Origin of the sequence: Catellatospora sichuanensis, from assembly GCF_007483665.1 — a bacterium.
GTDB lineage: Bacteria > Actinomycetota > Actinomycetes > Mycobacteriales > Micromonosporaceae > Catellatospora > Catellatospora sichuanensis.
Genome location: NZ_VIQO01000050.1, coordinates 1 through 57,671, shown reverse-complemented (window position 1 = coordinate 57,671; position 57,671 = coordinate 1). Strand labels below are relative to the sequence as shown.

Below are 57,671 nucleotides of genomic sequence, written 5' to 3'. Positions count from 1 at the left end.
GTGCCCGCCGCCGACCCGATCCGCGTCGAGGGCATCGACCGCCAGCTCATCGGCACGATGACCCGCCCCGACGGCACCAAGCAGCTCACCCTGGCCGGCTGGCCCCTCTACGGCTACGCCGGAGACCGCATGCCCGGCGACGCCAACGGCCACGGCCAGGACGGCCACTGGTTCGCCGTCACCCCCATCGGCACCCGCGCCGGCCCCACCCCCGCCTAACCCCCCACCGGGACGATCTTGCGTGGCCTGTGGGGGCGACACGCTCATACCCGGCAAAGGGGCAACAGTTCGCGCAAGATCGTCGCGATCTTGCGACAGGGCAGGGGGTCAGGGGCTGGGGAGGGTGAGGATGGCTTCGGTGCCGCCGCCTTCGGCGGGGCGCACGGTGAGGGAGCCGTCGTGCAGGTCGGCGACCCAGCGGGCGATGGCCAGACCCAGGCCCGTGCCGTTGGGGGAGCCGGGGCGGAAGCGCTCGCCGGCGCCGGCGGGCAGGTCCGCGCCGGGACCGGGACCGGTGTCGCGGACGGTGACCGCGCCCGGTTCGACGGTCAGCGTGATCGTGGCGGGGGCCTCGCCGTCGCGGCCGTGCTGCACCGCGTTGTGGATCAGGTTGCGCAGGGCGATCCGCACCAGCGTCGGATCGCCGAGGGTCACCGTGGGCCGGGTGTACGCCGTCGCGGTGTGCGGCGGCTGCACGGTGTCGGCCAGCACCTCTTCGGCGAGCTGGTCCAGGCGGAAGCGCTGGCGTTCCAGATGGCGCAGCCCGGCGACGAGCCGGGCCCGGGTGAGCAGCGCGGCGACCGCGTCGGTCAGCCGGTCGGTGGCCGCGATGACCCGGCGCAGCGCGTCCGGCTGCCGCGCGGGTGAGTCCAGCGCCGACTCCGACACCGCCCTGATCACCGTCAGCGGGGTACGCAGTTCGTGGGCTGCGTCGGCGACGAACCGTTCCTGCTGGGTGAGCGCGTCGGCGATGGGCTGGGTGCCGCGGCGGGCCAGCAGGTAGCCGCCGAGGCAGGTCATCACGGTGAAGGCGGTGCCGCCGACGACCAGCGCAACCGCCAGCCGCCGGTGCGCGGCCTGCCCCGGGCCGGGGTCGGCCACCGCGACCACGGTGCCCGCGATCGCCCCCGTCTCGGCGTGCCGGAACGGCACCGCCAGCAGGTGCACGACCTCCTGCCGCTCGTCGCGGACCGCCTCGCTCAGCTCACCGCCCACGGCGCGCACCTGGCGGGCGGGCCCGAGCAGGGTGGGCGGCGCGATGACGGCCAGCCGCGCGGGGTGCGCGAAGACCAGCGTGACGTCGGCCCGGTCGGCCTCGTACACGTAGACCGCGGTGGAGCCTTGGGCGATCGCGTTGTCGTAGAGCTTGTCCAGCAGCAGCGCGCCCGAGTCGTAGTAGAGCAAGGCGACCGCCGTGCCCGCCGTGCGGTGCAGGTCGGCGGCGACCGCCTCGGCACGCTGCCGCTCATCGACGACCAGCGCCACCGCCCCCATCCCCGCCAACCCGATGATGTTCAGCGCCAACAGCAGAGCGGTCAACCGCATCCGCAACCCCGCCAGCCGCTCGGCAGTCTGCAACTGCCGCGTCTGCCGCCTCACCCCCTCACCCCGCCCCGCCCGTCCAAGATCGCGACGATCTTGCGCGAACTGTTGCCCCTTTGTCGGGTATGAGCGTGTCGCCCCCACAGGCCACGCAAGATCGTCGCGATCATCAGCGGCCGGCCAGGTCGACGCGGTAGCCGGTGCCGCGGACGGTGGTGATGACAGGGGGGTCGCCTAGTTTGCGGCGGAGTTGGCCTACGACGACGTCCACGACGTTGGAGGTGGGGTCGGCTTGTTCGTCCCAGCAGTGTTCGAAGAGGTCGGCGCGGGTGACGACAGCGGGGCGGCGAACCAGGAGCATCTCCAGGACGGAGAACTCCTTGGGGGTGAGGGTGAGCAGGATGCCGTCGCGGCGGACCTCGCGGCGGGCGGTGTCGACCTCGACGTCGCCCGCCCGCATCACCGGCGGGAGCATGGTGCCGCGGCGGCGGCAGAGGGCGCGTACGCGGAGCACGAGCTCGGCGGCGACGAAGGGTTTGACGACGTAGTCGTCGGCGCCGGCCTCGAAGCCGGCCACGCGGTCGGTGACGTCGTCGAGGGCGGTGAGCATGAGGGCGGGCACGCCGAGGCCGGCCTCGCGGCGGCGGTGCAGCTGACCGGCGGAGTCGCCCTCGGGCAGGATGCGGTCGAGCACCAGGCAGTCGTAGTCGTTGACGCTCATGTTCACGTCGGCCTGGCTCCAGTCGGCTGCCTGGTCCACGGCAAACCCGACCGCACGCAGGGCGGTCACGACCACCCCGCGCACCTCCGGGTCATCCTCCACCACCAGCACCCGCACGGCGGCGAGGCTAGCAACCAACCCGCACGCCCGGCTAGCGCGGCCGGTCGGGGCGGTCGCCACGAGCGGCCCCGTACCCCGCAATGTCGGGCGGCAGCGGTCCCGGCGAGGCCGCCGCAACGGGCGCGGCGTCACAGCGTGTCCCCGGCCACCCGCGCGCCCGGCCTGAGATCACGGGCCGGTAAAGTAGTCAGGTCTGTTCTTTGTCAAGTATCTGATCATGTACGGGAGCCTGGCTGTGGCTAGCACGAACGACCTCAAGAACGGCATGGTGCTCAACCTCGACAAGGAGCTCTGGGCCGTCGTCGAGTTCCAGCACGTGAAGCCCGGCAAGGGTCCGGCCTTCGTGCGGACGACCCTCAAGCACGTGCTCACGGGCAAGGTCGTCGACAAGACCTTCAACGCCGGCACCAAGGTCGAGACCGCGAACGTCGACAAGCGCACGATGCAGTACCTGTACGCCGACGGCGACGACTTCGTCTTCATGGACCTGGACACCTACGACCAGATCCACGTCAGCGGCGTGACCGTCGGCGACAACGTGAACTACCTGCTGCCCGAGGCGGAGGTCGTGGTCGCCACGCACGACGGCGTGCCGCTGTACGTCGAACTGCCGACCAGCGTGATGGTGAAGATCACCTACACCGAGCCGGGCCTGCAGGGCGACCGCTCGACCGGCGGCACCAAGCCGGCCACCATCGAGACCGGCGCGACCGTGCAGGTGCCGCTGTTCATCACCAACGGCGAGAAGATCAAGGTCGACACCCGCGACGGCCGTTACCTGGGCCGGTCCTGATGGGCCTGCGGCCCGTCCGGGGGATTGCTCGTGGCTGAGGGACCGAAGTCGCAGTCGCCCGCCCGCCGCAAGGCGCGCAAGCGGGCACTCGACGTGCTTTACGAGGCGGATCTGCGCGACCTGCCGGTGCGCACGGTGCTGGCGGCATACCTGGAGCGCATGGAGGCACCGCGCCCGGAGCACCTGCCGTACGCGATCTCGCTGGCCGAGGGCGTGAACGAGCACCTGGACAACATCGACGAGACGATCGCCACCTTCGCCGAGGGCTGGACGATCGACCGGATGCCGGTGGTCGACCGCAACCTCGCCCGCATCGCGGTCTACGAGCTGCTCTACGTGCCCGAGATCGACGACCCGGTGGCCATCACCGAGGCCGTCGAACTGGCCCGCGAGCTGTCCACCGACGATTCGCCGCGCTTTCTCAACGGCCTGCTCGGCCGCATCGCGGACTACGCGCCGCGCCACTGAGCGCGAACATACGAAAGCGGCCTTTCACCCCTGCTGGGGCGAAAGGCCGCTTTCGTCAGTGCGGGAGAGTGTCAGCTCGCGAAGAACGCGCGCGGGTCGGCCACGAGCACGCCGTGGTCGGCCAGCCGCTCGATCAGCTCGGTGGGGGTGCAGTCGTAGAAGACCGCGAGCGCCTGCAGGTCGACGGCGCGGATGGAGAGCACCCGGCCGTTGTAGTCGCCGCGCTGCTGCTGGATGGCGCGCGCGTAGCGGGCGACCGAGGCGAGGTCCTCCTTGGCGCCGTCGTAGAGGCGCTCCAGGTCCAGGACGATCTTGCTCGTCGCCTCCTGGCGCGGGGCCGGGCCGTCGGGCAGGAGCTCGCCGACGGGCACGCGGTAGAAGTCGGCCAGCTCGGCCAGTCGGGACACCGTGACAGCACGGTCGCCGCGCTCGTACGAGCCGACGACGACAGCCTTCCAACGCCCGTTCGACTTCTCCTCCACGCCCTGCAGGGACAGGCCCTGCTGCTGGCGGATGGAGCGCAGTCGCGCACCGAGGGACTTGGCGTAATCAGACGGCATTCCGACACTCCCAGCTATATGCCGGGGCGGGTTCCCCGACGATCGCTACGCAGCGTGACGGTACGGCGCTGACGACACGCGGTCAAGTGCTCGTTGACCACAAGTTGAGACAACCTCATCCGACTAGCTTGATCAACTGAACTGATCCGCCAGTGTCAACGGTATGACCTGCGGATTGACTCACCCCCGCGCGTATAGGCCGCCGTCACACTGCTAAGTTTACTGATCAGATGGGCGTCGGCTACGCCGCCGATCATGACCTTGACATCCTTTAACGACCCGTCCGGTGAGGCGGGGAAGGAGGTCTGCCTTGGCGCGCCCAACGACAGACGAGTCGAACGCTCCAGTGCAGCAGCCGGCCGGGCCGGCTCCCACCAAGATCGTCATCTCCGCCGCGGACGTCTCCCGCGTGCTGGACCGCATTGCGCACCAGATCCTCGAGAAGACCTCCGGGGCACGTGACGTGGTGCTGATGGGCATCGCCACCCGCGGGGTGCCGATCGCCCGCCGCCTCGCCGAGCGCATCCACGCCTTCGAAGGTGTACAGGTGCCCGTCGGCATCCTCGACATCACGCTCTACCGCGACGACCTGCGCAGCAGCTCCGTACGCGCGGTCGGACGCACCGAGGAGCCCGCGGGCGGCGTGGACGGCCGCAAGGTCATCCTCGTCGACGACGTGCTGTTCTCCGGCCGCACCATCCGGGCCGCCCTCGACGCCCTGTCCGACCTCGGCCGCCCCGCGGCCGTGCAGCTGGCCGTGCTCGTCGACCGGGGCCACCGGCAGCTGCCGATCCGGGCCGACTATGTCGGCAAGAACATCCCCACCGCCCTGTCCGAGCAGGTCAAAGTGAAGTTGGTGGAGATCGACGGGACCGACGAGGTCGTCCTCACCACCGGTTCGAAGGGCGGTACCCGATGAAGCACCTGCTGTCGACGGCCGACCTGGACGCGGCCACCGCGACCGAGATCCTCGACATCGCCACCGAGATGGCCAGCGTCTCCGGTCGCGAGATCAAGAAGCTGCCCACGCTGCGGGGCCGCACCGTGGTGAACCTCTTCTACGAGGACTCCACCCGCACCCGGATCTCGTTCGAGGCCGCCGCGAAGCGGCTGAGCGCCGACGTGATCAACTTCTCGGCCAAGGGCTCCAGCGTGGAGAAGGGCGAGAGCCTCAAGGACACCGCCTGGACGCTGCAGGCCATGGGCGCCGACGCGGTCGTCATCCGCCACCCCGCCTCCGGCGCGCCGCACCGCCTGGCCAACTGGGTCACCGGCAGCGTGCTCAACGCCGGCGACGGCACCCACGAGCACCCGACGCAGGCGCTGCTGGACGCGTACACGATGCGCTCGCGGATGGGCCGGCTCGACGGCCTGCACGTGGCCATCGTCGGCGACGTGCTGCACAGCCGGGTGGCCCGCTCCAACGTGCTGCTGCTCAACACCCTGGGCGCGAAGGTGACCCTGGTCGGGCCGCCGACGCTGGTGCCCACCGACCTCAACGCCTCGGTCCAGGTCGCCTACGACCTCGATGCGGTGCTGCCGCAGGCCGACGTGGTGATGATGCTGCGGGTGCAGAAGGAGCGCATGACCGACTCCTACTTCCCCTCGGCGCGGGAGTACTCCCGCCGCTACGGCCTCGACGGCGCCCGGCTGCGCCGGATGCCCGCCCACGGGATCGTGATGCACCCCGGCCCGATGAACCGCGGCATGGAGATCACGCCCGAGGTGGCCGACTCGCCCCGCTCCACCATCGTCGAACAGGTCACCAACGGCGTCTCCGTGCGGATGGCCTGCCTGTACCTCCTCCTCGGAGGAGCCCGATGACCGCCGTCCGGAGGACGCCCGTGACCGACATCCTGATCCGCAACGCCCGTGTGCTGGGCGGCGAGCCGACCGACCTGCTGCTGCGCGGCGGCGTCATCGCCGAGATCGGCGCGGGCCTGGCTGCCGACGGTGCCGAGGTCGTCGACGGCACCGGCCTGGTGGCCCTGCCCGGCCTGGTCGACCTGCACACCCACCTGCGCGAGCCGGGCCGCGAGGACGCCGAGACGGTGTACACCGGCTCGCGCGCCGCGGCGCTCGGCGGCTACACCGCCGTCTGCGCGATGGCCAACACCTCCCCGGTCGCCGACACCGCGGGCGTGGTCGAGCAGGTGTACCGGCTGGGTCAGGAGGCCGGACTGGTCGACGTGCAGCCGATCGGCGCGGTCACCGTCGGGCTGGCCGGCGAGCGCCTGGCCGAGCTGGGCGCGATGGCCGACTCGGCCGCCCGGGTGCGGATCTTCTCCGACGACGGCTTCTGCGTGGCCGACCCGCGGCTGATGCGCCGGGCGCTGGAGTACGTCAAGGCGTTCGACGGCGTCATCGCCCAGCACGCCGAGGAGCCCCGGCTCACCCAGGGCGCGCAGATGCACGAAGGCGACGTCTCGGCCCGGCTCGGCCTGACCGGCTGGCCCGCGGTCGCCGAGGAGTCGATCATCGCGCGGGACGTGCTGCTGGCCGGGCACGTCGGCGCACGCCTGCACGTCTGCCACGTGTCCACCGCGGGCAGCGTCGAGATCATCCGGATGGCCAAGGCGCGGGGCGTACGCGTCACCGCCGAGGTCACCCCGCACCACCTGCTGCTCACGCACGAGAAGGCGGAGTCCTACGACCCCGTCTACAAGGTGAACCCGCCGCTGCGCACCGACGCCGACGTCGAGGCGCTGCGCGAGGGCCTGCGCGACGGCACGATCGACATCGTGGCCACCGACCACGCCCCGCACGCCGCGGAGGACAAGGAGTGCGAGTGGGCGTACGCCCGCCCCGGCATGCTCGGCCTGGAGACCGCGCTGCCGATCGTCCTCGACGTGCTGGGTGAGGACTGGCCGCTCATCGCCGAGCGCATGTCGTACGCCCCCGCCCGCATCGCGGGCCTGGACGGGCACGGCAACGCGCTGGTCGCGGGTGCTCCCGCGAACCTGACGCTGGTCGACCCCACGGTGCGGTGGGACGTCGACCCGACCGGGCTGGCCAGTCTCAGCCACAACACGCCGTACGCCGGGATGACCGTGCCCGGCCGGATCGTCGCCACCTTCCTGCGGGGCGTGCCGACGGTGCTCGACGGAAAGGTACAGAAGTGACCGACGCAATCTTGGTCTTGGAGGACGGCCGCGTCTTCCGCGGTGAGTCCTACGGGTCCGTCGGCGAGACCTTCGGCGAGGCGGTCTTCACCACCGGCATGACCGGCTACCAGGAGACCCTCACCGACCCGTCGTACCACCGCCAGGTCGTGGTGCAGACCGCGCCGCACATCGGCAACACCGGCGTCAACGACGAGGACGACGAGTCCGACCGCATCTGGGTCGCCGGCTACGTGGTCCGCGACCCGGCCCGGGTGCCGTCGAACTGGCGCTCGACCGAGGACCTGGCCACCCGGCTGGCCCGCTCCGGCGTGGTCGGCATCAGCGGCGTCGACACCCGCGCGCTGACCCGCCACCTGCGTGAGCGCGGCGCGATGCGGGTCGGCGTGTCCAGCGTCGAGCGCGACCCGCAGGCGCTGCTGGCCCGGGTGCTGGAGCAGCCGCAGATGACCGGGGCGGACCTGTCCCTGGAGGTCTCCACGCCCGAGGCGTACACCGTCGACGCCGTCGGCGAGCACCGCTTCACCGTCGCGGCTCTCGACCTGGGCATCAAGCGCAACGTGCCCCGGCGGCTGGCCGCGCGCGGCGTGACCACGCACGTGCTGCCCGCCAACTCCACCCTCGGCGACCTGCTGTCGGTCGGCGCCGACGCGGTGTTCTTCTCGCCCGGCCCCGGCGACCCGGCCACCGCCGACCACGCGGTGATGCTGGCGCAGGAGGTGATGAAGCGGAGCATGCCGCTGTTCGGCATCTGCTTCGGCAGCCAGATCCTGGGCCGCGCGCTCGGCTTCGGCACGTACAAGCTGGGTTACGGCCACCGTGGCATCAACCAGCCGGTGATGGACCGCACCACCGGCAAGGTCGAGGTCACCTCGCACAACCACGGCTTCGCGGTCGACGCGCCGCTCGACGGCGTGGCCGACACCGCCTTCGGCCGGGTCGAGGTGTCCCACGTGTGCCTGAACGACAACGTGGTGGAGGGCCTGCGCGCGCTCGACGTGCCCGCCTTCACCGTGCAGTACCACCCGGAGGCGGCAGCGGGGCCGCACGACGCCGACTACCTGTTCGACCGGTTCGTGGAACTCGTCGAACGACCCGGCCAGGTCCGTAAGCAACTCATCAACGGAGGCAAGTGAGATGCCGAAGCGGACTGATCTCAAGCACGTCATGGTCATCGGCTCCGGGCCGATCGTCATCGGCCAGGCCTGCGAGTTCGACTACTCCGGCACCCAGGCCTGCCAGGTGCTGCGCAGCGAGGGGCTGCGGGTCAGCCTGGTCAACTCGAACCCGGCGACCATCATGACCGACCCCGAGTTCGCCGACGCCACCTACATCGAGCCGATCACGCCCGAGTTCGTGGAGAAGGTCATCGCGGCCGAGCGCCCCGACGCGCTGCTGCCGACCCTGGGCGGGCAGACCGCGCTGAACACCGCGGTGGCCCTGTACGAGTCGGGGGTGCTGGAGAAATACGGCGTGGAGCTGATCGGCGCCGACATCGAGGCGATCCGCCGCGGCGAGGACCGGCAGCTGTTCAAGGGCGTCGTGGCCAAGGCCGGGGCCCGGCTCGGGCTGACCGGCGACCTGGTGCCGCGCAGCCGGGTCTGCCACTCCATGGACGAGGTCCGCGACACCGTCGCCGAGCTGGGCCTGCCGGTCGTCATCCGGCCGTCGTTCACCATGGGCGGCCTCGGTTCGGGCATGGCGCACACCCCGGAGCAGCTCGACCTGATCGCGGGCAGCGGCCTGGCCGCCTCCCCGGTGACCGAGGTGCTCATCGAGGAGAGCGTGCTCGGCTGGAAGGAGTACGAGCTCGAGCTGATGCGCGACAAGCACGACAACGTGGTCGTCATCTGCTCGATCGAGAACATCGACCCGATGGGCGTGCACACCGGCGACTCGGTGACCGTGGCCCCCGCGATGACCCTGACCGACCGCGAGTACCAGGAGATGCGCGATCTGGGCATCGCGGTGCTGCGCGAGGTCGGCGTCGACACCGGCGGCTGCAACATCCAGTTCGCGATCAACCCGGAGAACGGGCGCATCGTGGTCATCGAGATGAACCCCCGGGTGTCGCGCTCCTCGGCGCTGGCGTCCAAGGCCACCGGCTTCCCGATCGCGAAGATCGCGGCGAAGCTGGCCATCGGCTACACCCTCGACGAGATCCCCAACGACATCACGCTGAAGACGCCGGCCGCGTTCGAGCCGACGCTGGACTACGTCGTGGTGAAGATTCCGCGCTTCGCGTTCGAGAAGTTCCCCGGGGCCGACCCGGAGCTGACCACCACCATGAAGTCGGTCGGCGAGGCGATGAGCCTGGGCCGCAACTTCCCCGAGGCGCTGAACAAGGCGATGCGCTCGATGGAGACGAAGGCGGCCGGCTTCTGGACCGCGCCGGACCGCTTCGGTTCCGCCGAGGAGGCGCTGCACGCGCTGCGCACCCCGCACGACGGACGGCTCTACGCCGTCGAGGAGGCGCTGCGCCACGGCGCGACCGTCGCCCAGGTCACCGCGGCCTCGGGCGGCATCGACCCGTGGTTCGTGGACCAGATCCTGGGCCTGGTCGAGCTGCGCGCCGAGATCCTCGACGCGCCGGTGGTCGACCTGCGGCTGCTGCGCAAGGCCAAGCGGGCCGGCCTGTCCGACCGGCAGCTCGCCGCGCTGCGGCCGGAGTTCGCGGGCGAGGACGGGGTGCGCATCCTGCGCCACCGCCTCGGGGTGCGGCCGGTCTACAAGACGGTCGACACCTGCGCCGCCGAGTTCGCCGCCGCGACGCCGTACCACTACTCGTCCTACGACGAGGAGACCGAGGTCGCCCCGAGCGCCCGGCCGAAGGTGCTGATCCTGGGCTCCGGGCCGAACCGCATCGGGCAGGGCATCGAGTTCGACTACTCGTGCGTGCACGCGGTCATGGCGCTCAAGGGCCGGTACGAGACCGTCATGGTCAACTGCAACCCGGAGACCGTCTCCACCGACTACGACACCGCCGACCGGCTCTACTTCGAGCCGCTGACCTTCGAGGACGTCCTCGAGGTGGTGCACGTCGAGCACAGCACCGGTGTGGCCGCGGGCGGTCCCGGCGTCGTCGGCGTCATCGTGCAGCTGGGCGGGCAGACCCCGCTGGGCCTGGCGCAGCGGCTCAAGAACGCCGGGGTGCCGATCGTGGGCACCAGCCCCGAGTCGATCCACCTCGCCGAGGAGCGCGGCGCGTTCGGCCGGGTGCTGGCCGAGGCCGGGCTGCGGGCTCCCGCGCACGGCACCGCCATCTCGTACGAGGACGCCAAGCACATCGCCGACGAGGTCGGCTACCCGGTGCTGGTCCGGCCGTCGTACGTGCTCGGCGGACGCGGCATGGAGATCGTCTACGACGACGCCACGCTGCGCGACTACATCACCCGCGCCACCGACATCTCGCCGGAGCACCCGGTGCTGGTGGACCGGTTCCTCGACGACGCCATCGAGATCGACGTGGACGCGCTCTGCGACGCCGACGGCAACGTCTACATCGGCGGCGTGATGGAGCACATCGAGGAGGCCGGCATCCACTCCGGCGACTCGGCGTGCGCGCTGCCGCCGATCACCCTCGGCGGGCGGCACCTCGACATCGTGCGCGAGTACACCGAGGCCATCGCCCGCGGCGTGGGCGTGCAGGGCCTGCTCAACGTGCAGTACGCGCTGAAGGACGACATGCTCTACGTGCTGGAGGCCAACCCGCGCGCCTCGCGCACCGTGCCGTTCGTCTCCAAGGCGACCGCGGTGCCGCTGGCCAAGGCGGCCGCCAGGATCATGCTCGGCGCGACGATCGCCGAGCTGCGCGCCGAGGGCATGCTGCTGGCCACCGGTGACGGCGGGCTGCTGCCCGAGAACTCCCCGGTCGCGGTCAAGGAGGCGGTGCTGCCGTTCAAGCGGTTCCGCACGCCGGCCGGCAAGGGCGTCGACACCCTGCTGTCGCCGGAGATGAAGTCCACCGGCGAGGTCATGGGCATCGACATGGCGTTCGGGCACTCCTTCGCCAAGTCCCAGGCCGCGGCGTACGGCATGCTCCCGACCAGCGGCAAGATCTTCGTCTCGGTCGCCAACCGCGACAAGCGGGGCATGATCTTCCCGATCAAGCGGCTGGCCGACCTCGGCTTCGAGATCGTGGCCACCGTCGGCACCGGCGAGGTGCTGCGCCGCCACGGCATCGTCTGCGAGGTCGTCGGCAAGCACAGCGAGGACGCCGACCGCGACGCGGTCTCCCTGATCGCCTCCGGCGAGGTGAAGATGGTCATCAACACCCCGCAGGGCTCCGGCGCCAAGGCCCGCTCCGACGGCTACGAGATCCGCTCCGCCGCCGTCTCCGCCGACATCCCCTGCTGCACCACCGTGCCCGGCGCCGCCGCGGCCGTGATGGGCATCGAGGCGCTCATCCGGGGTGACATGACCGTGCGCCCGCTGCAGCACCTGCACGCCGTCATCCGCCCGGAGCTGTCGGCGTGACCCTGTTCGAGAAGGTGGTCCGCCCCCGGTTGTTCCGGATCGGGGGCGGTGACGCCGAGCACGCGCACGAGTGGACGCTGCGGCGGCTGGCGGGGATCTCCCGGCAGCCCGCCGTGCTGAGCCTGCTCAAGCGCCGCTATGCGCTGGACCGGCCGGTGGACCTGTTCGGGGTGCGGTTTCCGAATGCGGTCGGGCTGGCGGCGGGCATGGACAAGAACGGGGTCGCGCTGAAGGCGTGGCCCGCGCTCGGGTTCGGCTTCGTCGAGGTCGGCACGGTGACCGCGCTGGCGCAGCCGGGCAACGACCGGCCGCGGCTGTTCCGGCTGCCGGACAGCCGGGCGATCATCAACCGGATGGGCTTCAACAACGAGGGCGCGCACGCCCTGGCGCAGCGGCTGGCCGCGCTCGGCCCGCTGGGCGTGCCGCTGGGCATCTCGCTGGGCAAGTCCAAGGTGACCCCGCTGGAGGAGGCGGTTGCCGACTACCGGGCGTCGTACGACGCGCTGAAGTCCTACGGCGACTACTTCGCCGTGAACGTCTCCTCGCCCAACACACCGGGTCTGCGCAGCCTGCAGGACCGGGACCAGTTGGACGCGATCCTGGCGGCGCTGACCGGGGAGCGCCCGGTCCTGGTGAAGATCGCGCCGGATCTGACCGAGCACGCCGTCGCGGAACTGCTCGAGGTCTGCCTGGCCCGCGGCGTCGCCGGTCTGATCGCGACCAACACCACGCTCAGCCGTGACGGCGTCGCCCCGGCCGACCAGGCCACGGCGGCGCAGGCGGGCGGGCTGTCCGGCGCGCCGCTGACCGAGCGCGCGCAGAAGGTGGTGTCGTTCGTGCACACCGAGACGAACGGCCGCCTGCCGATCATCGGCGTGGGCGGCCTGATGACCGCCGACGACGTGGCCCGCATGTTCGACGCGGGCGCGAGCCTGGTGCAGCTCTACACCGGATTCATCTACCACGGCCCCGCGCTCGTGCGCGCCGCCGCAGCCCGCGCCCCGGAGGCCGCACGGTGACCGACGAGGTCGAGAAGGGCACCTTCCACAACGGAAACCGTGGTGAAGGTGCCCTTCCTTTCACACAGGACGAGTTGCTGGGGCTGGACCGGGCGCACGTGTGGCACCCGTACGGCCCGATGCCGGGTCGCGCCGAGCCGCTCGTGGTGGCGAGCGCGGCAGGCACCCGGCTGCGGCTGGCCGACGGGCGCGAGCTGGTCGACGGCATGTCGAGCTGGTGGGCGGCGATCCACGGCTACCGGCACCCGGTGCTGGACGCCGCGGTGACCGACCAGCTCGGGCGGATGAGCCATGTCATGTTCGGCGGGCTCACCCACGAACCCGCGGTGCGCCTGGCCAAGACCCTGGTCGACATCACCCCGGACGGGCTGGAGCACGTGTTCCTGGCCGACTCCGGCTCGGTCAGCGTCGAGGTCGCGGTCAAGATGTGCCTGCAGTACCAGGTGTCGCGCGGCCGTCCGGCCAAGCGGCGGCTGGCCACGTGGCGCGGCGGCTACCACGGCGACACGTGGCAGCCGATGAGCGTGTGCGACCCCGACGGCGGCATGCACTCCCTCTGGGGCGACGCGCTGCCCCGCCAGGTGTTCGTGGACATGCCCCCGGTGGAGTACGACGAGTCCTATGTGACGGTGCTCAAGCAGGCGCTCGCCGCGCACGCCGATGAGCTGGCCGCGGTCATCGTCGAGCCGGTGGTGCAGGGCGCGGGCGGCATGCGCTTCCACGACCCGCGTTACCTGCGCGCGCTGCGGGAGCTGTGCGACGAGTTCGACGTGCTGCTGGTGTTCGACGAGATCGCCACCGGTTTCGGGCGTACCGGCGAGCTGTTCGCCGCCGACCATGCCGGGGTGACACCCGACGTGATGTGCGTCGGCAAGGCGCTGACCGGCGGATATCTGACACTCGCCGCCGCGCTGTGCACCGCCGAGGTGGCCCGGGGCATCTCCGAGGGCGCGGTGCCGGTGCTCGCGCACGGACCCACGTTCATGGGCAACCCGCTGGCCTGCGCGGTCGCCAGCGCCAGCATCGGGCTGCTGCTGTCGGGTGACTGGCGGGCCGACGTACGCCGTATCGAGGCAGGGCTGCGTGCCGGCCTGGCGCCGGTGCGCGAGCTGCCCGGCGTCGCCGACGTGCGCGTGCTGGGCGCGATCGGCGTGGTGCAGCTCGACCACGACGTGGACATGGCCACCGCCACGGCCGCCGCGGTGCGACACGGTGTGTGGCTGCGCCCGTTCCGCGACCTGATCTACACGATGCCGCCGTTCGTCAGCTCCGATGAGGATGTGTCGGCGATCACGAAGGCGATGTACGCGGCCGCTGCCGCCTGTTCGTCGTGACGGGTGACCCGTGCGGTCGTTGCGTCGACCGTGCGGGCGCGACGGTCACGTCCGAGAGTGAGGAGAATTCATGGAGCCGTTCGGTGCGCGCCTGGCGCGGGCGATGGACGAGCGCGGTCCGCTGTGTGTCGGGATCGACCCGCACAGCTCGCTGCTGAAGGCGTGGGGCCTGTCCGACGACGCGGAAGGGGTTGCGTCGTTCTGCCGGACAGCGGTCGACGCGCTGGCCGGAAGGGTCGCCGTCGTCAAGCCGCAGTCGGCCTTTTTCGAGCGATTCGGGTCTCGCGGAGTGGAGATTCTTGAGTCAACTATCCGACAGTTTAGGCAGGCCGGAACCCTTGTGCTTCTCGACGCGAAGCGAGGCGACATCGGCTCGACGGCTGCCGCGTACGCCGACGCGTATCTGAATCCATCGAGGCCCATGTATGTCGATGCGATCACCGCGAGCCCGTTCCTCGGCTTCGGATCGCTCGCGCCGATGTTCGACATGGCGGCTGACCACGGCGGGGGCGTCTTCGTTCTGGCTCTCACGTCCAACCCGGAGGGTCCGGCCGTGCAGCATGCTCGGGGTATCGACGGCCGTACCGTCGCGCAGACGATCATCGACGAGATTTCCCAGCTCAACAAGGGTGTGGAGCCGCTCGGCAGCCTCGGACTCGTGGTCGGGGCGACCATCGGCGAAACCGGTCACGACCTGTCCCAGGTGAACGGCCCGTTCCTCGTTCCGGGGCTCGGCGCGCAGGGCGGAACGGCCGACGATCTTCGCCGGATCTTCGCCGGGAGCCTCGGCGCGGTGCTGCCCTCGTCGTCGCGCGAGGTACTCGGTGCGGGCCCCGACGTGCAATCGCTTCGGGACGCGGCATCTCGGACTCTCGATGCCTGCCGGGACGCATTGGGACGTCCGGGCCGGTCGTGACCTTTCCGTGATCATGCGCGGTGACGTTGCCGAAAACGCCGTCGACCGCTAGGTTTCCCGGCGCTGGCCTGATCTGCTCGCGTGGCCCACCAGTCACGCGGGTTTTCACCAGCAACGGGTGCCGAAGGTTAGCCGCCGAGTCTGGTGGGGAACCCGACGCACCACACGCCGGCGATCCCGTCGGCGTGACCAAGAGGACCTGAGGAGAACTGGTGCCGCTCCCGTCACTGACCCCAGAGCAGCGCGCTGCCGCGCTGGAGAAGGCCGCGGAGGTCCGCAAGGCTCGGGCTGAGCTCAAGGAGCAGCTCAAGCAGGGCAAGACCACCCTGGCCGCCGTGCTTGACCGCGCCGAGGGCGACGATGTCGTCGGCAAGCTCAAGGTTTCGGCCGTGCTGCAGGCGCTCCCCGGCATCGGCAAGATCCGGGCCACGCAGATCATGGAGAAGCTGAAGATCGCCGACTCCCGCCGCCTGCGCGGGCTGGGCGACCAGCAGCGCAAGGCGCTGCTGGCCGAGTTCGCGGCCTGAGCCGACGAACCTCGTCAGCGGAACAACCTCGCCGCGGGCGGACGCCCCGTCCGCGGCGAACGGGCAGCGGTGTGCCGAGGCTCCACCGCCTGCCCACCGCAACGGCCTGCCATCCGGCGTGAGTGAGACTCACACCATCGGGTGAGCGGAACGTTGCGCAGATCGTCGCCCGGCGGCGCTGTCGTTTCGACAGCGCCGCTGGTTCGTTTCTGAGGGCAGGAAGGCCCCATCCGGGCCGGAACCCCCTGTTAAGTTATGGTGACGTACTGCTCAAACAGGGGCCCGGCTGCCACCGCCGCTCCTCGATTGGGTAGAACTTGAGAATGGAAGACGACGTACCGCTCGCCGCCAGAGCGGCCGCGCCCGCCCGCCTGACCGTGCTATCCGGTCCTTCCGGTGTCGGCAAGGATGCCGTCATCGAGGTCATCCGGAAGCGTTCTCCCTGGGTATGGCTGTCCGTCTCGGTCACCACCCGCAAGAAGCGCGACTACGAGATCGACGGCAAGCACTACACGTTCGTCAACCGCACCGAATTCGAGCGCCTGGTCGACGGCGGCATGCTGCTGGAGTGGGCCGAGTTCGCCGGCAACCTCTACGGCACACCGCGCGCCGCGGTGGAGGGCCGGCTCGGCGCCGGCATCCCGGCGCTGCTGAAGATCGACCTGCAGGGCGCCCGCCAGGTCCGTGAGGCCATGCCGGACGCCCAGCTCGTCTTCCTCGCTCCGCCCAGCCGCGAGGAGTTGCGCCGCCGCCTGATCGGCCGGGGCACCGAGAGCCCGGACACCATCCGCCGCCGCCTGGCCCACGCCGACGAGGAACTGGCCGCGGAGTCCGAGTTCGACTCGACTGTCGTGAACGACTACCTCGAGCGCGCCGCGGACGAGTTGGTAGGATTGCTCGGTTCGCCGGCGCTCGCCGCTGCACGCCCGCGCGTTTAGCGCCCGGCACCACTCATCTCCGCACGCACTGCCTACGACAAGGACTGGACCTGTGGCTGGAACCGTCGCCCACCCCGAAGGCATCACCAACCCGCCGATCGACGAGCTGCTCGACAAGACGTCGTCGAAGTACTCGCTGGTGATCTTCGCGGCCAAGCGCGCACGGCAGATCAACGCCTACTACAGCCAGCTCGGCGAGGGCCTGCTGGAGTACGTCGGGCCGCTGGTGGAGACCACCCCGCAGGAGAAGGCGCTGTCGATCTCCATGCGGGAGATCAACGCCGGGCTGCTCACCGCTGAGCCGACCAACGAGCCCTGAGCCTCCCGACATGGCTCGCGTCGTCCTGGGTGTAGGCGGCGGCATCGCCGCCTACAAGGCCTGCGAGCTGCTGCGCCTGCTCACCGAGTCCGGCCACTCGGTGCGCGTGGTGCCCACCGCCTCCGCGCTGCGCTTCGTCGGCGCGCCGACCTGGGAGGCGCTGTCGGGCCAGCCGGCCGCGACCGAGGTCTGGTCTGACGTGCCGCAGGTGCCGCACGTCAAACTCGGGCAGACGGCCGACCTGGTGCTGGTCGTGCCCGCCACGGCCGACCTGCTGGCCAAGGCCGCCCATGGCATGGCCGACGACCTGCTCACCAACACCCTGCTCACCGCGCGGTGTCCGGTCGTGTTCGCCCCGGCGATGCACACCGAGATGTGGGAGCATCCGGCCACCGCCGACAACGTCGCGACGCTGCGCCGCCGTGGTGCGCTGGTGATCGAGCCTGCCGTCGGCCGGCTCACCGGCAAGGACACCGGCAAGGGGCGGCTGCCCGACCCGGAGCAGATCTTCGAGATGGCGCTGCGGGTGCTGGCCCGCGGCGCCGCGCCGCGCGCCGACCTGAGCGGCCGCCATGTCGTGGTCACCGCCGGCGGCACCCGTGAGCCGCTGGACCCGGTGCGCTTCCTGGGCAACCGCTCCTCGGGCAAGCAGGGGTACGCCTTCGCGCGCACCGCGATCGCCCGGGGCGCCCGGGTGACGCTCGTCGCCGCCAACGTGTCGCTGCCCACGCCTGCCGGTGTGGACCTGGTGCGGGTCGGCACCACCGCGGAACTGCGGGACGCCGTGATCGGCGCGGCCAAGGAGGCCGACGCGGTGGTCATGGCGGCAGCGCCGGCCGACTTCCGCCCCCTGGTGTACGCCGATCAGAAGATCAAGAAGACCGCCGACGGCGACGCCCCGGTCATCGAGCTAGCCGTGAATCCGGACATCGCGGCTGAACTGGGCGCAGGTAAGCGCCCCGGCCAGGTGCTGGTGGCCTTTGCCGCCGAGACGCACGACGCGCTGGAGCACGCCCGCGGCAAGCTGCTGCGCAAGCGCGCCGACCTGATCGTGGTCAACGAGGTCGGCATCGACAAGGTCTTCGGAGCCGACCACAACGAGGCGGTCGTGCTCGGCGCGGACGGCTCGCAGCGCGAACTGCCCGCCCGGAGCAAGGACGATCTCGCCGACGCGGTCTGGGATCAGGTCGTCACACTGCTGTGACCGCCGTCCCGCCCTGCGGACTCTCGGGCAGGGCTTGCACCCGTGCGGCGTTGTATGGAACTAGACTTTCGCCAGGACGCCGATGGCCTTACGGTCCATTCATCGTCATCAAGCGCTGTATTGGAGAATCGAGTGGCACGTCGCCTGTTCACCTCGGAGTCGGTCACCGAGGGTCACCCGGACAAGATCGCTGATCAGATCAGCGACGGCATCCTGGATGCGCTGCTCGCCCAGGACGCCCGCAGCCGCGTCGCGGTCGAGACGCTGATCACGACCGGTCAGGTGCACGTAGCCGGCGAGGTGACCACCAAGGCGTACGCCGACATCCCGACCATCGTGCGCGACACGATCCTCGGCATCGGCTACGACTCCTCCAAGAAGGGCTTCGACGGCGCTTCCTGCGGCGTGAGCGTGTCGATCGGCTCGCAGTCGCCCGACATCGCGCAGGGCGTCGACAGCGCGCTGGAGCAGCGCTCCGGCGAAGGCGCGGACACCCTCGACGCGCAGGGCGCGGGCGACCAGGGCATGATGTTCGGCTTCGCCTGCTCGGAGACGCCCGAGCTGATGCCGCTGCCGATCGCGCTGGCGCACCGGCTGGCCCGCCGCCTCACCGCGGCCCGCAAGGACGGCGCGATTCCCTACCTGCGCCCCGACGGCAAGACCCAGGTCACCATCGAGTACGACGGCTTCAAGCCGGTGCGCCTGAACACGGTCGTCGTGTCCTCGCAGCACGCGCCCGACATCTCGCTGGAGTCGCTGCTCACGCCCGACGTGCGCGAGCATGTCATCGCGCCCGAGCTCGACGGCCTGGGCCTGGACACCGAGGGCTACCGGCTGCTGGTCAACCCGACCGGCCGCTTCGAGATCGGCGGCCCGATGGGCGACGCCGGCCTCACCGGCCGCAAGATCATCGTTGACACGTACGGCGGCTACGCCCGCCACGGCGGCGGCGCGTTCTCCGGCAAGGACCCGTCGAAGGTCGACCGCTCGGCGGCGTACGCCATGCGCTGGGTGGCCAAGAACGTCGTCGCGGCCGGCCTGGCCGAGCGCTGCGAGGTGCAGGTGGCGTACGCCATCGGCAAGGCCAAGCCGGTGAGCCTGTTCGTGGAGACGTTCGGCACCGAGACGGTGTCGGTCGAGCGCATCGAGCGGGCGATCGGCGAGGTCTTCGACCTGCGTCCCGCCGCGATCATCCGTGACCTGGACCTGCTGCGCCCGATCTACCGGCAGACCGCCGCCTACGGCCACTTCGGCCGCGAGCTGCCGGACCTGACCTGGGAGCGCACCGACCGCGTCGCCGACCTCAAGTCCGCCGTCAGCTGACAGCCCCGCCCCGCCCCGCGCCGGGCGAGACGGTCCGCTCCCCGTTTTCCATAGACGCTGGCCTATCGCATCGAGTTCGATCGTCGAAATCTCGATGGGATAGGCCAGCGTCTATTCGTGGCGGGGTGGTGCGCGACGCGCGACATGGGCGTGGTTGGGGAGTCGGAGGGGTCTGCTAAGACTTCCTGGTGACCCCGCGCCCGAAACGTGATCGTGAGCCGGCCGAGCGCCTGCCCGTCGCGCGGGTGTGCGTGGACGTGCCGCTGCCGCACCTGGACCGCACCTTCGACTATCGCGTGCCGGACGACCTCGACGTCAAGGCGTGGCCGGGGACGCGGGTGAAGGTGCGCTTCAGCGGGCAGCTCGTCGACGGGTGGCTGCTGGACCGGGTCGAGGACACCACCCACGAGGGCCGGCTGTCCTGGCTGGAGAAGGTCGTCTCGGCCGAGCCTGTGCTCGATCCGCAGGTGCTGCGCGCCGCCCGCGAGATCGCCGACCGGTACGCGGGCGGCCTCGCCGACGTGCTGCGCCTGGCGGTGCCGCCCCGGCAGGCGAAGGTCGAGGCTGAACCGGCCCCGCCCGCCCCCGAAGGCCGCGTTCCGGAGCCGCCGCACGAGGGCTGGCAGCGGTATCCGGCGGGGGAGGCGTTCCTGCGGGCGCTGGGCGAGGGGCGTGCGCCGCGGGCAGTGTGGTCGGCGCTGCCGGGGGAGCAGTGGCCGGACCGGATCGCCGAGGCCGTCGCCGCGACGCTGCATGCGGGCCGCGGCGCGGTGGTCGTGGTGGCCGACGCCCGCGACCTGGAGCGCCTGGACACCGCCCTGACCGCGTTGCTGGGGCCGGACCGGCACGTGGCGCTGGCCGCCGCGCTGGGGCCCACCGAACGGTATCGCCGTTTCCTGCGGGCCCGGCGCGGCCAGGTCGCCGCGGTGGCGGGCACCCGTGCGGCCGCGTTCGCCCCGGTGCCGGACCTGGGCCTGGTGGTGATCTGGGACGACGGCGACGACCTGCACGCCGAGCCGCGCTCGCCGTATCCGCACGCCCGGCAGGTGCTGCTCACCCGCGCGCAGCAGCAGGACGCGGCGGTGCTGGTGGGCGGGTTCGCGCGGACCGCCGAGGCGCAGCTGCTGCTGGCCACCGGCTGGGCCAAGGAGATCGCCGCCAACCGTGACCAGCTGCGGCGGTACGCGCCCGTGGTGCAGCCCGCCGACGACAACCAGCTGGCCCGCGACCCGGCCGCCGCGTCGGCGCGGCTGCCCAGCGCCGCTTGGCTGGCCGCCCGCGACTCCCTGGCCGCCGGTGCGCCGGTGCTGGTGCAGGTGCCACGGCGGGGATACGTGCCGGCGGTCTCCTGTCAGGAGTGCCGCGAGCGGGCCCGCTGCGCCCACTGCGCCGGTCCGCTGGCGCTGGGCAGCGCCGCCGGTGTGGCCACGTGCCGCTGGTGTGCCCGGCCGGCCGCGGGCTGGGCCTGCCCGGCCTGCGGTGGGCGGCGGCTGCGGGCCGCGGTGACGGGCGTGCGGCGTACCGCGGAGGAGCTGGGCCGGGCCCTGCCGGGTGTGCCGGTGCGCACCTCGGGGCGGGACGCGGTGCTGGCCACGGTGCCCGCGGAGGCGGCACTGGTGCTGGCCACGCCGGGCGCGGAGCCGGTCGCCGAGGGCGGCTACGGCGCGGTGCTGCTGCTGGACGCGTGGGCGCTGCTGACCCGTGCCGATCTGCGGGCCGCGGAGGAGGCGGCGCGGCGCTGGTTCAACGCCGCGGCGCTGGCCCGCCCGGCGGGGCGGGGCGGCAAGGTGGTCGTGGTGGCCGACAGCGGCCTGGCCACGGTGCAGGCGCTGGTGCGCTGGGACCCGGCCTGGCTGGCCGAACGGGAGCTGGGGGAGCGCCGCGAACTGGGCTTCCCGCCCGCGGCCCGGATGGCCACGCTGACCGGGCAGGCGGAGGCTGTCAACGACCTGCTGGACCTGGCCGAGCTGCCGGAGGGCGTGCAGGTCCTGGGTCCGCTGCCGGTGGGCGAGGACGAGGAGCGGATGCTGCTGCGCACCGGCCGGGCCGGTGGCCTGGCCCTGGCCAGGGCGCTGCACGATGCGGCCGGCGTGCGCAGTCTGCGCAAGGCCGCCCACCCGGTCCGCATCCAACTGGATCCGCACGAGCTCTGACCGGCGCGTCGATGCGTACGCGGTCCAGGCGTGGATCCGGGCGATCGGCCCGGGGTGTGATGTCGAGCGTCGAAAACCGGACGAACTCTGCGCCGCATGACCGATCGTGCAGGCGGGCAGGAGGCACTCCGTAGACTGATCAGCACTGCCCTTCGTACGACTGCCGAGGAGACGACCCCTGTGACCGTCCAGCCCATCCGACTCTTCGGTGATCCGGTGCTGCGCACCGCCGCCGACGAGGTGGTCACCTTCGACAAGGAACTGCGCGGCCTCGTGCGCGACCTGACCGAGACCATGCGCGATGCCGGAGGCGTGGGACTGGCCGCGCCGCAGATCGGCGTCGGGCTGCGGGTGTTCAGCTTCGACGTGGACGACGTCGTCGGCCACCTCATCAACCCGGTGCTGCACTTCCCCGACGAGGAGGAGATGGACGGCGACGAGGGCTGCCTGTCCGTGCCGGGGCTGTACTACGACACCAAGCGCCGCAAGAACGTCATCGCCAAGGGCTTCAACGAGTCCGGCGACGCGCTGCAGATCGTCGGCACCGGCCTGATGTCGCGCTGCATCCAGCACGAGACCGACCACCTCGACGGCGTCATCTTCATCGACCGGCTGGACATGGCCTCGCGCAAGACCGCGCTGCGCGACATCCGCCGCGCCGACTGGTACGACCCGACCCGGACCGTGGTGAAGGTCTCCCCGCACGCCGCGCCGAGCCCGTTCGGTCTGGGGAGGTAGCCCGTGCGACTGGTCTTCGCCGGCACGCCCGAGGTGGCGCTGCCCTCCCTGGACGCCATCGAGAAGTCCGGCCACGAGTTGCTGGCCGTGGTCACCCGCCCCGACGCGCCCTCGGGCCGCGGGCGGCGGATGGTGCGCTCGCACGTGGCCGCCTGGGCCGACGAGCGCGGCATTGAGGTGCTCACCCCGGCCCGGCCCCGTGAGCCCGAGTTCCTCGACCGGCTGCGCGAGCTGGCCCCCGACTGCGTGCCGGTCGTCGCGTACGGCGCACTGGTGCCCCAGGCCGCCCTGGACATCCCCGCGCAGGGCTGGGTGAACCTGCACTTCTCGCTGCTGCCCGCGTGGCGTGGCGCGGCCCCGGTGCAGCACTCGGTCTGGCACGGCGACGAGTTCACCGGAGCCTCGGTGTTCCAACTCGAGGCGGGCCTGGACACCGGGCCGGTGTTCGGCACGCTGATCGAGCAGATCCGCCCCCGCGACACCTCCGGCGACCTGCTGGAGCGGCTCGCGGTGGACGGCGCGGGGCTGCTGGTGACGGTGCTCGACGCGATCGGCGCGGGCGCGGCACGCGCCGTGGCGCAGCCGGCCGACGGCGTCACCCTGGCTCCGAAGATCACCGTCGAGGACGCCGAGGTGCGCTGGAGCGAGCCCGCGTTCGCCGTGGACCGGCGGGTGCGCGCGACCACGCCCGGCCCTGGCGCGTGGACGACGTTCCGCGGTGAGCGGGTCAAGCTCGGGCCGGTGTCACCGGTCGCCGACGGCCCCGCGCTCAAGCCCGGCGATCTGCTGGTCGAGAAGCGCCGGGTGCTGGTCGGCACCGCCACCAGTCCGGTGGAGCTGGGTGAGGTACGTGCCGCGGGCAAGAAGCCCATGTCGGCGGTGGACTGGGCCCGCGGGGTCCGCGTCGAGGGTGAGGACAGCTTCTCGTGACATCGTTCCGCGGGGGCAGCAGCTCCGGTGCGGCCAAGCCGCGCCAGCACGACCGCGACGCCCGGGGCGGGCGCGGGCCACGAGCCGGGCGGCCTGCCCACGACCCGGCCCGGATGGCGGCGTACCAGGCCCTGCTGGCGGTGCACCGCGACGACGCGTACGCGAACCTGGTGCTGCCGGGGCTGCTCCGCGAGGCGGGCCTGTTCGGCCGCGACGCGGCGTTCGCCACCGAGCTGACCTACGGCACGCTGCGCGCCCGGGGCACCCTCGACATGATCATCGCGGCGGCGGCCGACCGTGACATCTCGCGCATCGACCCGCCGGCCCGTGACGCGCTGCGCCTCGGGGCATACCAGGTGCTGCACACCAGGGTGCCCGCCCACGCCGCCGTGGCCTCCACGGTCGACCTGGTGCACTCGGTCGCGCCGGGTGCGGCCGGTTTCGCCAACGCGGTCATGCGCCGGATCGCCGAGCGCGACCTGGACGCCTGGCTGGCCCAGGTCGCACCGTCCGAGCAGGACGACCCGGTCGGCCACCTCGCGGTCACCGAGAACCATCCGGAGTGGATCGTACGGGCGTTCCGGGAGGCGCTCGGCGGCGATCTCGCCGAGACCGCCCAGCTGCTCGGCGCCGACAACGACCGGCCCGAGGTGCACCTGTGCGCACGCCCCGGCCGGTCCGACGCGATCGACCTGGCCGACGCCGTCGGCGGGCAGCCCGGCGCGTTCTCGCCGTACGCCGTCTACCTCGGCGGCGGCTCGCCGGGCGAGCTGGTCGAGATCAAGACCGGCCGGGCGCACGTGCAGGACGAGGGCAGCCAGCTGGTGGCCAGCGCGCTGATCGACGCCCCGCTGGAGGGTCAGGACGAGCGCTGGCTGGACCTGTGCGCCGGTCCCGGCGGCAAGGCGGGCCTGCTGGCGGCGCTGGCCGCGCAGCGCGGCGCGCACCTGACCGCGGTCGAGGTCACCGAGCACCGGGCGAAGATGGTCGCCAACGCGGTGCGCGGCCTGCCCGCGACCGTCGTCTGCACCGACGGGCGCAGCGTCGGCGCGGATCGGGACCTGCCCGAGGGCGGCTTCGACCGCGTGCTGGTCGACGCGCCGTGCACGGGCCTGGGCTCGCTGCGGCGACGTCCGGAGTCGCGTTGGCGGCGGCAGCCCTCCGACCTTCCTCCGCTGACCAAGCTGCAGCGGGAACTGATCACCGCGGCGCTGCGCGCGGTGCGCCCCGGCGGTCTGGTGGCGTACGTGACCTGCTCCCCGCACCTGGTGGAGACGCAGGTCAGCGTGACCGAGGCGGTGCGCCGTTCCGGACTGGACGTCGAGTTCGTCGACGCCCGCGCGTCGCTGCCGGCCGGCATGCCCGGCCTCGGCGACGGGCCCACGGTGCAACTGTGGCCGCACCGGCACGGCACCGACGCCATGTTCCTGGCCCTGCTGCGCCGCAAGGCCTGAGGCGGCTGCCCTTCTGCGACGGCCGCCGGGCATGGTGCGCCGCAAGGCCTGAGATCGTTGACCTGCCGCGTGGCGGCGGCTGCCGGGTAACGGTGCGCCGCAAGGGCTGAACGACCAGGTTTACCCCTCCTGCCGTGTGACGGCGGGAGGGGGACGGGCGGGCGCACACCGGTTCACGCTCCGTAAGCTGATCGTGTGACGCCCGACATCATCATCGCCCCCAGCATCCTCGCCGCCGACTTCGCGCGGCTCGCCGACGAGGCGCACGCGGTCGAGGGCGCGGCGGACTGGTTGCACGTCGACGTGATGGACAACCACTTCGTGCCCAACCTGACCATCGGGCCGGCCGTGGTGGAGAGCCTGCGCCAGGCGACCGGCATCCCCTTCGACTGCCATCTGATGATCGAGGACCCGAAACGCTGGGCCCCGGCCTACGCGCAGCTCGGCGCGTACAACGTGACGTTCCATGCGGAAGCCTGCGCAGACCCGGTGGCGCTGGCCAAGGACCTGCGCGCGGCAGGGACGCTGGCCGGGCTCGCGGTGGACCGCGACACCCCGATCGAGCCGTACCTGGAACTGCTGCCGTATTTCGACACGCTGCTGGTGATGACCATCAAGGCGGGCTTCGGCGGGCAGCGGTTCATGCCGGAGATGCTGGACAAGGTGCGCACCGCGCGGCGGCATGCCGATGCCGGCCACCTGGACATCCGGATCGAGGTCGACGGCGGCATCGCCGACGACACCATCGAGGCCGCGGCGCTGGCGGGCGCCGACGCGTTCGTCGCGGGCACCGCGGTGTACGGAGCCGACGACCCCGCCGAGGCCTGTCGTAAACTGCGTGCTCTGGCGCAGGCGGCCGTCGCCCGTCAGACCAGATCGGACAGTGGGGGCACGACAGTTTGACCATCGAGCCGCAGGCAGCCGGCCAGGCCGAATTGATCCTGGTCGTCGACGACGACCCGGACATCGTGCGCGTGGTCGAGGTCAACCTGCGCCTGCACGGGTTCGACGTGATGAGCGCGCACAGCGGCCCGGAGGCGCTGGCGCTGCTGGAGCACCGCCGCCCCGATCTGGCCCTGGTCGACCTGATGATGCCCGAGATGGACGGTCTGGAGCTGACCCGGCGGCTACGCGCCGACCCGATGGTCACCGCGCTGCCCATCATCGTGCTCACCGCCAAGGCGCTCACCTCCGACAAGGTGGCGGGGCTCGCCGCGGGTGCGGACGACTACATCGTCAAGCCGTTCGACACCTCGGAGCTGATCGCACGGGTGCGCGCCACGCTGCGGCGCAACCAGGAGGCGAGGGAGGTCTCCCCGCTGACCGGGCTGGCCGGCAACACCCGCATCCTGCGGGAGATCGCCGACCGGCTGAAGACGGGCGACGACTACGCCGTCTGCTACGTCGACATCGACCGGTTCAAGAGCGTCAACGACGTGTACGGCTTCGGCCGCGGCGACCAGTTCATCAGCGCGCTGGCCCGGTCGATGCGGCGCGCCACGGTGTCGGTGGGCCTGCCCCCGGCGTTCCTGGGCCACGTCGGCGGCGACGACTTCGTGGTGGTCTGCCACCCCTCCCAGGTGCAGGAGATCACCAGTTATGCGATCTACGACTTCCAGCGCGCCTCGGACGCCCTCTACGACCCGATCGACTCGGCCCGCGGTTACCTCGAAGTGGTCGACCGGCGCGGAGTCGTCTTCGAGGTCAACCTGGTGACGCTGTCCATCGGGGTGGCCCTGTCCACCAGCCGCACCTTCGGCCACCCCGGCGAGGTCGTCGCGGTCGCGTCCGAGATGAAGGCGGCGGCGAAGAAGAACAAGGGCAATTACGTCGCCCTCGACCAGCGCTCGGACCGCCCGCCCGCACCCGCGGATCCGGCCGGACCGCTGCCCCGGCGGCGGCCCGCCGAGGACCCCCCGGCGGTGCTGCCGCAGCAGCGCGTCACAGAGAGCGACACCGCCGCCGAAACCGGCCCGCACGCGTGACACACTGGCGTGCCAGTCAGGCACACGTCGCCTGACAGCGCAGGGAGGTTTGAGCGGATGGGGCAGCTACCCACGGTCAGCCCGGCCGAGGACAAGGCGATGGCCCGGGCGATCGAGCTCGCCGCGCGCGGACTGGGCACCACCAGCCCGAACCCGGTCGTCGGCTGCGTGCTGCTGGACTCCGCCGGACACGTCGTCGGCGAGGGCTTCCACGCGTACGCGGGCGGCCCGCACGCCGAGATCGTGGCGCTGGCCCAGGCGGGCGAGAAGGCCCGCGGCGGCACCGCGGTGGTCACCCTGGAGCCGTGCAACCACACCGGCCGCACCGGCCCATGCGTCCAGGCGCTGATCCGCGCGGGCGTGGCCCGTGTCGTGATCGCCGTGGACGACCCCAACCCGCTGGCCGCGGGCGGCGAGGCGACCCTGCGCGACGCGGGCGTCGAGGTGCTGACGGGGGTGCGCACCGCCGAGGCGGAGGAGGGCAACATCGCCTGGCTCACCTCGGTGCGCCGAGGACGGCCCTACGTGATCTGGAAGACCGCCTCCACCCTCGACGGGCGCTCCGCGGCGGCCGACGGCACCAGCATGTGGATCACTTCCGAGGCGGCCCGCATGGACGTGCACCGGCTGCGCGGCACCGTCGACGCGATCATGGTCGGGGTCGGCACCGTACTCGCCGACGACCCCCGGTTGACCACACGTGACCTGCGCACCGGCAGCCTGGCCATCCGGCAGCCGCTGCGCGTGGTGATCGACTCGCACGGGCGTACGCCCGCCGGCGCCCGGGTGCGCGACGGCGCCGCGCCGACCCTCATCGCCACCACGGCACTGCTCGGCGGGGACGCCGAGGGCCGGGTGGATCTGCGCGCCGTGCTGAGTGAATTGCACCACCGCGGCATCCGCAGCGTGCTGCTCGAGGGCGGCCCCCGGCTGGCCGGAGCCTTCCTGGCCGCGGGCCTCGTCGACCTGATCATCTCGTACGTCGCGCCGAAGCTGCTCGGCGACGGCCCGGCCGCACTCGTCGGTGCCGGGGTGACGACCATCACGGACGCCATCGACCTCGAGGTGCTAGATGTTGACCGTGTCGGGCCGGATCTGCGCCTGACCGCCCGTCCGCGCGCGAGCGCGGACAGCGGCACTTTGTGACACGGCCGGACGCCAGTCGCCGGCACGCGAGGAGGAACGAGTGTTCACCGGCATCGTGGAAGAGCTCGGCGAGATCGTGAGCCTGGCCTGGGAGGGCGACGGGGCGAAGGTCACGGTACGCGGACCGCTGGTCGTCACCGACGCCAAGCACGGGGACTCGATCGCGGTCAACGGCGTCTGCCTGACCGTCATCTCCACCGCGGGCGACACCTTCGAGACCGAGGTCATGAAGGAGACGTTCGACCGCAGTTCGCTCGGTTCCATCGCCCCCGGCGAGCGGGTGAACCTGGAGCGCGCGGTCACCGCGGCGACCCGCCTGGGCGGGCACATCGTGCAGGGCCATGTCGACGGCGTGGGCACCATCGCCTCGAAGAAGCCCGGCGGCGGCTGGGAAGATGTCCGGATCCTGCTCCCGGAGGGCATGTCCCGGTACATCGTGGAGAAGGGGTCGATCACCGTGGACGGCATCTCGCTGACCGTGGTCGCGGTCGACGGCGAGTCCTTCACGGTGAGCCTGATCCCGACCACGCTGGAGCTCACCACACTCGGCCGCAAGCAGCCCGGTGCGCTGGTGAACCTGGAGGTCGATGTGATCGCCAAGTACGTCGAGAAGCTGGTCGCAGCGCAGCGGGGAGCGAAGTGAACATGAGTGAGCGAAGCGAACGAATCGGGCAGCTCAGGGTCGTCAAGGCTCAGGACGCCGGCGAGCGAAGCGAGGTGGCGGCATGAGCCTCAACACCATCGAGGACGCCATTGCCGCCATCAAGGCGGGCAAACCGGTCATCGTGGTCGACGACGAGGACCGCGAGAACGAGGGCGACCTGATCTTCGCCGCGGAACTCGCGACGCCGGAGCTGGTCGCGTTCACCGTGCGCTACACCTCGGGCTACATCTGTGTGGCGATCACCGAGGAGGAGGCGGACCGCCTCGAACTGCCGCCGATGTACTACACCAACCAGGACCGCCGCGGCACCGCGTACTGCGTGACCGTCGACGCCCGCGAGGGCGTGTCCACCGGCATCTCCGCCGCGGACCGCGCGCGCACCCTGCGTCTGCTCGGTGAGCCGGCCACCAAGCCCACCGACCTGTCGCGGCCGGGCCACGTGGTGCCGCTGCGGGCCAAGACGGGCGGCGTGCTGCGCCGGCCGGGGCACACCGAGTCCGGCGTCGACCTCGCCCAGCTGGCGGGCCTGCACCCGGCCGCCGCGATGTGCGAGATGGTCAACGACGACGGCACCATGATGCGCCTGCCCGACCTGCAGCGCTTCGCCGAGGAGCACGAGCTGGTGCTGGTCAGCATCGCCGACCTCATCGCGTACCGCCGCCGCACCGAGCAGCTGGTCAGCCGGGTCGTCGAGGCCCGCCTGCCCACCGAGTACGGCGACTTCACCGCCGTCGGCTACCACGCCACGCACGACAACGCCGAGCACGTGGCGCTCGTCTACGGCGAGGTGGGCGACGGCCAGGACGTGCTGGTCCGGGTGCACTCGGAGTGCCTGACCGGCGACGTGTTCGGCTCGGTCCGCTGCGACTGCGGCCCGCAGCTGCAGGCGGCGTTGCGCCGGGTGGCCCAGGAGGGCCGCGGCGTCGTGCTCTACGTCCGCGGGCACGAGGGCCGCGGCATCGGCCTGCTGCACAAGCTGCAGGCCTACCAGCTGCAGGACGCCGGCCGCGACACCGTCGACGCCAACCTCGACCTGGGCCTGCCCGCCGACGCCCGGGACTACGGCACCGGCGCGCAGATCCTCTACGACCTGGGCGTGCGCACCATGCGCCTGCTGACCAACAACCCGGCCAAGCGCGCCGGGCTGGACGGGTACGGCCTGAAGGTGGTGGGCCGCGAGGCGCTGCCGATCCGGCCGCACCCGGAGAACCTGCGCTACCTGCGTACGAAGCGGGACCGGATGGGCCACGAGCTGGACCTGTCCGACCTGGATGACCTGGAAGGGCTGAGCTGATGGCCGGTCACGGCGCCCCCGAACTGTCGACCGTGGACGCGACCGGGCTCAGCCTCGGCATCGTCGCGACGCGCTGGCACGCCGACCTGGTGGAGCAGATGCTCGACCGGGCGCAGGCCGCGGCCAAGGCGTGCAACGTGGCCGACGTGCAGGTCGCCCATGTCGCGGGCTCGGTCGAGCTGCCGGTGGTGGCGCAGGCGCTGGCCCGCCGGCACGACGCGGTGGTGGCCCTCGGCGTGGTGATCCGCGGCGAGACCGCCCACTTCGAGTACGTCAGCTCCTCGGTCACCGAGGGCCTGACCCGGATCGCGCTCGACGAGTCCACCCCGGTCGCGCACGGCGTGCTCACCGTGGACACGGTGGAGCAGGCCCGGGACCGGGCCGGCCTGCCGGAGTCCAGCGAGGACAAGGGCTGGGGCGCGGTCTTCGCCGCTCTCGACGCCGCCGTCACCCTGCGCAACCTGCAGCGCTGACGTCCGCCGGCGGGGCGGCCCGACCCGGCCGCCCTGCCGCGTCACCGCGTGGCGGGAATCCGGATCACGGCGCCCTGCCGTCCCTCGCGCGGTGACGGATTTCTGCGTGGGCTGAACGGCCGGTGGCGGCAAGCACCGGGTGGACGTACACCTGAGGTATGTCTGCGCTGAGGTTTCGCGTGCTGCTGCCGGTAGCGCTCGTCGCGCTGTCGGCCGCGTGCACCCCCACCACGCCCTCACCGGACCCCACGGGGTCAGCGGCGCCGTCGGCCTCGGCCGCGCCGGGCACCACCGCACCCTCTCCCAGCTCGCCGGGCTCCACCACCGAACCCGCCCCGCCCGCGAACACCGCCGGGGCTCTGGCCGTCTACTACCTGGCCAACGACCGCGGCACGCCGAAGCTGGTCCGCGAGTTCCACCGGCTGTCCACCGGCGACGGCTCGGCCGCTGCGAAGGTGAAGGCGGCGGTCGCCGAGATGCTCGACGGCCGCACCGCGTACGACCCCGACTACTCCAGCATGTGGCCCGCCAGCGCCAGGGTGCGCGGGGCGACCGTCGCCGGGGACACCGTCACCGTCGACCTGGCCGGGTCGCGGATCAACGGCGACGCCGGTTCCTTCGCCGCCCACCAGGCGGTGCAGCAGCTGGTGTGGACCGCGACCGCGGTCAGCGGCAAACCCAAGGTGCGCATCCACCTCGACGGCAAGCCTGTCGACGAGCTGTGGGGCCACGTCGGCACCAAGGACCCGCTGCGCCGTGCCCCGGCGGTGGACACGCTGCTGCCGGTGTGGCTCATCGACCCGCAGGAGGGCGCGACCGTGCCCAAGGACTTCACCCTGCACGTCGCGGGCATGGTCTTCGAGGCCACCATGAACTACGAGGTCAGGCGGGGGACCACGGTGGTCCGCGAGGGTTTCATCACGCTGGACGCGGGCGGCCCGGCCCAGGGCGAGGCGAAGCTGCGGCTGTCGCTGCCCACCGGCACGTACGTGATCGAGGTCTTCGACCTCTCGGAGAACGACGGGGCGAAGATGTTCGTCGACAACCACACCGTCACCGTGAAGTGACCACCGGCGGGGCCGCGCCCGCGCTGCGTTTGTGGGCGCGGCCCCGCCGGTCAGTCGACGGTCAGCACGATCTTGCCGGTGGTCTGGCCGGTCTCGCCCAGCTCGTGCGCCCTGGCTGCCTCCGCGAGCGGGAACGTCGCCGCCACCAGCGGGCGCAGCCGGCCCGCCTCGATCAGCGCGGCGACCTCCTCCAGCCCGGTGTGATCGGGTTCGACGAGCATGCCGGTGCCGCGTACGCCCAGCGCCTGCGCCTTGCGGGCGGTCTCGGCGGCGCTGCCCGCGTTCAGGATGCCGACCAGGATGCCGCCGGGGCGCAGCGTATGCAGTGAACGGTCCTCGTAGTCGCCGCCGACCGTGTCCAGCACCACGTCGACATCCGTGGCGACCTGGACGAAGTCGAACGCCGTGTAGTCGATCGGCTCGTCCACGCCCAGCTCGCGCAGCAGTTCGTGTTTCGGGGCGCGCGCCGTGCCGAGCACGTACGCACCCCGGGCCTTGGCGATCTGCACCGCGAGGTGCCCGACCCCGCCCGCGGCGGCGTGCACCAGCACCCGCTGCCCTTCGGCGACCTGCGCCGTGTCGACCAGGGCCTGCCAGGCGGTGAGTGAGGCCAGCGGCAGCGCCGCGGCGTGCACGTGGTCGAGCCCGGCGGGTTTGCGGGCCAGGTGGCGCGACGGCGAGGTGACGTACTGCGCGTAGGCGCTCGCGGCCTGCGGGAAGCGCGGCATGCCGAACACCTCGTCGCCGACCGCGAACCGGGTCACCCCCGGCCCGATCTCCGCGACCTCGCCGGAGACGTCCCAGCCCACCGTGAACGGCGGGTTGCCGAAGGCCCCGCCGCGCGTACGCACCTTCCAGTCCACCGGGTTGACCCCGGCGGCGCGCACCCGCACCAGCACCTCGGTCGGGCCCGGGGCCGGGCGGTCCACCTCGGCCAGCCGGAGCACCTCGGGCCCGCCGAGGCTGTCCTGGCGTACGGCCAGCATGCGTTCGGTCATGCCTCCCATGATCCTCGTTCGGGCCCGTCCCAGCATGTGCCGCGCGGCCGGGCGATGCGGGCGCCCCGGTCCGGATCGGGCAGAATGGCCCGCGTGAAGACGTTCGAGGAGCTGTTCGAGGAGCTGCAGGCCAAGGTGGCCGCGGGTGACCCGGCCTCCGGCACCGTCAAGGCGGTCACCGCCGGGGTGCACGCGGTCGGCAAGAAGGTGGTCGAGGAAGCGGCGGAGTCCTGGATGGCCGCCGAGCATGAGGGCCCCGAGCGGGCTGCCGAAGAGATCTCCCAGCTCCTCTACCAGACCCAGGTCCTGATGCTCGCCGCAAACCTCAGCCTCAAGGACGTCTACCGACATCTGTGATCCCGCCCCGGTTCCCTTCCCGGGTTGATCATGAACTTGTGGACGCCGGTGGGAGTCCTCGGCGGTCCGCCGTTCAGGCGGGCCGTCCGGGACGAGCCACTGGCGGAGGGCTCGACGGTGTGTCGCCGCCACAACCCCATGATCAACTAGCTTTGATCACAGAGACGAGTCGAGAGATGCTTCGCATTGCCGTGCCCAACAAGGGCACCCTGTCCAAACCTGCCTCCGACATGCTGCGGGAGGCGGGCTACCGCCAGCGCGGCGACGACCGCGACCTGGTCTGCGTGGACGCCGACAACGGTGTCGAGTTCTTCTACCTGCGGCCCCGCGACATCGCCGTGTACGTCGGCTCCGGCGACCTCGACCTGGGCATCACCGGCCAGGACCTGCTGGTCGACTCCGGCGCGCCGGTCAGCGAGCTGCTGCCGCTGGGCTTCGCGCCGGCCACGTTCCGTTTCGCGGCGCCCCCGGAGACCGTCCGCGACCTGCCCGACCTCGCCGGTCGCCGGGTCGCCACCGCGTATCCGGGCGTCGTCGAGCGCTTCCTCGCCGATCACGAGATCAAGGCCGATGTCGTCAAGCTCGACGGTGCCGTGGAGAACGCGGTGCGCCTCGGCGTCGCCGATGTGATCGCCGACGTCGTCGCCACCGGCGGCACGCTGCGCCAGGCCGGGCTGGTCCCGGTGGGCGAGCCGATCCTGGTCTCCGAGGCGGTGCTGGTCGGCCGCCCGGAGGGGCCGCGCAACGGCGCGGTCACCCAGCTGTTGCGGCGGCTGCAGGGCGTGCTGGTGGCCCGCCGGTACGTGATGCTCGCCTACGACGTGCGCGCCGACCGGCTGGAGGGCGCGGTGGCGCTCACGCCGGGCATCGAGTCGCCGACGGTGTCGCCGCTGCACCGCGAGGGCTGGGTCGCCGTGCAGGCGATGGTCATGCGGACCGAGGTGCACCGGATCATGGACGAGCTGTACGACCTCGGCGCCCGCGCCATTCTGGTCACCGACATCCACGCCTGCCGCCTGTAAGCCACCCGACCCGACCCGACCCGCCCGACCCGACCCGACCCGACCCGACCCGCCCGGCCCGGCCCGGCCCGACCCGCACAGCATAGACGCTGGCCTATCTCGTCGAGTTTGATCGCGAAATTGTCGATGAGATAGGCCAGCGTCCATGGAAAGCCGTGGCGGTGGCTGCGCTCGGCAGGGCGCGTGGCAGACTCGGCGAGGTGAGCAGTGAGGGACAGCGTGTGAGTTTCCGGCCCCAGCGCACCCGGAAGGTGTGCATCGCGGCCGCGGTCGTCGTCGTGGTGCTCTTCGCCGTGATCGGCACCGCGCTGACCGAGGTCGGCGAGGGCGTGTTCCGCAAGGGCGACCAGTTCGCCATGATCGGCCTCGGTGTCGTCTTCGCCCTGGGTATCCTTGCCGTCGCCCGGCCGCGGGTCGAGGCGGATGCGGACGGCGTGCGGGTCCGCAACATCATCGGCGGTTACGAGCTGCCGTGGGGCGCCGTGCGCGCGATCAACATCGAGCGCAACCAGCCCTGGATGAGCCTGGAGCTGGAGAACGACGACACCGTCTCGGTGCTCGCCGTGCAGGCGGTGGACCGGGCGTACGCCCTGGAGGCGGTGCAGGCGCTCCGCGCGCTGCGTGCGGCCGCCCGCGCGGAGCAGCCCGCACCGGCCGTGAGCTGAGCCATACCTGCACCGTCCCGGGGGCGCAATCCCGGGTTGTGGTAATCTTTGCAAGTCGACCTTTCCGGTTGCCCGTGATCATGCCTTGCGTGTGGTCCGGCACTCTGGAGGCAAGCGGAGCGCCTGCTCCCACCCGTTCGCCATTGAGCGATTCGGGTCCGGTCACCTGGTGAGGGACTTTCCTGTCCTGATCTCAGGTCGTGCACTTGGCGTGCACCCAGACCGGTCGAGCGGGCCCAGGCTGTCGCCTGGGCCTTCTGCTTTCGGTCAGACGCCAAGCGCATCGCCGCGAACCCGGCGGTGCGGAACACGATTGAGGGAGGCCACATCAGCGTCGAGCCACGCATCAACGATCAGATCAGGGCACGTGAGGTCCGACTGGTCGGCCCCGAGGGCGAGCAGGTGGGCATCGTCCCGCTGGAGCGCGCCCTGCAGTTGGCCGCCGATGTCGATCTGGATCTGGTCGAGGTTGCGCCCATGGCACGCCCGCCGGTCTGCAAGCTCATGGACTTCGGCAAGTTCAAGTACGAGAGCGCGCTCAAGGCCAGGGAAGCCCGGCGTAACCAGCAGCAGACGGTCATCAAGGAGATGAAGCTCCGGCCGAAGATCGACTCGCACGACTACGAGACCAAGAAGGGTCACGTCGTGCGGTTCCTCAAGGCCGGGGACAAAGTCAAGGTGACGATCATGTTCCGCGGTCGCGAGCAGAGCCGCCCGGAGCTTGGCTTCCGCCTCCTGCGCAAGCTGGAGGAAGAGGTCGCGGAGGTCGGTTTCGTCGAGTCGTCGGCGAAGCAGGACGGGCGAAACATGATCATGGTGCTCGCGCCGCACCGCAGCGCGAAGCTCGCCGCCCGCAAGGGTGACGAGGGGACCGGTGCGGAGGAGGCCGAGGAGGCCGTGGCCGAGTCCTCGGCACAGGCCTGACGACGCTTGCTCGATGAGGCACCTGCCGCACAGCCCCCGCTGTGCGGCGAGATTCTGTAACAGGGGAGAACTTCCTAATGCCGAAGATGAAGAAGCACAGCGGCATGGCCAAGCGGGTCAAGGTGACCGGCACTGGCAAGATCATGCGCGAGCAGACCGGTCTGCGCCACCGCCTGGAGGTCAAGTCCTCCAAGGAGACCCGGAGCCTGAGCGGCACGGTCCCGGTGGCCAAGGCTGACGAGAAGCGCATCAAGAAGATGCTCGGCCGCTGACGCGCGCCTTTTAGACGGAAACCTTTAAGGAGAAGCTGATATGGCACGCGTCAAGCGGGCGGTCAACGCCCAGAAGAAGCGCCGGACACTGCTCGAGGCCGCCAGCGGTTACCGCGGCCAGCGCTCCCGCCTGTACCGCAAGGCGAAGGAGCAGATCCTCCACTCGATGCAGTACGCCTACCGCGACCGCAAGGACCGCAAGGGCGACTTCCGGCAGCTGTGGATCACCCGCATCAACGCGGGCGCTCGTGCCAACGGCATGACGTACAACCGCCTCATCCAGGGCCTCAAGCTCGCTGGTGTCGAGGTGGACCGCAAGATCCTGGCCGACCTGGCCGTCAACGACGAGGTCGCGTTCGCCGGCATCGTCGCGGTGGCCAAGAAGGCCGTCGCCGAGGCTCAGGCCGCCTGAGCCCGTCGGTGACGCAGCACTTCCAGCGACCCGGGGACCCGCTGTTCACGCAGCGGACTCCCCGGGTCGTTGCCGCTGTCAAGCTGCACCGCCGCCGGGACCGGGAGAAGGCCGGGCGTTTCCTGGCCGAAGGCCCGCAGGCGGTGCGCGAGGCCATCGAGGCCGACGCGGTACGCGAGATCTTCGTGACCGAGGACGGCCACGCCCGCCACCGCACCCTGCTGCGTGGCACGAACTTCTCCGTGGTGACCGACGAGGCGATGCAGTCGCTGGCCGACACGGTCACCCCGCAGGGCGTCATCGCCGTCTGCGACCTGCTCGACGTGCCCCTGGACGCGGCCCTGGCCCGCGCGCCCCGGCTGGTGGCGGTGGCCGTGGAGATCCGCGACCCCGGCAACGCCGGCACGGTGCTGCGCACCGCCGACGCCGCGGGCGCCAGCGCCGTGATCTTCGCCGGCGACGCCGTGGACCCCTTCAACCCCAAGTGTGTACGCGCCTCCGCCGGCAGCCTGTTCCACCTCGACGTGGTCCGCGCCCCCGACGCCGCGGCGACCCTTGCCGCGCTACGCGAAGCAGGCCTGCGCACCCTGGCCACCTCCGGCTACGGCGCGACCGACCTCGACGACCTCGCCGACGACGGCTCACTCGCGCAGCCCACCGCGTGGCTGTTCGGCTCCGAGGCGCACGGCCTGCCCGACGACCTGCGCGACGCCGCCGACGCCGCGGTGCGCGTGCCCATCCACGGCCGTGCCGAGAGCCTCAACCTCGCCGTCGCCGCCGCGGTCTGCCTCTACGCCTCCGCCCGCGCCCAGCGCCGCCCGGCCTGACTCGCGAACCGCGTCGTCACCCGGCCCGCTTTTTCATAGACGTTGGCCTATTACATCGAGTTTGATCTACAAATAGTCGATGTAATAGGCCAACGTCAATGCCAGGACGGGTAACGGGGGCGCGGGCGGGACGGTGGGGCGGTATGCTCCTGGACGAGAACCTTGGAGAGGGAAGAACTGTCATGAAGCGCCGTTCCTTTAGCCAGCCCGCCGGTGGCGGGCGGCGGAACTGACTGCGCTCAGCTCTTCCTCTCAGGTCGCACCGGTGGGCGGCGGCGAAGCCGCGCGTGCCCGTCCTGGCCCTACGCCTAGACTGATCCGGTTGCCGATCTGGAGTTCTGATGACATACCGTCACGATCCGTACGACCCCAAGCAGGCCGCGATGCTCGATCCGGCCGCCCTCGACGACGCCGTCGCCGCGGCCGACAAGGCCTTCGCGGACGCCAACGACCTTGACGCGCTCGCCGTGCAGAAGGCCGCGCACCTGGGCGACCGCTCCGCGGTGTCGCTGGCCCGCCGCGAGATCGGCGCGCTGCCGCCGGCCGCGAAGTCCGACGCGGGCAAGCGCGTCAACGAGGCCCGCACCGCGATCCAGGCCGCGTACGACGCCCGCCACGTGGTCCTGGAGGCCGAGCAGGCGCAGCGCGTGCTGGAGACCGAGGCCGTCGACGTCACCCTGCCCTGGGACCGCCGCCCGCGCGGCGCCCGCCACCCGCTGACCACGCTGATGGAGCGGGTCGGCGACCTGTTCGTCGGCATGGGCTACGAGATCGCCGAGGGCCCCGAGGTCGAGCTGGAGTGGGCGAACTTCGACGCGCTCAACATCTCGCCCGACCACCCGGCCCGCGGCCTGATGGACACGTTCTGGGTGAAGGCCGCCGAATCGGCCACCGGGGCCACCGAGTCGGGGCTCGTGCTGCGTACGCACACCTCGCCGGTGCAGGCCCGCACCATGCTCAGCCGCAAGCCGCCGATCTACGTGGTGGTGCCGGGCCGGGTTTACCGCACCGACGAGCTCGACGCCACCCACGCGCCGGTCTTCCACCAGGTCGAGGGCCTGGTCGTGGACAAGGGCATCACCATGGCGCACCTCAAGGGCACGCTGGACCACTTCGCTCGCGCGATGTTCGGCCCGGACGCGCGCACCCGCTGGCGGCCGCACTACTTCCCGTTCACCGAGCCGTCGGCCGAGTTCGACGTGTGGTTCGCCGAGCACCGCGACGGCCCGCGCTGGGTCGAGTGGGGCGGCTGCGGGATGGTCAACCCGAACGTGCTGCGGGCCTGCGGCATCGACCCGGAGGTGTACTCCGGGTTCGCGTTCGGCATGGGCATCGAGCGGACCCTGATGTTCCGCAACGGCCTGAGTGACATGCGGGAAATGATCGAAGGCGATGTGCGGTTCACCCGCGCGTTCGGCATGGAGGTGCACTGACCATGAAGGTTGGACTGTCATGGCTGCGTGAGCATGTCGAGCTGCCCGCGGACCTCACCGAGGCCGATCTCGACCTCGCGCTCAACGACCTCGGCATCGAGGTCGAGGAGATAGCGGACCAGCGCCACTCGGTGCAGGGCCAGCTGGTGGTCGGCCGGGTGCTGACCATCGAGGAGCTCACCGAGTTCAAGAAGCCGATCCGTTTCTGCACCGTGGACGTTGGCCAGGCCAACGGCACCGGCGCGCCGCAGGAGATCGTCTGCGGCGCCCGCAACTTCGCCGAGGGCGACCGCGTCGTGGTGATCCTGCCCGGCGGCGTGCTGCCCGGCGGGTTCGCCATCGGCGCGCGCAAGACGTACGGCCGCAACTCGCACGGCATGATCTGCTCGGCGGCGGAGCTGGGCCTGTCCGGCGACCACGACGGCATCATCGTGCTGCCCGAGTCGCTGGACGCCAAGACCGGCGACGACGCCCGGCCCGTGGTCGGCCTGGACGACATCGAGGTGCACGTCACGGTCACACCCGACCGCGGATACCAGATGTCGGTGCGCGGCCTGGCCCGCGAGCTGGGCCACTCGTTCAAGGCCCGGTTCACCGACCCCGGTTTCGCGCCCGCCCCGGGCGGCACCGCGGCGCCGGCCTGGCCGGTGACCATCCAGGACACCCTGGGCTGCGACCGGTTCGCGGCCCGGCTGGTGCGCGGGGTCGACCCGAGCGCGCCGACCCCGGACTGGATGGCCAAGCGCCTGCTCACCGCCGGTGTGCGTACGCTCGGCCTGGCCATCGACATCACGAACTACGTGATGCTCGAACTGGGCCAGCCGATGCACGCCTTCGACGCCGACCGGATCACCGGCGGGCTCGTGGTGCGCCGGGCGACCGAGGGGGAGAAGCTCACCACCCTGGATGGTCAGGCCCGCGTGCTGTCCGCCGAGGACATGGTGATCTGCGACGACACCGGCCCGATCTCGCTGGCCGCCGTCATGGGCGGACAGACCTCCGAGGTCGTCGACGGCACGACGAACGTGCTGTTCGAGGCGGCGCACTGGGACCCGACGATGGTCGGGCGCACGGCACGGCGGCACAAGCTGTTCAGCGAGGCCGCCAAGCGCTGGGAGCGCGGCGTCGACCGGCAGCTGTGCCTGGTCGCCGTCGAGCGTGCGGTGCAACTGCTGGTCGAGTACGGCGGCGGCACGGCGGGCGCGGAGATCCTCGACCTGAACCACCCCGGCGACCCGACCATGATCTCGATGGCGGCGACCGAGCCCAGCCGGCTGATCGGCGTGGACTACTCCGTCGACCGCATCGGTGACCTGCTCACCGAGGTGGGCTGCGACGTCGCGGTGTACGACGACCGCGTCGACGTGATCACCCCGTCCTGGCGGCCCGACCTGCGCCAGCCCGCGGACCTCGTCGAAGAGGTCGTGCGGCTGGACGGCTTCGAGAACGTGCCCAGCGTGCTGCCCGTCGCCCCGCCCGGCAACGGCCTGACCGCGTCGCAGCGCCGCAAGCGCTCGGTGGGCCGGGCGCTGGCCGAGCACGGCTACGTCGAGGTGCTGTCGTTCCCGTTCGTCTCGGCGGGTGCGCTGGCCGCGCTCGGGCTGCCCACGGACGCGGTGCGGCTGGCCAACCCGCTGTCCGACGAGGAACCGCTGATGCGGACCAGCCTGCTGCCGCCGCTGCTGACCGCGCTCAAGCGCAACGTCGGCCGGGGCCAGCGCGACGTCGCGCTGTTCGAGCAGGGCCTGGTGTTCCTGCCCGACCTGTCGGCCGGTGTGCCGCCGGTGATGGGTGTGGCGGGCCGTCCCGACCCGGCGCTGTGGGAGAAGGCCAACGCCTCCGTCCCGGCGCAGCCGTGGCACGTGGCCGTCGTGCTGGCCGGGGAGTTCGAGCGCTCCGGCTGGTGGGGTCCGGGCCGGGCGGCGTCCTGGTCGGACGCGGTGCAGGCGGCACGCGAGGTGCTGTCGGCCGCGGCCGTGCCGGACGCGTCGATCACGGTCGCCGCCGTCCAGCAGGCGCCCTGGCACCCGGGCCGGTGTGCTGCGATCTCGGTCGACGGCGCCGTCGTCGGGTACGCGGGCGAGCTGCACCCGGCCGTCTGCACCGCACTGGACCTGCCCAAGCGCACCTGCGCGATGGAGCTGGACCTGGACGCGGTGCCGCTGCCGGGGCCGACCCCGCCGCCGGTGTTCTCGACGTTCCCGCCAGCACTGATCGACGTGGCCCTGGTGCTCGCGTCGGAGGTGCCCGCGGCGCAGGTCGAGGCGGCCCTGACCGAGGGCGCGGGCCCGCTGCTGGAGTCGGTGCGGCTGTTCGACGTGTACACGTCCGAGCAGCTCGGCACCGGCCAGCGCTCGCTGGCGTACAAGCTGACGTTCCGCGCGCCGGACCGGACGCTGACCGTCGAGGAGGCGGTCGCGGCCCGGGACGCGGCGGTGGCCGTCACGGCGCAGCGTTTCGGCGCGGTCCTGCGCGGCGCCTGATGTTCGTCCCCGACATCGCCGCTGCGAAGCGGGTCATCGCCGGACGCGAGTTCGACTTCGACCGCCAGGTCGCGGTGATGGCGGTGGTGAACCGGACCCCCGACTCGTTCTACGACAAGGGGGCCACCTACGCGCTCGACGCGGCGGTCGCGGCAGTGGATGCCGCGGCCGCCGCCGGCGCGGACTGGATCGACATCGGCGGGGTCAAGTTCTCCCCCGAGGGCGGCGAGGTCCACGCGGACGTCGAGCTGGAGCGGGTGCTGCCGGTGGTGCAGGCCACCGTCCAGCGGCACCCGCACCTGGTGATCAGCGTGGACACCTTCCGCGCCGACGTCGCCCAGGTGTGCCTGGATGCGGGCGCGCACGTCGTCAACGACACCACCGGCCTGCACGACCTGGCGCTGGCCGACCTGGTCGCGCAGCGCCCGCACACCCAGCTGATCGTCACGCACAGCCGGGCCAGGCCGCGCACCCACTTCCCGCGCCCGCAGTACGCCGACGTGGCGGGCGAGATCGCTGACTTCCTGCGGTCGCGGGTCGCGGTGGCGCTGGAGCGGGGCGTGCGCCCGGAGCAGATCGTCATCGACCCGGGCCACGACCTGAACAAGAACACGTTCCACACCCTGGAGCTGACGCGGCGGCTGCCGGAGATCGCCGCGGTCGGTTACCCGATGCTGGCCGCGGTCTCCAACAAGGACTTCATCGGCGAGACGCTGGACCGCCCGCAGGGGGAGCGGCTGTCCGGCAGCCTCGCCGCCGCGGTGGCCTCGATCATGCTCGGGGCCAGGATCGTGCGTATGCACAATGTGCGCGAGTCCGTGGACGCCGTGCGCATGACCGAGGCGATCCTGGGCTGGCGGCAGCCCGCCTACACCGTGCACAACATGTGAGGTCCGCGTATGCGCAGGTTGTCGCCCGAACCGGCTGGTGAGTTGTCCGATGAGGAGCTGCTCGCGGCCTATCCGCGTGCGGCCGGGCCGCTGCTGCGGGTCAACATGATCACGTCGCTGGACGGGGCGGCCACGCTCGAAGGCCGCTCCGGCTCGCTGGGCAGCCCGGCCGACCAGGACCTGATGAAACGGCTGCGGATGCAGGCCGACGTGGTCGTGGTCGGCGCGGGCACGGTCCGGGTCGAGGGGTACGGCGCCACCCTGCTCGACGCCGGGGCCCAGGCCTGGCGGGTCGCCCACGGGCTCACCCCGCACCCGCGGTTTGCCGTGGTGACCCGCGGCGGCGCCGTCCCGGAGAAGTTCTTCGAGGACCCGCCGGTGCGGCCGATCGTCGTCACGCACGCGTCCGCGCCGCACGCCTACCCGGACGCCGCCGAGGTGATCGACTGCGGCGACTCCTCGGTCGACCCTGCGGTGATGGTGGCCGAACTCGTCGCCCGGGGCCTGTCCCAGATCCTCTGCGAAGGTGGCCCCCACCTGCTGGGCAGCCTGATCGCCGCCGATCTCGTCGACGAACTCTGCCTCACCGTCAGCCCGACCCTGGCCGGCCCCGGCTCCGTCCGCATCGTCGCCGGCCCGCCCTCGGCCCCGCGCCACATGCGCCCCAAGCAAGTCCTGACCGACGGCACCCACCTCTTCCTCCGCCACACCCGTACCCGCTGAACAGTCCGTCGCGCCCGTGGTCCGTAAGGGCCCCACACGACACATGATCATGAGGCTTGCCTGGTGCGTCCGTGCGTTTTCTGAGCCTTCGTCCGCCCGGCTGCCAGGCGTCTCGCGGATCCCGATATTCCGCTGCGGTGTGCTCGTTTCGGGACGCTCATGCGTCCCGAAACGAGCACTCGTCGGCGGGGTCCTTTGCCCGGACCGCGAGTGGCGAGCGAATGGCGGGTCAGGCGGTGGCGGCGGCGGGTTCGTGGGTGGCGGCGGAGGTCACGACGGGGGTGTCGGCGCGGAGGTGGCGTACGCCGTGGTTGGCGAGCATGCCGATGACCCCGAGGGTCATCACGGCCGCGGCGCAGAGCAGGGCGTTCTCGGTGCCGATCCATCCGTCGAGCGGGCCGGCGAGAACCTGGCCGACCGGGATCGCCAGGAACGAGCCGAGCATGTCGTAGGAATACACCCGGGCGAGCCGGTCGGCGGGCACGTGCCGCTGCAGCGAGGAATCCCAGGCGATGGTGAACTGCTCGACGGCCACGCCGGCCAGGAAAGCGCTGATCACCAACACGGGCAGCACCGGCCACTCGGCGAGGGTCACCGTCGGCAGCACGAAACCGATCATGCAGGCGCACCCGACCAGCAGCGGTCGGCGCACTCGCAGCCGTAGCGCCAGCACCGCCCCGGCGACCATCCCGGCGGTCTGCACCGCCAGCACGATGCCCCAACCGGAGCGCTCGATGGTCCGGTCGGCGATGGTTGGTCCGAGCACGCCCATCGCGCCGGAGTGCGCCGCGTTGATGAACATGAAGGCCAGCACGACGGTCCAGACCCAGCTGCGGGAGACGAACTCGGTCCAGCCCACGCGCAGCTCGTGCAGGGTGCTCTGGCGCGGCGCCGTGCGGTCGCGCACCTCCGGTACGCGTACCAGGGCGAACGCAAGTGCGCTCAGCGCGAACGTGGCGGCGTCGGCGGCCAGCCCCCAGCCGGGGCCGACGGCGGCGACGAGTACGCCGCCCAGCGCCGCGCCCGCGATCATGGCGGTGTTGCCACCCAGGCGGTTGAGCGCGTTGGCCGGGGTGAGCATCTCCACGGGCACGGTCTGCGGCACCAGCGCCGCGGTCGCCGGCATGGCGATCGCGCTGACCATGCCGTTGACGGCGCTCAGGGCGATCAGCAGGGGGATGGTCGCGGTGCCGGTGAGCACCAAGGCGGCGACCGCGGCCTGGGTGAGGGCGGCCAGCGCGCTGGAGCCGACCATGACCATGTGCCGGGGGAGCCGGTCGGCGAGCACGCCGCCGAAGAGCACGAACAGCACGTTGGTCAGGGACCGGGCCCCGACGACCAGGCCCAGGGCGATGGGGGAGCCCGTCAGGTCGAGCACGGCGAACGCCAGCGCGATCGGCGCGGCGGCGTTGCCGAGCAGGCTGATCACCCGGCCGGTGACAAGGTGGCGGAACGGGGCGTGGCGTAGCGGCGCCAGCGACTCGCGGAAGGTGGTCATGCCTGCTCCTGGGGGTGCGGGGTGGGGGCGTCGTCGTGCATCCGGAACAGCGCGATGGAGGCGCTGACGCGTACCGTGCCGGGGCTGTGCGGGCGCTGGGCGAGGCGGTGCAGGTGCTCGCTCGCCTGGGCGACCCGGTCGCGGATCTTTCGCCACTCGTCCAGGTCGATCCAGAGTTCGGCGTCGGTGAGGGTGCCGACGGAGTCGGGGCCGGTGACGATCGCGCGGGCGCGCCGCTGCAGTTCGGCGGCGAGCGCGGCGTACACGATCTGGACGTCCTCGGGCTGCGGGTGCGCCCGGTCGCCGCGCGGGGCGAACGCCTTGTCGACGTCGTAGCGGTAGCGCTTGGCCTGCCCGCCGCGGATCTTCTCCTGCCCGGCGACCTCGATGGTGGCGGCGTTGAGCAGCAGGCGCAGGTGGTAGCTGGCGTTGGCGTGCGTGATGCCGAGTTCGCGGGCGACCTCGGCGGCGTTCATCTCCGCGCCGGTGAGCAGCGACAGGATGCGCAGCCGGATCGGGTGGGCCAGGGCGCGCAGGTCCCCGGTGACCGTGCGGCCGGTCTGCGCCGCCGGAGCCTCATCTCCCAAAGACATGTTGGGGAGTCTAGACCACCAAACGGTTCTTGGGGAGTGGTCGAGAGCAACCCCGACGCCCTCCCGCCCGTTAGTGATCACGCCTATTGGTTCACTAACGGGGGTTTTGTGAAAATCCGTCTCCTGGTCGCCGCGCTCGCCGCGGCGATGCTCGTCCCGCTCGCCCCGGCCGCCGAAGCGTCGGCCACTGTCGGCTACGGGCGCGGCGAATGCCGTCCCGGCACGCCCGCGATCGCGCCGGCCACCCAGGTCTTCTTCGACCCGGCCCGCCCGGAACTCGGCCCGAAGCCGCTGCCGCGCTCCGGCGTGGTCGGCCCGCTGCTGCACGGTTACCAGCGCTTCGGCGCGCTGCCCGAGGCCGACTTCGTGGCGCAGTTCCGCGACGGCGCGAACTGGGTCTACCCGCCCAACGACGGCTTCATGAGCCACGGCGACATGGTCGACCGCAACCCGCTGGAACTCGCCGTCGGCGCCCGGCTCGACCGGTTCGGCTTCGCCGGCGGCTCCTTCCTGGCCCCGGTGCGCACGCCGTACGCCGACCGGGCGCTGCCGCCGCAGAACCTGAACACGCCGGAGAGCGCGCCGCAGGCCAACTACCACGTGTACTGCGTGGCCAAGGCGTTCACGGTGGACGCGGGCATGACCGCCCCGTGGTTCGGCCAGCCCGGCCTGGGCATGCAGTACAAGCTGATGCCGTCCTACCTGCCCGAGTCCGGCACGCAGCTGAGCGTGACCTGGCTGCTGGCCAACGGCTACCTGGTCGAGGAGTTGCCGGCGGTGCGCGGGTGATCCCCGATCGGCACGTGCTCGTCACCGCGCTGCTCGAAGCGGGGCAGGCGCCGGAATCCTTCCAGGTGCCGGGCGTGCACGAGCACGTGCCGATCCCCACCGACTTCTGGTTCCTGCGTCCGGCCGGCGACCGCTGGGAGATCGGCTCCTACGAGCGCGGGGTGTACGACGTCCGCGAGGTTCTCGACACCGAGGCGGCCGCCTGCACCCGGTTCTACGAGGTGCTGACCGGCTTCCCTGATGACTGACGCGTCCGGGATGAGTGACGCGGGCCTCATTTGCATGAACATGCACCGGGCCGTATGCTCATGGCGAATGTTTATGCGGAGGTAGGTATGGGAATCCGGATCGGCGTCGCCGGGGCCAGCGGGTACGCGGGCGGCGAGCTGCTGCGCCTCATCGCCGGGCACCCCGAGTTCGAACTCGTCGCGGCCACGGCCCACAGCCAGGCCGGCAAGCCGGTCGCGGCGGTGCACCCGCACCTCACCGGGCTCGACCTCATTCTGACCGAGACCACTGCCGAGGTCTTCGCCGACACCGACCTCGTCTTCCTGGCCCTGCCGCACGGCGAGTCGGGCGCGGTCGCTGCGGGCTTGCCCGCCACCGCGAAGGTGGTGGACCTGGGCGCGGACCACCGGCTGCACGACGCGGCGGCGTGGACCCGCTACTACGGCGGCGAGCACGCCGGGGCCTGGACCTACGGCCTGCCTGAGCTGCCCGGCCAGCGTGAGCTGATCGCCGGATCGGCCCGGGTGGCCGCGACCGGCTGCTACGCCGTAGCCACCACGCTCGCGCTCGCGCCGCTGCTGCACAGCGGGCTGGCCGAAGCCGAGGACGTGGTCGTGGTCGCCGCCTCCGGCACGTCCGGGGCGGGCAAGTCGGCCAAGCTCCACCTGCTGGGCAGCGAGGTGATGGGGGACCTCAGCCCGTACAAGGTGGGGTCGCACCAGCACGTGCCGGAGATCAAGCAGGCCACCGGCGCGGCGAGCCTGTCGTTCACCCCGGTGCTCGCGCCGATGCCGCGGGGCATCCTGGCCACGGTCACCGCCAAGCCCACCAACTGCGACATCACCGCGAGCGTGGTGCGCGCGGTGCTCGCCGACGCGTACGGCGACGAGCCACTGGTGCACCTGCTGCCCGAGGGGGCGTGGCCGCACACCGCCGCCGTGCTCGGCTCGGCGAGCGCGCACCTGCAGGCCACCGTCGACGTGGACAGCGGCCGGATCATCGTGGTCTCCGCGATCGACAACCTCGGCAAGGGCGCGGCGGCGCAGGCCGTGCAGTGCGCCAACATCATGTTCGACCTGCCGGAAACCTCCGGCCTGTCCGTCTTCGGAGTCGCACCATGACCGTGACCTCCCCCAAGGGTTTCCGGGCCGCGGGTGTCGCCGCAGGGCTGAAGGGCACCGGCGCGCTGGACCTGGCGCTGGTCGTCAACGACGGCCCCGACGCCACCGCCGCCGGCGTGTTCACCGCCAACCGGGTCAAGGCCGCCCCGGTGCTCTGGTCGCAGCAGGTGATCAAGGGCCGCGCGGTCAAGGTCGTGGTGCTCAACTCCGGCGGCGCCAACGCCTGCACCGGACCGGGCGGTTTCCAGGACACCCACTCCACCGCCGAGTACGTCGCCTCCCGGCTGGGCGGCATGGGCGCGGGCCAGGTCGCGGTCTGCTCGACCGGGCTGATCGGCGAGCGGCTGCCCATGCCCAAGCTGCTGGCGGGCGTCGACGGCGCGACCAAGGCGCTGGCCAAGGCGGGCGGCTTCGCCGCGGCGGAGGCCATCATGACCACCGACACCCGGCCCAAGGTGGTCGAGGTGGAGACCGGCGACGGCTGGACCGTCGGCGGCATGGCCAAGGGCGCGGGCATGCTCGCCCCGTCGCTGGCGACGATGCTGTGCGTGCTCACCACCGACGCGATGGCCGGCGGCGACGCCCTCGACGAGGCGCTGCGGGAGGCCTGCCGGCTCACCTTCGACCGGCTCGACTCCGACGGCTGCATGTCGACCAACGACACGGTGCTGCTGCTGGCCTCCGGCGCGTCGGGCGTCGAGCCTACGCAGGAGGAGCTGACCGCCGCCGTCACCCGGGCCTGCCACGAGCTGGCCCAGCAGCTGCTGGCCGACGCCGAGGGGCACACCAAGCAGATCGCCATCGAGGTGATCAACGCCGACTCCGAGGAAGACGCGGTGATCGTGGGCCGCGAGATCGCCCGCAACAACCTGGTCAAGACCGCGCTGTTCGGCAAGGACCCCAACTGGGGCCGGATCCTGGCCGCCGTCGGCTGCACCGACGCCGTGTTCGAGTCCGACGAGCTGGACGTCGCCATCAACGACGTGTGGATCTGCCGGGCCGGGGCCGCCGCCGAGGACCGCAGCAAGGTGGACCTGTCCGGGGTCAACGTGCACATCACCGTGGACCTCAACGCCGGCGACCACAGCGCCACCGTGTGGACCAACGACCTGTCCCACGCGTACGTGCACGAGAACTCGGCGTACTCGTCATGAGCGAGCGGAGCGCGCTCATCATGCGGCCCGGTGAACATTCCGCCGACGAGCGTGGCGAGGAGAAGGCATGACTCCCGAGGAGAAGGCCGCCGCGCTGGTCGGCACGCTGCCCTGGCTGACGAAGCTGCACGGCGAGACGATCGTGGTCAAGTACGGCGGCCACGCGATGACCACGCCGCAGCTGCGCGCGTCGTTCGCGGCGGACATCGCCTACCTGCGCGCCGTCGGGCTGCGCCCGGTCGTGGTGCACGGCGGCGGCCCGCAGATCTCGGCCATGCTGGACCGGATGGGCATCGCCTCGGAGTTCAAGGGCGGACTGCGGGTCACCACCGCCGAGGCGATGAGCGTGGTCCGCATGGTCCTGCTGTCGGTCGGCAAAGACCTGGTCACCGAGATCAACGGCCACGGCCCGCACGCGGTGGGCCTGTCCGGCGACGACGCCGGCCTGTTCACCGCGGTCCGCCGCCCGGCCGTGATCGACGGCGAGCCGGTCGACATCGGCCAGGTCGGCGACGTGCTCAACGTCGACACCTCGCTGATCGACGGCCTACTGGCGGCCGGGCGCATCCCGGTGGTGTCCACGGTCGCCCCGGACGTGCACGGCGTGCCGCACAACCTCAACGCCGACACCGCCGCCGCCGCGCTCGCGATCGCGCTGGGCGCGCGCAGGCTGATCGTGCTCACCGACGTGCCCGGCGTGTACGCGAACTGGCCGGACACCGGCAGCCTCATCTCCAAGATGACCGCCAAGGAGCTGGAGGTGCTGCTGCCGAGCCTGTCCGCAGGCATGGTGCCGAAGATGGAAGCCTGCCTGCGCGCGGTGCGCGGCGGGGTACCCGCCGCGGCCGTGGTCGACGGCCGCGTCCCGCACTCCACCCTGCTCGAGATGTTCACCGACGAGGGGTTCGGCACCATGGTCGTCCCCGATGACCTGGATGGGACGCCGTCGTGAGCGAGCGGACCATGGGACTCAGCGCCGGTCATGGCGCCGACGAGTGTGACGAGGAGAAGCCATGACGCTGACGCAGCGGTGGCAGCAGTCGCTGATGGACAACTACGGCACGCCGCCGCTGGCGCTGGTCAGCGGCGCGGGCTCGGTCGTGGTGGACGAGGCGGGCCGCTCCTACGTCGACCTGCTGTCCGGTATCGCGGTCAACGCGCTCGGCCACGGCCACCCGGCCGTCGTCGCCGCGGTGACCAGGCAGATCTCCCAGCTCGGGCACGTGTCCAACCTGTTCGTCGCCGAGCCGCCGGTGGCCCTGGCCGAGCTGCTGCTCGCGCTGACCGGCCGCCCCGGCAAGGTGTTCTTCGCCAACTCCGGCGCGGAGGCCAACGAGGCCGCCTTCAAGCTCGCCCGGCGCACCGGGCGCACCCACGTGGTCGCCTGCGAGCAGGCGTTCCACGGCCGCACCATGGGCGCGCTGGCGCTGACCGGCCAGCCCGCCAAGGCCGACCCGTTCCGGCCGCTGCCGGGCGACGTCACCCATATCCCGTACGGCGACGTCGAGGCCCTGGCCGCCGCCGTCACCGACCGGACCGCCATGGTGATCCTGGAGCCGATCATGGGGGAGGCGGGCGTCGTCCCCGCCCCGCCCGGCTTCCTCGCCGCCGCCCGGGAGATCACCGCCCGGCACGGCGCGCTGCTGGTGCTCGACGAGGTGCAGACCGGCGTCGGCCGCACCGGCCACTGGTTCGCCCACCAGGCCGAGGGCGTCACCCCCGACGTGATCACCCTGGCCAAGGGACTCGGCGGCGGCCTGCCCATCGGCGCGACCATCGCCTTCGCCGACGGCGCGTTCGCCCAGCGTCACCCCGGCGGCGCGGCGGCGCTGTTCACCCCGGGCCAGCACGGCACCACCTTCGGCGGCAACCCGGTGGCCTGCGCCGCAGCGCTCGCGGTGCTGCGCACCATCGCCGCCGACGGTCTGCTCGACCACGTCAAGCGGGTCGGCGAGCAGATCCGGCGGGGCATCGAGGCGCTGCACCACCCGCTGGTCGACGGCGTACGCGGCACCGGCCTGCTGCTCGGCGTCGTGCTCACCGCGCCGGTCGCCCCGGCCGTGCAGAAGGCACTGCTCGACGCCGGTTTCATCGTCAACGCCGCACAGCCGGACGTGATCCGGCTCGCCCCGCCGCTGATCCTCACCAGCGCCCAGGCCGACGCGTTCCTGGCCGCGCTCGGCGCGGCCCTCGACCTCGCCGCGCCCGCTCTCCCGCCCGCGACATCCGCCCAGCCCGCCACGACCGCGCAGCTCGCGACGACGGCGCAGGCCGCGCTCGTGGCGCAGGCCGGTTCCCCGACCGAGACCGGAGCCTCAGCATGACCCGGCACGCTGCCACCTCGAGCAGACGGCACTTCCTGCGTGACGACGACCTGACCTCGGCGGAGCAGGACCAGGTCCTGACGCTCGCCCAGGAGTACGCCGAGAACCGGCGCGGGCACCGCAAGGCCCTGGACGGCAAGGCGATCGCCGTGCTGTTCGAGAAGCCGTCGCTGCGCACCAGGGTGTCGTTCGAGGTCGGCATCTCCGAACTCGGCGCGCACGCGGTCCTGATCGACGCCACGAACACGCACTTCGGCCGCGGCGAGACCATGTCCGACGCGGCGAAGGTGCTGTCCCGGTACGTCGACGCGATCGTGATCCGGACCTTCGAGGACACCCGGATCGAGGAGCTGGCCGCGGCGGCGACGGTGCCCGTGGTCAACGCGCTCACCAACCACTTCCACCCCTGCCAGGTGCTGGCCGACCTGCAGACGGTGCGGCAGCGGCTGGGGCACACGCAGGGCCGCACGCTGACCTACGTCGGCGACGCGGCCAACAACATGGCGCACTCGTACCTGCTCGGCGGCGCGGTGGCGGGCATGCACGTGCGCATCGCCGGGCCGTTCGGGTTCACCCCCGACCGGGCGATCCTGGCCCAGGCGGCCGAGGTCGCCGCCCGCACCGGCGGTTCGGTCACCGAGTACACCGAGGCCAAGGACGCGGTGTCCGGGGCGGACGTGATCGCCACGGACACCTGGACCTCGATGGGCCACGAAGGGGACGGGCTGGACCGGATCACCCCATTCCTGCCGTACCAGATCAATGCCGCGCTGCTGGCCCACGCCGACTCGGACGCGATCGTGCTGCACTGTCTGCCCGCCCACCGCGGCGAGGAGATCACGGATGAGGTGATGGACGGTGCGGCGAGCGCGGTTTTCGATCAGGCTGAGAACAGACTGCACGCGCAGAAGGCGCTGCTGACGTTCCTCATGGAGCAGGCATGACCGACGGTTCTCCGCATGGAACCGAGCGAAGCGAGGTGACGGCATGAGCGAGCTTCGCGAGCGAATCATGACAAGTGCCTCCCTTGACGGAGCCGAGCGAAGCGAGGTGACGGCATGACCGCGCCGATGACCCGCACCGCCCGCCACGCCCGGATCGAGGAGTTGATCCGTAGCGGCGCGGTGACGTCGCAGACCCAGCTCGCCGAGTTGCTGGCGGCGGACGGGGTGCAGGTGACGCAGGCGACCCTCTCTCGTGACCTGGAGGAGCTGGGCGCCGTCAAGGTGCGCGGCCGCGACGGCGCACCCGCCGTCTACCTCATCCCGGAGGACGGCCACCCGGCGCTGCGCCCAGCCGCCATGGGCCCCGCCCGCCTGATCCGCCTGCTGCGCGAGGTCCTCAACGGCACCGACCACAGCGGCAACCTCGCCGTCCTGCGTACCCCGCCCGGCGCGGCCCACTACCTGGCCAGCGCCATCGACCGCAGCGGCCTGCCCGACCTCGTCGGCACCATCGCCGGCGACGACACCATCTTCGTGGTCGCCCGCGACCCCGCCGGCGGCGAAGCCCTCGCCGCCAAGTTCGCCGGCTGGGCCGGCCTCGACAACGCCTCCGACGACCTCCTCGTCATCGAAGACGACCTCTCCTGACCCACCCGCGCGCTTGACCCCGTCGATCATGAACTTATGGACGCGGTGGGGAGTCCCAGGTGGATCGCCGTTCAGGCGAGCCGCCAGGACGAGCCACCAGCGAGGGTTCGACGGCGTGTCATCGCCACAAGTTCATGATCAACGAATGAGAAGGACGGAACAGACATGACCCGGCTCTGGGGAGGGCGGTTCGCGGACGGACCCGCCGAGGCGCTGGCACGGCTGTCAGTGAGCGTGCACTTCGACTGGCGGCTCGCGCCGTACGACCTCGCCGCCTCGCGCGCCCACGCCCGCGTGCTGGCCGCGGCCGGCCTGCTCGACCCCGACGAGCTCGGGAGGATGCTGGCCGCCATCGACGACCTCGACGCCGCGGTGGCGACCGGCACCTTCCGGCCCACCATCGAGGACGAGGACGTGCACACCGCGCTCGAACGCGGCCTGCTGGAGCGCCTCGGCGCGCTCGGCGGCAAACTGCGCGCCGGCCGGTCCCGCAACGACCAGGTCGCCACCGACCTGCGGCTCTACCTGCGCGACCACGCCCGCGACCTGGCCGCCCGCATCACCGAGCTGGCCGACGCGCTCACCGAGCAGGCCGGCCGCCACGTCGACACGCCCGCCCCCGGCCTCACCCACGTGCAGCACGCCCAGCCGGTCACCTTCGGGCACTGGCTGCTGGCCCACGTGCAGCCGCTGCTGCGCGACCTGGACCGGCTGCGCGACTGGGACGCGCGCACCTCGGTCAGCCCGCTCGGCGCCGGCGCGCTGGCCGGATCCGGCCTGCCGCTCGACCCGGGCGCGGTCTCCAAGGAGCTGGGCTTCCGCACCTCGTTCGCGAACTCCATGGACGCGGTGAGCGACCGGGACTTCGTCGCCGAGTTCCTGTTCATCACCGCGCTGCTCGGGGTGCACCTGTCCCGCCTGGGCGAGGAGGTGGTGCTGTGGACCTCGTACGAGTTCGGCTGGGTCGAACTGGACGACGCCTTCGCCACCGGCTCGTCGATCATGCCGCAGAAGAAGAACGCCGACATCGCCGAGCTCGCCCGGGGCAAGGCCGGCCGCCTCATCGGCGGGCTGGTCAACGTGCTGACCATGCTCAAGGGCCTGCCGCTGACGTACGACCGCGACATGCAGGAGGACAAGGAACCCGTCTTCGACGCCGTCGACACGCTCAGCCTGGTGCTGCCCGCGCTCGCCGGAATGATCTCCACCATGACGGTACGGGTGGACCGCCTCGCCGCGTCGGCGCCCGTCGGCTTCTCGCTGGCCACCGAGGTGGCGGACTGGCTGGTCCGCAAGGGCGTGCCGTTCCGCGACGCGCACGAGATCACCGGGCAACTGGTCGCGCTGTGCTCGGTGCGCGAATGCGAGCTGCACGAGGTCAGCGACAGCGACCTCGCCACCGTCAGCGAGCACCTCGACCCGTCGGTGCGCGACGTGCTCACGGTGAAGTCCGCCCTGGCCGCTCGGACCACGCCCGGCTCGACCGGCCCCGGCCCGGTCGCCGACCAGCTCGCCTCGGTCGTCGAGCAGCTCAAGACCTGGCACGCCTGGGCCGCCGAGGACGTCGTCCCGCACTGACCCCGATGCCGAGCCACGCCACCGGCCCTCCGCCGTGGCGTGGCGCGGCGTCAGACGCGGCCGTACGCGCGCAGGGTCAACAGGCGTTCCACGGCGACCAGGCCCTTCGCCTCCCGCTCGGCCAGCAGCCACGCCTGCGCGTCGACGTCGGCCCAGCTCCAGGTGAGCGGCCACGACCCGTCCGGGAGTTGCCTACCCAACACGTAATCCAGATTGGCCGCGATCGACGCCTGTTCCACCGCCGGGGCCAGCGGAGAGTCCGGCGTACGCGCCACGTCCAGCGGCTGCAGCAGATACTCCGTCCACGCCTCCGGCTTGTTCTCCACCAACCGCGCCGCGGCGCTTCGCATCGCGGCGATCGCCCGCAGCCGCGCCACCTCGGGCAGATTCCGGGCCTGGGCGAACAGCTCCGCCGCGGTCAGATCACCGCGATCCAGCCCGCCCGAACCGTCGGCCCAGCTCTCCAGCCGGGCCAGCACCGTCTCGGTCAGCTCGGCCAGCAGCGCGGGCGGGACCAGCTCCCGGTACTCCCACAGCGCCCCGGCCAGGCCCGCCGTCGGGTTGAGCACGCAGTCACCGAAGGTGCGGCCGATATCGGCGTAGGTCCACCACGGGGCGCGCGGGGAGTCCTCGCTCTCCTGGGGCACGATCCACCAGCGCCGCCCGGCGGAGTCGTAGGTGTCGAGCAGATAGGCGACGGCACGGCGGACCAGCGGTTCATCGGCGCTCGCCCCGATCTCGTGCAGCACCGTGCAGGCGCACCACGTCGCCACCGCCGACGACACCGGGGTACGCAGATCAGGCTCCAGTGCGTGCCCGAAACCGCCGTCGTCGTTCTGGTACACGGCCAGCTCGTCGAGCACCGCCCGCGCCGGACCGGACTCGAAATGGAACAGCAGGCGAGCCCGGTCCAGCGGCCGCCCCTGCTCGAACACGAACTCCCTGGCCCGTGTGAAGACAGCGGCCCGCGGGAAGACAGTCGACATCCGCCGATGTTCGCCGACGGGTACGACAGCATGGATTTTGCATTCCGGCACCAGCCGGGGTTCCCTGGTGGCGTGGCCGAACCCGTGGACTACTCGCTGCTCGACGCCCCCGCCTCGCACGTCGTCGACACCGCGCGCGGCCTGCTGGGATGGCAGCTGGAGGCCAATGGGGTGCGGGTCAGCATCACCGAGGTCGAGGCGTACGCGGGCGTCGGCGAGGATCCCGCCTCACACAGCCACCGCGGCCCCACCGAGCGCAGCTCGGTGATGTTCGGCCCGGCCGGCGTCCTCTACGTGTACTTCGTGTTCGGCATGCACTGGTGCATGAACGTGACCGCCGGCCACGAGGGCGAGGCGGCCGCGGTGCTGCTGCGCGCCGGCAAGGTGATCGGGGGAGTGGAGCTGGCCCGGGCGCGGCGCGGCCCGGTCGCCGACCGCGAGCTGGCCCGGGGACCGGCCAGGCTGTCGGTGGCGCTGGGCATCGACGGCTCCGCCAACCGCACCTCACTGCTCGACGGCACCGGCCCGGCCCGGCTGATCCCGGCGCCCGCTCCGCCGGGCGTGATCAGGTCCGGCCCGCGGGTGGGCGTGGCGGCCGCGCACGACGTGCCCTGGCGCTTCTGGCTGGACGGCGAACCGTCCGTGAGCCCCTACCGCCGCCACACCCCGCGTCGCCGCACCGGCACACCCCGCCCTACATAGACGCTGGCCTATCACATCGAGTTCGATCTCGAATTTATCGATGTAATAGGCCAGCGTCCATGAAAATCGGGGTCGGCCCGGCAGAGCTAGGCCGCGTCGGGGCGGAGGACCGCGCCGACGCCTTCGTCGAGCTGGACCTCGCTCGCGCTGACGATGATCAGTTCGGCGTCGTTGAGCACTGCGGCGCGGACCAGCGCGTCCTCGGCGCGTACCGGATGGGCTCGGGACGCCCCCAGCTGCCGCAGCCGCTCCTCGCTCGCGGACAGGTCCGCGGGCGAGTCGCCGATCCACACCCGGGCCCTCGCCAGCACGGCCGGGTCCAGCAGCAGCGCCTCGACCTGCTGGTTCTCGAACGCGGCCAGGGTGTCGGCAACTCCGCACGCGGCCGGCTCGGCGGCACCGTCGGGCCGCGGCCCGCCGTCGCGCTGTGCCAGCAGCGGCGTCACATGCGGCAGCGGGGCCATCTCGGCGCTGTCGGTGCACAGCGGCTCCGGCATCGCCTCCGCGTAGTGCACCCGGCCCTGCGCGGCGAAGACGGCCAGGCCGTGCCGCTCGCGCGGGCGGCGGTACTGCGCGAGCGCCCCCTCCAGCGCCAGCAGTGTGGGTTCGTCGATGCCCTCGTCGAGCAGCGTCTCGCGGGCGGCCCGCCAGCGCAGCTTCAGCGCCGCGGCGGTCGCTTCGGTGTGATCGGTCCCGTCGATGTACAGCGACGCCCACGGACCTGGGATTTCATACATGGCGCGAAGAAACGACAGTTCCATGACGGCGCTATGCCCGCGCCCCGACCGCCGCAACCTCGCGATCGTGCCAGGTTCGGCGTCCCGCGCACGCGGTCTGTGCGCTCCCGGCGCTGAGCTGTGGCGACGGCTGCGGCGAGGCCGGGCGCGCCGGCTCGGGCGGCAGGGGAAACCGGCTGTCGGCCGGTCAGCACGATGCGCGACAATCGACGGCGTGACGGACATCCTCGAAGATCTGCAGTGGCGTGGCCTGCTGCAGGACTCCACCGACCTGGACGAGCTGCGCAAGCACCTGGCTGAAGGGCCGGTGACGTTCTATGTCGGGTTCGACCCGACCGCGCCCAGCCTTCAGGTCGGCAACCTGGTGCAGGTGCTGACCGCGCGCCGGCTCCAGCAGGCGGGGAACACTCCGGTCCTGCTGGTGGGCGGCGCGACCGGATTGATCGGCGACCCCAAGGCCGAGGGCGAGCGCCTGCTCAACTCGGAGGAGACCGTCGCCGGGTGGGTGGACAAGATCCGTCGGCAGGTCGAGCCGTTCTTCGAGTTCGACGGCGCCAACGCGGCCCGCATGGTCAACAACCTGGACTGGACGTCGCCACTGTCGGCGATCGAGTTCCTGCGCGACGTCGGCAAGCACTTCCCGGTGAACCAGATGCTGGCCCGTGAGGTGGTCAAGGCGCGGCTGGAGAGCGGCATCAGCTTCACCGAGTTCGCGTACCAGATCCTGCAGTCGCATGACTTCTACCAGCTCAACCAGCGCTACGGCGTGACGCTGCAGCATGGCGGCTCGGACCAGTGGGGCAACATCATCGCCGGCGTCGACTTCAACCGGCGCAAGGGGGTGCGCGGCGTGCACGCGTTCACCACCCCGCTGATCACGCGCGCCGACGGCACCAAGTTCGGCAAGAGCGCCGAGGGCATGTCGGTCTGGATGGACGCCGCCATGACCAGCCCGTACGCCTTCTACCAGTTCTGGTTCAACGCGGCCGACGCCGACATCGTGAACTACCTGAAGGTGTTCAGCTTCCGCTCGCACTCCGAGATCGAGGAGCTGGCGCGGGAGACCGCGGAGCGGCCGTTCGCGCGGGCAGCGCAGCGGGCGCTCGCCGAGGAGCTGACCACGCTGCTGCATGGCAAGGATGAGTGCGAGCAGGTCATCACGGCCTCGCAGGCGCTGTTCGGCCGTGGCGCCCTCACCGACCTGGCACCGGGCACGTTGCGCTCGGCTCTGTCGGAGGCCGGCCTGGTCGAGGTCGACGAGCTGCCGAGCGTGGCGGTGTTGTTCAAGGAGTCCGGCCTGGCGGCAAGCCTCGGCGAGGCGCGGCGTGCGGTCGCCGAGGGCGGCGCGTACATCAACAACGAGCGGATGACCGATGCCGACACCCCGGTGTCGGCCGACCTCCTGTTGCACGGCAAGTACCTGGTGCTGCGCCGGGGCAAGAAGACCATTGCGGGCGCTGAGCTGCGGAAATAGCCTCGCGCCCATGATGTGACGCGGGACGCGTCCCCCCGATTTGCGGGTGGCGGCGCGTCCCGCGTAATGTTCTCTCTGCCAGCGCGGAACGGACAAAACAGCCGAGACCGGAAGGTCGGAGCAAAGAGGCCGGAGCGCACCGGGTGGGGCCGATTTGATCGGCCGAAACCAACCGGGTATGGTTACCGAGCCGGTGACGAGCCGGGCGGATGAGCTCGCCGAGAATCTTCTCGGAGGAAGCCGTCGGCCGGGTCGCTGGTTCTCCTCGAACCTCGTACGGACCTCAGCGGTTCAGCGTGTTCGGGGTGTCCAAACGGACGAGCCGGACAGATCCGAAAATTCGGATTTGACACGGAACGGCCGGATGGGTAAGCTAAGAGAGTTGCCCCGGAGGCGGCCAGGGAGACCTGGACGACGCGGTGTGTGCTTGTTCTTTGAGAACTCAACAGGGTGCTATTTAAGCCAAGTGCCAATTATTGGCCATCCCGGTTTTGGTCGGGGTGGTTGCTTTGGTGATGGATTCGGATTCGGACATTTATTTGTCGGGGTTTGATCTTTTGCCGGGTTTTTGAATTCTTTTTGGAGAGTTTGATCCTGGCTCAG

General features: G+C 71.7%; 57 protein-coding genes (1 of these 57 running past the window's edge). 49 read left to right on the top strand and 8 right to left on the bottom strand.

The features are described from left to right. Positions 1-219 carry the end of a hypothetical protein gene (locus tag FLL47_RS41490; RefSeq protein WP_186316233.1) on the top strand. 300 nt of this gene lie to the left of the window's left edge, so the window shows 219 of its 519 coding nt (coding positions 301-519); its start codon lies beyond the left edge, outside the window; its stop codon occupies positions 217-219. 108 nt (positions 220-327) lie between these two features. Here the strand turns inward: FLL47_RS41490 and FLL47_RS41485 are convergent, their stop codons facing one another. After that, entirely contained in the window at positions 328-1,599 is a 1,272-nt protein-coding gene (locus FLL47_RS41485) for a sensor histidine kinase (protein ID WP_144128175.1), read from the bottom strand. 112 nt (positions 1,600-1,711) lie between these two features. Then, a complete protein-coding gene (locus FLL47_RS41480; protein ID WP_144128174.1) occupies positions 1,712-2,380 on the bottom strand; it encodes a response regulator transcription factor in 669 nt (222 codons plus the stop codon). 238 nt (positions 2,381-2,618) lie between these two features. Between FLL47_RS41480 and efp the strand changes: the two genes are divergently transcribed. After that, entirely contained in the window at positions 2,619-3,176 is a 558-nt protein-coding gene (efp, locus tag FLL47_RS41475; protein WP_144128173.1) for an elongation factor P, read from the top strand. A 30-nt stretch (positions 3,177-3,206) separates the two neighbouring features. Continuing rightward, entirely contained in the window at positions 3,207-3,644 is a 438-nt protein-coding gene (nusB, locus tag FLL47_RS41470; RefSeq protein WP_144128172.1) for a transcription antitermination factor NusB, read from the top strand. Positions 3,645-3,715: 71 nt separating this feature from the next. On the opposite strand, the gene bldD is transcribed toward nusB, so the two are convergent. Next, positions 3,716-4,204: a transcriptional regulator BldD gene (bldD, locus tag FLL47_RS41465; protein WP_120320100.1), complete on the bottom strand. Its 489-nt coding sequence runs from the start codon at positions 4,202-4,204 to the stop codon at positions 3,716-3,718. Between the two features lie 346 nt (positions 4,205-4,550). Between bldD and pyrR the strand changes: the two genes are divergently transcribed. From pyrR to FLL47_RS41345, 24 genes are all read left to right on the top strand, one after another. Beyond that, positions 4,551-5,123 carry a bifunctional pyr operon transcriptional regulator/uracil phosphoribosyltransferase PyrR gene (gene pyrR / locus FLL47_RS41460; RefSeq protein WP_186316237.1) on the top strand — a complete coding sequence of 191 codons (573 nt, stop codon included), beginning with the start codon at positions 4,551-4,553 and terminating at the stop codon, positions 5,121-5,123. Then, positions 5,120-6,028 (top strand): aspartate carbamoyltransferase catalytic subunit, encoded by a 909-nt coding sequence (locus FLL47_RS41455; protein ID WP_144128170.1) that lies wholly within the window; start codon positions 5,120-5,122, stop codon positions 6,026-6,028. The genes pyrR and FLL47_RS41455 overlap by 4 nt, the downstream gene beginning before the upstream one ends. 20 nt (positions 6,029-6,048) lie before the next feature. Then, positions 6,049-7,326, top strand: coding sequence for a dihydroorotase (locus FLL47_RS41450; protein WP_144128169.1), 1,278 nt, complete (start codon positions 6,049-6,051; stop codon positions 7,324-7,326). Next, positions 7,323-8,462, top strand: coding sequence for a glutamine-hydrolyzing carbamoyl-phosphate synthase small subunit (gene carA / locus FLL47_RS41445; protein ID WP_144128168.1), 1,140 nt, complete (start codon positions 7,323-7,325; stop codon positions 8,460-8,462). The genes FLL47_RS41450 and carA overlap by 4 nt, the downstream gene beginning before the upstream one ends. 1 nt (position 8,463) lies before the next feature. Further along, positions 8,464-11,802, top strand: coding sequence for a carbamoyl-phosphate synthase large subunit (carB, locus tag FLL47_RS41440; RefSeq protein ID WP_144128167.1), 3,339 nt, complete (start codon positions 8,464-8,466; stop codon positions 11,800-11,802). Beyond that, a complete protein-coding gene (locus FLL47_RS41435; protein WP_144128166.1) occupies positions 11,799-12,821 on the top strand; it encodes a quinone-dependent dihydroorotate dehydrogenase in 1,023 nt (340 codons plus the stop codon). The genes carB and FLL47_RS41435 overlap by 4 nt, the downstream gene beginning before the upstream one ends. A gap of 74 nt (positions 12,822-12,895) precedes the next feature. Then, the gene (locus FLL47_RS41430) at positions 12,896-14,155 is read left to right on the top strand and encodes an adenosylmethionine--8-amino-7-oxononanoate transaminase (RefSeq protein ID WP_281286798.1); all 1,260 of its coding nucleotides are present in this window, start codon (positions 12,896-12,898) and stop codon (positions 14,153-14,155) included. Positions 14,156-14,225: 70 nt separating this feature from the next. Beyond that, complete coding sequence (pyrF, locus tag FLL47_RS41425; RefSeq protein ID WP_144128164.1) at positions 14,226-15,071, top strand: orotidine-5'-phosphate decarboxylase; 846 nt, start codon at positions 14,226-14,228, stop codon at positions 15,069-15,071. A gap of 212 nt (positions 15,072-15,283) precedes the next feature. Next, positions 15,284-15,598, top strand: a complete 315-nt coding sequence (gene mihF / locus FLL47_RS41420; RefSeq protein WP_120320109.1) for an integration host factor, actinobacterial type — start codon at positions 15,284-15,286, stop codon at positions 15,596-15,598. A gap of 323 nt (positions 15,599-15,921) precedes the next feature. After that, positions 15,922-16,536 (top strand): guanylate kinase, encoded by a 615-nt coding sequence (gene gmk / locus FLL47_RS41415; RefSeq protein ID WP_144128163.1) that lies wholly within the window; start codon positions 15,922-15,924, stop codon positions 16,534-16,536. A gap of 52 nt (positions 16,537-16,588) precedes the next feature. Next, on the top strand, positions 16,589-16,855 hold the full coding sequence (gene rpoZ / locus FLL47_RS41410) for a DNA-directed RNA polymerase subunit omega (RefSeq protein ID WP_144128162.1): 267 nt from the start codon (positions 16,589-16,591) through the stop codon (positions 16,853-16,855). A gap of 10 nt (positions 16,856-16,865) precedes the next feature. After that, complete coding sequence (gene coaBC, locus FLL47_RS41405; protein WP_144128161.1) at positions 16,866-18,059, top strand: bifunctional phosphopantothenoylcysteine decarboxylase/phosphopantothenate--cysteine ligase CoaBC; 1,194 nt, start codon at positions 16,866-16,868, stop codon at positions 18,057-18,059. A 132-nt stretch (positions 18,060-18,191) separates the two neighbouring features. After that, a complete protein-coding gene (gene metK / locus FLL47_RS41400; protein WP_144128160.1) occupies positions 18,192-19,382 on the top strand; it encodes a methionine adenosyltransferase in 1,191 nt (396 codons plus the stop codon). Positions 19,383-19,633: 251 nt separating this feature from the next. Then, positions 19,634-21,535 carry a primosomal protein N' gene (locus FLL47_RS41395; protein WP_144128197.1) on the top strand — a complete coding sequence of 634 codons (1,902 nt, stop codon included), beginning with the start codon at positions 19,634-19,636 and terminating at the stop codon, positions 21,533-21,535. Between the two features lie 180 nt (positions 21,536-21,715). Next, the gene (gene def / locus FLL47_RS41390) at positions 21,716-22,273 is read left to right on the top strand and encodes a peptide deformylase (protein WP_144128159.1); all 558 of its coding nucleotides are present in this window, start codon (positions 21,716-21,718) and stop codon (positions 22,271-22,273) included. Positions 22,274-22,276: 3 nt separating this feature from the next. Next, positions 22,277-23,203: a methionyl-tRNA formyltransferase gene (gene fmt / locus FLL47_RS41385; RefSeq protein ID WP_144128158.1), complete on the top strand. Its 927-nt coding sequence runs from the start codon at positions 22,277-22,279 to the stop codon at positions 23,201-23,203. Beyond that, entirely contained in the window at positions 23,200-24,657 is a 1,458-nt protein-coding gene (locus FLL47_RS41380; protein ID WP_246159323.1) for an RsmB/NOP family class I SAM-dependent RNA methyltransferase, read from the top strand. Before fmt ends, FLL47_RS41380 begins: the two co-directional genes overlap by 4 nt. A 195-nt stretch (positions 24,658-24,852) precedes the next feature. Continuing rightward, positions 24,853-25,560: a ribulose-phosphate 3-epimerase gene (gene rpe / locus FLL47_RS41375; RefSeq protein ID WP_144128157.1), complete on the top strand. Its 708-nt coding sequence runs from the start codon at positions 24,853-24,855 to the stop codon at positions 25,558-25,560. 2 nt (positions 25,561-25,562) lie between these two features. Continuing rightward, positions 25,563-26,642 carry a GGDEF domain-containing response regulator gene (locus FLL47_RS41370; RefSeq protein WP_144128195.1) on the top strand — a complete coding sequence of 360 codons (1,080 nt, stop codon included), beginning with the start codon at positions 25,563-25,565 and terminating at the stop codon, positions 26,640-26,642. Positions 26,643-26,699: 57 nt separating this feature from the next. Beyond that, positions 26,700-27,788 carry a bifunctional diaminohydroxyphosphoribosylaminopyrimidine deaminase/5-amino-6-(5-phosphoribosylamino)uracil reductase RibD gene (gene ribD / locus FLL47_RS41365; protein WP_144128156.1) on the top strand — a complete coding sequence of 363 codons (1,089 nt, stop codon included), beginning with the start codon at positions 26,700-26,702 and terminating at the stop codon, positions 27,786-27,788. 40 nt (positions 27,789-27,828) lie between these two features. Continuing rightward, positions 27,829-28,431, top strand: a complete 603-nt coding sequence (locus FLL47_RS41360; protein WP_144128155.1) for a riboflavin synthase — start codon at positions 27,829-27,831, stop codon at positions 28,429-28,431. 82 nt (positions 28,432-28,513) lie between these two features. Next, positions 28,514-29,746, top strand: coding sequence for a bifunctional 3,4-dihydroxy-2-butanone-4-phosphate synthase/GTP cyclohydrolase II (locus FLL47_RS41355; RefSeq protein ID WP_144128154.1), 1,233 nt, complete (start codon positions 28,514-28,516; stop codon positions 29,744-29,746). Further along, entirely contained in the window at positions 29,746-30,219 is a 474-nt protein-coding gene (ribH, locus tag FLL47_RS41350) for a 6,7-dimethyl-8-ribityllumazine synthase (protein ID WP_144128153.1), read from the top strand. The genes FLL47_RS41355 and ribH overlap by 1 nt, the downstream gene beginning before the upstream one ends. A gap of 179 nt (positions 30,220-30,398) precedes the next feature. Beyond that, positions 30,399-31,286: a GerMN domain-containing protein gene (locus FLL47_RS41345; RefSeq protein WP_186316232.1), complete on the top strand. Its 888-nt coding sequence runs from the start codon at positions 30,399-30,401 to the stop codon at positions 31,284-31,286. 50 nt (positions 31,287-31,336) lie between these two features. Here the strand turns inward: FLL47_RS41345 and FLL47_RS41340 are convergent, their stop codons facing one another. Further along, a complete protein-coding gene (locus tag FLL47_RS41340) occupies positions 31,337-32,284 on the bottom strand; it encodes an NADP-dependent oxidoreductase (protein WP_144128151.1) in 948 nt (315 codons plus the stop codon). 93 nt (positions 32,285-32,377) lie between these two features. Here FLL47_RS41340 and FLL47_RS41335 point away from each other — a divergent pair, with 93 nt between their 5' ends. The 11 genes from FLL47_RS41335 to FLL47_RS41285 all read left to right on the top strand — a co-directional run bounded on the left by FLL47_RS41335 (position 32,378) and on the right by FLL47_RS41285 (position 42,292). Beyond that, positions 32,378-32,641, top strand: coding sequence for a phosphoribosyl-ATP diphosphatase (locus FLL47_RS41335; protein WP_144128150.1), 264 nt, complete (start codon positions 32,378-32,380; stop codon positions 32,639-32,641). A 176-nt stretch (positions 32,642-32,817) separates the two neighbouring features. Next, the gene (hisG, locus tag FLL47_RS41330; RefSeq protein WP_144128149.1) at positions 32,818-33,663 is read left to right on the top strand and encodes an ATP phosphoribosyltransferase; all 846 of its coding nucleotides are present in this window, start codon (positions 32,818-32,820) and stop codon (positions 33,661-33,663) included. 221 nt (positions 33,664-33,884) lie between these two features. After that, positions 33,885-34,328, top strand: a complete 444-nt coding sequence (locus FLL47_RS41325; protein ID WP_425457830.1) for a PH domain-containing protein — start codon at positions 33,885-33,887, stop codon at positions 34,326-34,328. Positions 34,329-34,673: 345 nt separating this feature from the next. Then, positions 34,674-35,252 carry a translation initiation factor IF-3 gene (gene infC / locus FLL47_RS41320; RefSeq protein WP_144128194.1) on the top strand — a complete coding sequence of 193 codons (579 nt, stop codon included), beginning with the start codon at positions 34,674-34,676 and terminating at the stop codon, positions 35,250-35,252. Positions 35,253-35,329: 77 nt separating this feature from the next. Then, positions 35,330-35,524 (top strand): 50S ribosomal protein L35, encoded by a 195-nt coding sequence (rpmI, locus tag FLL47_RS41315; RefSeq protein ID WP_144128147.1) that lies wholly within the window; start codon positions 35,330-35,332, stop codon positions 35,522-35,524. Between the two features lie 40 nt (positions 35,525-35,564). Beyond that, complete coding sequence (gene rplT / locus FLL47_RS41310; RefSeq protein ID WP_144128146.1) at positions 35,565-35,936, top strand: 50S ribosomal protein L20; 372 nt, start codon at positions 35,565-35,567, stop codon at positions 35,934-35,936. Between the two features lie 8 nt (positions 35,937-35,944). Continuing rightward, the gene (locus FLL47_RS41305) at positions 35,945-36,763 is read left to right on the top strand and encodes a TrmH family RNA methyltransferase (RefSeq protein WP_246159322.1); all 819 of its coding nucleotides are present in this window, start codon (positions 35,945-35,947) and stop codon (positions 36,761-36,763) included. A gap of 341 nt (positions 36,764-37,104) precedes the next feature. After that, positions 37,105-38,196: a phenylalanine--tRNA ligase subunit alpha gene (gene pheS / locus FLL47_RS41300; RefSeq protein WP_144128145.1), complete on the top strand. Its 1,092-nt coding sequence runs from the start codon at positions 37,105-37,107 to the stop codon at positions 38,194-38,196. 2 nt (positions 38,197-38,198) lie between these two features. After that, complete coding sequence (pheT, locus tag FLL47_RS41295) at positions 38,199-40,679, top strand: phenylalanine--tRNA ligase subunit beta (RefSeq protein WP_144128144.1); 2,481 nt, start codon at positions 38,199-38,201, stop codon at positions 40,677-40,679. Next, on the top strand, positions 40,679-41,569 hold the full coding sequence (gene folP / locus FLL47_RS41290) for a dihydropteroate synthase (protein WP_144128143.1): 891 nt from the start codon (positions 40,679-40,681) through the stop codon (positions 41,567-41,569). The genes pheT and folP overlap by 1 nt, the downstream gene beginning before the upstream one ends. A 9-nt stretch (positions 41,570-41,578) precedes the next feature. Then, positions 41,579-42,292, top strand: coding sequence for a pyrimidine reductase family protein (locus FLL47_RS41285; RefSeq protein WP_144128142.1), 714 nt, complete (start codon positions 41,579-41,581; stop codon positions 42,290-42,292). 229 nt (positions 42,293-42,521) lie between these two features. On the opposite strand, the gene FLL47_RS41280 is transcribed toward FLL47_RS41285, so the two are convergent. After that, the gene (locus FLL47_RS41280) at positions 42,522-43,790 is read right to left on the bottom strand and encodes an MFS transporter (RefSeq protein WP_144128141.1); all 1,269 of its coding nucleotides are present in this window, start codon (positions 43,788-43,790) and stop codon (positions 42,522-42,524) included. After that, the gene (locus FLL47_RS41275; protein WP_144128140.1) at positions 43,787-44,383 is read right to left on the bottom strand and encodes a helix-turn-helix domain-containing protein; all 597 of its coding nucleotides are present in this window, start codon (positions 44,381-44,383) and stop codon (positions 43,787-43,789) included. Before FLL47_RS41275 ends, FLL47_RS41280 begins: the two co-directional genes overlap by 4 nt. A gap of 108 nt (positions 44,384-44,491) precedes the next feature. Here FLL47_RS41275 and FLL47_RS41270 point away from each other — a divergent pair, with 108 nt between their 5' ends. From FLL47_RS41270 to argH, 9 genes are all read left to right on the top strand, one after another. Then, positions 44,492-45,172 carry a TNT domain-containing protein gene (locus tag FLL47_RS41270; protein WP_222106437.1) on the top strand — a complete coding sequence of 227 codons (681 nt, stop codon included), beginning with the start codon at positions 44,492-44,494 and terminating at the stop codon, positions 45,170-45,172. Further along, positions 45,169-45,420 carry a hypothetical protein gene (locus tag FLL47_RS41265; protein WP_144128139.1) on the top strand — a complete coding sequence of 84 codons (252 nt, stop codon included), beginning with the start codon at positions 45,169-45,171 and terminating at the stop codon, positions 45,418-45,420. Before FLL47_RS41270 ends, FLL47_RS41265 begins: the two co-directional genes overlap by 4 nt. Before the next feature lie 87 nt (positions 45,421-45,507). Then, positions 45,508-46,521 (top strand): N-acetyl-gamma-glutamyl-phosphate reductase, encoded by a 1,014-nt coding sequence (gene argC, locus FLL47_RS41260; protein WP_144128138.1) that lies wholly within the window; start codon positions 45,508-45,510, stop codon positions 46,519-46,521. Then, positions 46,518-47,675, top strand: a complete 1,158-nt coding sequence (gene argJ, locus FLL47_RS41255; protein WP_144128137.1) for a bifunctional glutamate N-acetyltransferase/amino-acid acetyltransferase ArgJ — start codon at positions 46,518-46,520, stop codon at positions 47,673-47,675. Before argC ends, argJ begins: the two co-directional genes overlap by 4 nt. A 67-nt stretch (positions 47,676-47,742) precedes the next feature. After that, positions 47,743-48,627, top strand: coding sequence for an acetylglutamate kinase (argB, locus tag FLL47_RS41250; RefSeq protein ID WP_144128136.1), 885 nt, complete (start codon positions 47,743-47,745; stop codon positions 48,625-48,627). Between the two features lie 61 nt (positions 48,628-48,688). Beyond that, positions 48,689-49,999, top strand: coding sequence for an acetylornithine transaminase (locus FLL47_RS41245; protein ID WP_144128135.1), 1,311 nt, complete (start codon positions 48,689-48,691; stop codon positions 49,997-49,999). Beyond that, positions 49,996-50,943 (top strand): ornithine carbamoyltransferase, encoded by a 948-nt coding sequence (gene argF / locus FLL47_RS41240; protein ID WP_144128134.1) that lies wholly within the window; start codon positions 49,996-49,998, stop codon positions 50,941-50,943. Before FLL47_RS41245 ends, argF begins: the two co-directional genes overlap by 4 nt. A 114-nt stretch (positions 50,944-51,057) precedes the next feature. Continuing rightward, positions 51,058-51,591 carry an arginine repressor gene (locus FLL47_RS41235; protein ID WP_144128133.1) on the top strand — a complete coding sequence of 178 codons (534 nt, stop codon included), beginning with the start codon at positions 51,058-51,060 and terminating at the stop codon, positions 51,589-51,591. Between the two features lie 165 nt (positions 51,592-51,756). Next, complete coding sequence (gene argH, locus FLL47_RS41230) at positions 51,757-53,169, top strand: argininosuccinate lyase (protein ID WP_144128132.1); 1,413 nt, start codon at positions 51,757-51,759, stop codon at positions 53,167-53,169. A gap of 50 nt (positions 53,170-53,219) precedes the next feature. On the opposite strand, the gene FLL47_RS41225 is transcribed toward argH, so the two are convergent. Continuing rightward, positions 53,220-54,155, bottom strand: coding sequence for a hypothetical protein (locus FLL47_RS41225; protein ID WP_144128131.1), 936 nt, complete (start codon positions 54,153-54,155; stop codon positions 53,220-53,222). A gap of 84 nt (positions 54,156-54,239) precedes the next feature. Between FLL47_RS41225 and FLL47_RS41220 the strand changes: the two genes are divergently transcribed. Beyond that, positions 54,240-54,857, top strand: coding sequence for a DNA-3-methyladenine glycosylase (locus FLL47_RS41220; RefSeq protein WP_144128191.1), 618 nt, complete (start codon positions 54,240-54,242; stop codon positions 54,855-54,857). Between the two features lie 86 nt (positions 54,858-54,943). Here FLL47_RS41220 and FLL47_RS41215 read toward each other — a convergent pair whose 3' ends face one another. Continuing rightward, on the bottom strand, positions 54,944-55,594 hold the full coding sequence (locus FLL47_RS41215) for a hypothetical protein (protein ID WP_144128130.1): 651 nt from the start codon (positions 55,592-55,594) through the stop codon (positions 54,944-54,946). Between the two features lie 205 nt (positions 55,595-55,799). Between FLL47_RS41215 and tyrS the strand changes: the two genes are divergently transcribed. Next, on the top strand, positions 55,800-57,068 hold the full coding sequence (gene tyrS, locus FLL47_RS41210; protein ID WP_425457832.1) for a tyrosine--tRNA ligase: 1,269 nt from the start codon (positions 55,800-55,802) through the stop codon (positions 57,066-57,068). The last annotated feature ends 603 nt before the right edge of the window (positions 57,069-57,671 follow it).

Coding starts and splice junctions, on each gene's coding strand:
- bldD (WP_120320100.1), bottom strand. CDS start 4,204: ATGCCGTCTGATTACGCCAAGTCCCTCGGTGCGCGACTGCGCTCCATC.
- FLL47_RS41455 (WP_144128170.1), top strand. CDS start 5,120: ATGAAGCACCTGCTGTCGACGGCCGACCTGGACGCGGCCACCGCGACC.
- carB (WP_144128167.1), top strand. CDS start 8,464: ATGCCGAAGCGGACTGATCTCAAGCACGTCATGGTCATCGGCTCCGGG.
- pyrF (WP_144128164.1), top strand. CDS start 14,226: ATGGAGCCGTTCGGTGCGCGCCTGGCGCGGGCGATGGACGAGCGCGGT.
- gmk (WP_144128163.1), top strand. CDS start 15,922: ATGGAAGACGACGTACCGCTCGCCGCCAGAGCGGCCGCGCCCGCCCGC.
- coaBC (WP_144128161.1), top strand. CDS start 16,866: ATGGCTCGCGTCGTCCTGGGTGTAGGCGGCGGCATCGCCGCCTACAAG.
- ribD (WP_144128156.1), top strand. CDS start 26,700: ATGGGGCAGCTACCCACGGTCAGCCCGGCCGAGGACAAGGCGATGGCC.
- FLL47_RS41355 (WP_144128154.1), top strand. CDS start 28,514: ATGAGCCTCAACACCATCGAGGACGCCATTGCCGCCATCAAGGCGGGC.
- ribH (WP_144128153.1), top strand. CDS start 29,746: ATGGCCGGTCACGGCGCCCCCGAACTGTCGACCGTGGACGCGACCGGG.
- FLL47_RS41340 (WP_144128151.1), bottom strand. CDS start 32,284: ATGACCGAACGCATGCTGGCCGTACGCCAGGACAGCCTCGGCGGGCCC.
- hisG (WP_144128149.1), top strand. CDS start 32,818: ATGCTTCGCATTGCCGTGCCCAACAAGGGCACCCTGTCCAAACCTGCC.
- rpmI (WP_144128147.1), top strand. CDS start 35,330: ATGCCGAAGATGAAGAAGCACAGCGGCATGGCCAAGCGGGTCAAGGTG.
- rplT (WP_144128146.1), top strand. CDS start 35,565: ATGGCACGCGTCAAGCGGGCGGTCAACGCCCAGAAGAAGCGCCGGACA.
- pheS (WP_144128145.1), top strand. CDS start 37,105: ATGACATACCGTCACGATCCGTACGACCCCAAGCAGGCCGCGATGCTC.
- pheT (WP_144128144.1), top strand. CDS start 38,199: ATGAAGGTTGGACTGTCATGGCTGCGTGAGCATGTCGAGCTGCCCGCG.
- folP (WP_144128143.1), top strand. CDS start 40,679: ATGTTCGTCCCCGACATCGCCGCTGCGAAGCGGGTCATCGCCGGACGC.
- FLL47_RS41285 (WP_144128142.1), top strand. CDS start 41,579: ATGCGCAGGTTGTCGCCCGAACCGGCTGGTGAGTTGTCCGATGAGGAG.
- FLL47_RS41280 (WP_144128141.1), bottom strand. CDS start 43,790: ATGACCACCTTCCGCGAGTCGCTGGCGCCGCTACGCCACGCCCCGTTC.
- FLL47_RS41275 (WP_144128140.1), bottom strand. CDS start 44,383: ATGTCTTTGGGAGATGAGGCTCCGGCGGCGCAGACCGGCCGCACGGTC.
- argC (WP_144128138.1), top strand. CDS start 45,508: ATGGGAATCCGGATCGGCGTCGCCGGGGCCAGCGGGTACGCGGGCGGC.
- argJ (WP_144128137.1), top strand. CDS start 46,518: ATGACCGTGACCTCCCCCAAGGGTTTCCGGGCCGCGGGTGTCGCCGCA.
- argB (WP_144128136.1), top strand. CDS start 47,743: ATGACTCCCGAGGAGAAGGCCGCCGCGCTGGTCGGCACGCTGCCCTGG.
- FLL47_RS41245 (WP_144128135.1), top strand. CDS start 48,689: ATGACGCTGACGCAGCGGTGGCAGCAGTCGCTGATGGACAACTACGGC.
- argF (WP_144128134.1), top strand. CDS start 49,996: ATGACCCGGCACGCTGCCACCTCGAGCAGACGGCACTTCCTGCGTGAC.
- FLL47_RS41235 (WP_144128133.1), top strand. CDS start 51,058: ATGACCGCGCCGATGACCCGCACCGCCCGCCACGCCCGGATCGAGGAG.
- argH (WP_144128132.1), top strand. CDS start 51,757: ATGACCCGGCTCTGGGGAGGGCGGTTCGCGGACGGACCCGCCGAGGCG.
- FLL47_RS41225 (WP_144128131.1), bottom strand. CDS start 54,155: ATGTCGACTGTCTTCCCGCGGGCCGCTGTCTTCACACGGGCCAGGGAG.
- FLL47_RS41215 (WP_144128130.1), bottom strand. CDS start 55,594: ATGTATGAAATCCCAGGTCCGTGGGCGTCGCTGTACATCGACGGGACC.